Genomic DNA, 55753 nt, shown 5'->3' on the forward strand with positions numbered 1-55753 from the left:
CTCGCCTTCGATGTGCGCACCCTGCGCTTGCAAGGCGCCGATGTCGCGGTACAAGGTGCGAAGGCTGATATCGAGCTCACGCGCCAATTCCGCGCCCGCGACCGGGTAGCGATGACGGCGAAGCAATTGCAGCAGGTCCAGCAGTCGAGTGGCGCGCGACATGGCAAGCGTCCTTGGTTCAAGTAGAGCCCGCTCCACCGAAAAGACCAGGGAAAGGCTCTAAATTTTTGTTTTAGGGATGACGTACGCTTACTGGTGGCGGTTACACTGCATCCTAATGACAATTTATGTCAGCATCCAGCGAAAACAGGCGGTATTTAGGCCGAAACTCGACTGGGCATTTTACGATTGACTCTGTAAATTGGCACATACATACTGGTAGGTATGTCAGAATTCACCCTGCCCCGCTCCCCATCTCAGACCCGCCAGCGGCTGGTCGAAGCCGCCTTCGAGGAAGTCTATCACTCCGGCTTTCGAAGCAGCGATATCAACGCCATACTGACCAAGGCGGGCGTCACAAAAGGGGCGCTTTATCACCATTTCACTGGCAAGGAGGCTCTCGGTCACGCGGTGGTGGAACAGGTCATCGCCAAGATCACCAGCGATAAATGGCTGGCGCCGCTCGACGACGTAGACGATCCGATCGATGCTCTGCTCGGCATTCTCAACGATACCGCCCTCAGCCCGGCCGAGGTCAACGGCGGCTGCCCCCTGAACAACCTGGCGCAGGAAATGTCCCCGCTCGACGAAGGGTTTCGGCGCCGCCTGTCGGAAATCTTCACCACCTGGATATCCGGCGTCGCCGACGCCCTGCGCCTGGGTCAGGTCAATGGCAAGGTCCGCCGCGACCTGGATCCGGTCGAGACGGCAACCTTCTTTATCGCCACCTATGAAGGCTATATTTCAATGGCGAAGGTCGCCCAGGACCCACGTGTCCTCGACTCAGGCCTGCGCCAGTTGCGCGCCTATCTCCACACGCTGCGTCGTTAGGTCGCCGGCCGGCCCACGGTGAAAACGCCAAATCAAGTCCAACGTGAGTTGACGAAAATATTGACGCGGGCGTAAATGTTCGGGTGTCTGTCCGGCGGGTGAACCGGCATCGTTTTGCCAGCATCGCTTTGGCAGTGCGCGGCCTATTACAACAGCGGTGTCACGCGTCATCTGATCCAACTGATAGGGTCTTGAGGACAGGAGCACCATCGCTTGACCTGGGTAGTTACATAAGATACTTCCAGATTAAAACAGAACAGGGACTACGCCATGACCATCACTTCCGCAGGCGCCAAATTCCGTGCTGCACTGGCGGCTGAACAGCCGTTGCAAGTGATCGGTACGATCAATGCCAACCATGCTCTGCTGGCTAAGCGCGCCGGTTACAAAGCCATCTATCTCAGCGGCGGCGGCGTGGCGGCGGGGTCGCTCGGCATGCCCGATCTCGGCATCAACACACTGGACGACGTGCTGGTCGACATCCGCCGCATCACCGATGTCTGCGACCTCCCGCTGATGGTCGATATCGATACGGGCTTTGGCCCCTCGGCCTTCAATATCGAGCGCACCGTCAAATCGCTGATCAAGTTCGGCGCCGCCGCCTGCCATATCGAGGATCAGGTCGGTGCCAAGCGATGCGGCCATCGCCCGGGCAAGGAAATCGTATCGACAGCCGAAATGGTTGACAGGGTCAAGGCCGCGGCCGACGCCAAGACCGATCCTGACTTCTTTCTGATCGCGCGCACAGACGCCATCGCGGTGGATGGCGTGGACGCGGCCATAGACCGCGCGGTCGCCTGCGTCGAAGCCGGCGCCGACGGCATATTTGCCGAGGCGGCCTATGATCTGGACACCTATCACCGCTTCGTGGACGCGGTGAAGGTCCCGGTCCTGGCCAATATCACCGAATTCGGCAAGACGCCCTTGTTCACGCGTGACGAATTGGCCAGCGCCGGCGTCGCCATCCAGCTTTATCCCTTGTCGGCCTTCCGCGCCATGAACAAGGCGGCGGAAGCCGTCTACGAGGCCATTCGCCGCGACGGACACCAGAAAAACGTGCTCGATACCATGCAAACCCGCGAGGAATTGTACGAGCGTATCGGTTACCATGCGTTCGAAGAGCGCCTCGACGCCCTCTTCAACACCAATAAAACAAAATAAACAGCAGGAAAAAGAGGAATGCCCAATGGACGGAGATACACCTACCGGCTTTAAGCCAAAGAAGTCCGTGGCCCTGTCGGGAACGGTAGCGGGCAATACGGCCCTGTGTACAGTCGGCCGCACCGGCAACGACCTGGCCTATCGCGGCTACGATATTCTCGACCTGGCCAAGACCTCGGAATTCGAGGAAATCGCCTTTCTGCTGGTGCATGGTAAATTGCCCAATGCCGGCGAATTGAAGGGGTACAAGGCCAAGCTGAAATCCCTGCGCGGTCTGCCGGTCGCCGTCACGGACGTGCTGGAAAGCCTGCCGGCCTCCGCCCATCCGATGGATGTCATGCGCTCAGGCGTTTCGGCCCTGGGCTGCGTCCTGCCGGAAAAGGACGACCACAATACACCCGGTGCGCGCGACATCGCCGACCGCCTGATGGCCAGCCTGGGGTCGATGCTGCTCTACTGGTACCACTTCGCCTTTAACGGCAAGCGGATCGAGGTCGAGACCGACGATGATTCCATCGGCGGGCATTTCCTCCACCTGCTGCACGGGCATCCCGCGCCGGATAGCTGGGTGCGCGCCATGCACACCTCACTTATCCTGTATGCCGAACACGAATTCAACGCCTCGACCTTTACCGCCCGCGTCATCGCCGGCACGGGGTCAGACATGTATTCGTGTATTACCGGCGCCATCGGCGCCCTTCGCGGCCCCAAGCACGGCGGCGCCAACGAAGTCGCCTTCGAAATCCAGAAGCGCTACGACACACCCGACGAAGCCGAAGCCGATATCCGGGCCCGCGTCGCCAACAAGGAAGTCGTTATCGGTTTCGGCCATCCGGTCTATACGGTTTCCGACCCGCGCAACGTAGTCATTAAGGAAGTGGCCCGTTCACTGTCTCAGGACGCCGGATCGACCAAGATGTTCGACATCGCCGAACGGCTGGAATCGACCATGTGGGACGCCAAAAAGATGTTCCCCAACCTCGATTGGTTCTCGGCGGTCAGCTATCACATGATGGGTGTGCCCACCGCGATGTTCACGCCCTTGTTCGTCATCTCCCGCACCTCCGGTTGGTCGGCGCACGTTATCGAGCAACGCATCGACGGCAAGATCATCCGCCCCAATGCCAACTATACCGGCCCGGAGGACAGACCCTTTGTCCCCCTCAAGGACCGCCCGTAAGTCAGTCGTCTCCCCCGTTGCCCTGCAACCCGCAGGAGATGTTATCAAGGAAGCCTCATGTCCGCCCATATCCCCAATGAACGCCCCGCCCCCGATCAGGTTCTGACCGATATCGTCGATTATGTGCTCGACTACACGGTCAAATCCGACCTTGCCTATGAAACGGCGCGCAACTGCCTGATCGACACCCTGGGCTGCGGATTGGAGGCGCTCGACTATCCGGCCTGCACCAAGCTGATGGGGCCGATCGTTCCAGGCACCGTGGTGCCGCACGGCGCCAAAGTTCCCGGCACCCAGTTCCAGCTCGATCCGGTTCAGGCCGCCTTCAACATCGGCGCCATGATCCGCTGGCTTGACTTCAACGATACCTGGCTGGCGGCCGAATGGGGCCATCCCTCGGACAATCTCGGCGGCATACTGGCCGTCGCCGACTGGCTGTCGCGCAATGCCGTCGCCGCCGGCAAGGCGCCCTTGACCATGCGCGATGTCCTGACCGCCATGATCAAGGCGCATGAAATCCAGGGCTGTCTGGCGCTGGAAAACAGCTTCAACAAGGTGGGTCTCGACCATGTCGTGCTGGTGAAGGTCGCATCGACCGCCGTCGTGGCGCAAATGCTGGGCCTTGATCGGGAAGAAATCATCAATGCCGTCTCGTTGGCCTGGGTTGACGGTCAATCCTTGCGGACCTACCGCCATTCACCCAACACCGGATCGCGCAAGTCATGGGCTGCCGGTGACGCCACATCTCGGGCCGTTCGCCTGGCTCTGATGGCGGGCAAGGGGGAAATGGGCTATCCTTCGGTGCTGACCGCAAAGACCTGGGGCTTTTACGACGTTCTGTTCAAGGGACAGCCCTTCCGGTTCCAGCGCCCCTACGGCAGCTACGTCATGGAACATGTGTTGTTCAAAATCAGCTTCCCGGCCGAATTCCACAGCCAGACCGCCGTCGAAGCCGCCATGATGCTGCATCAGAAGCTGAGCGCCCTTGGGTACACCACCCAAGACATCAAGCGCGTCACCATCCGCACGCATGAGGCCTGCATCCGCATCATCGACAAGAAAGGCAAACTCGACAATCCGGCCGACCGCGACCATTGCATTCAATATATGGTCGCCGTGCCGCTTATCTTCGGCCGCCTGACCGCCGCCGACTATGAGGATGGCGTCGCCGCCGATTCCCGCATCGATGTCCTGCGTGACAAGATTTTCTGCGTCGAAGATGCGCAATTCACCGCTGACTATCATGATCCGGATAAGCGATCGATCGCCAATGCCATGACGATCGAACTGAACGACGGCACGGTGTTCGATGAGGTCGTCGTCGAATATCCGATCGGTCACAAGCGCCGCCGCCACGACGGCATTCCGCTGCTCGAAGCCAAGTTCCGCACAAATCTGGCGCGACGCTTCCCCACCAAGCAACAGGCCGCCATCCTCAAGGTCAGCCTGGATCAGCAGGCACTGGAGGCCATGCCGGTCAACGACTATGTTGATCTCTACGTGATCTAGACCTTAGCGGCCAAGATTGAGCGGCATGGCGAAGACCTGCGTCCAATACGCCCTGAGGCTGCCCGGAACCCCGGCAATGGCAACGTCGTCGGGTTGATAGGCGACCGCTATCCCGGTTTCACGAAAGGCACACATCAGGATGTTTTCGCGGTGGCCGGGGCTTTTCATCCAGGTGTCGACCACGACTTGCGGATCGTAGCTGTTGACCTCGATGTTTTCGCCGACCATCTGATAGACATAGCCGGTGGCACGGACACGTTCACCGGGTGTTGCCCCGTCCGGCGCGGTATGGCTGAAAAAACGCCGATCGACCATGTCCTGGCTTTCACGGTTGGCCGCGGCCATCAGGCGCGTTTCAATATGCAGCGGCTGGCAGCCGTGCTTGGCGCGTTCCGCATTGATCAGGTCAAGCACGCGTTCGGTTGACCGACGGCTGTTGACGACCTGGATCGGCTCCGGCGTGGCAAAGATCTGGGTCCAGTAAAAGCCGTCGAACGGCCCATCCCTCTTTATGCGCGCCGCGATGCCGGTTTCGGTATAGGCGCAGTTGAGCAGGTTTCCGCGCTGGGACTCGTTTTCCATGGCAATGTCAGCCACCTCGGCCAGGACGCCGCTGCTGACCTGGATATTTTCACCGAGGTCGCCGGACCGGTAGCCGGTATCGGCAACCCTCGACGTGAGCGTCGCACCGGTCGGCGACACGTGGTCGATGAATCCTTGGGCAACCATGTCGAGGCTATGGCGATCGGCCGCCGCGACCAGGCGGTCATCCATCCACAAAGGCCCGCATCCATGGGCGACGCGTTCGCGGTTGATCATGTCCAATAATCGTTCGGCATTGGCCGTGGCGTGGGTCTGCACTGCGCCCCAGTTCGCCGTCTCGGCGTGAGCCGGCGCCGCCAGGAAGAAACCGGCTATTATCAAAAGGATACGCATACACCCTCAAATCTTCGCCCAATATGAGTTGCCTTAAGGATGCACGAGTGATGTTAAGGTTTGAACAAAACACGCGGTTACGCGTTCGTTAAGACTGGTGCTGCGCCTTCGGCATGGTATAGGGCCGCATGATTATTCGACCCGCCACCACCGAAGACTACGACGCCATATGGGCAATCATCGAACCCACCTTGCGTGCCAGTGAAACCTATACCTTGCCACGCGACTGGGATCGGGAGGCCGCCCTCACCTACTGGTTCGCCTCGCCGCACACCGTTTTCGTGGCTGAGCAGGAGGGCGCCGTCCTGGGGCACTATTTCCTGACGCCCAACCGCATGGGCGGCGGCGCGCATGTCGCCAATTGCGGCTTCATGACGGCCCCGGCCGCTACCGGCCGCGGTGTGGCGCGCACCATGTGCAGCCATGCGCTGGAAACAGCGCGAGCCGAAGGGTATCGCGCCATGCAGTTCAATTCGGTTATCAGCACGAATACGCGCGCCGTCGCCCTGTGGCAAAGCTTCGACTTCGACATCATGGCCCGCCTGCCGGAAGCCTTCCTGCATCCGGCGCTTGGCTATGTCGATATTCTGGTCATGTACCGGATGCTTTGAGGCCTCTAAGCGCCCCGGCGTATGCGTTCCATCATATAGGAAAAATCCTGCGCGGCATGGCCCTGGCTGCACAGGGCCTCATAAAGCGCATGTGCCTTGGCGCCCAGCGGCGTATCCGCGGCGGTCTGGCCCGCAGCCTGCATGGCCAGGGTCAGGTCCTTGAGCATCAGCGCGGCCGCAAAGCCCGGCTGGTAATCCTTATTCGCCGGCGACGTCGGCACCGGCCCCGGCACCGGGCAATAGCTGGTCATAGACCAGCTTTGCCCCGACGCCTTGGAGGCGATGTCAAAGAAGGTCTGGTCCTTGAGCCCCAGCTTTTCGGCCAGGGCAAAGGCCTCGCATGTACCGATCATGGTAATGGCCAGGAGCATGTTGTTGCATATCTTCGCTGCCTGCCCCGCGCCTGCGTCACCGGCATGGATAACCGCCTTGCCCATCCGCGCCAGGATCGGCTCCGCGCGGTTGAATGCGGCCTGAGTTCCCCCGCACATGAAGGTCAGGGTTCCTGCCGCCGCGCCCGCGACCCCGCCGGATACGGGGGCGTCGACCATGTCGAAGCCTGCCGCAGACGCCTGCGCCGCCACCTGACGCGCGGTTTCAACATCAATAGTCGAACAGTCCATCAGAATGGCCGCCGTCGGAGCGTGAACGAAGACCTGGGCGTATACAGACACAACATGATGGCCCGCCGGCAGCATGGTCACCACCGCTTCGGCGTCGGCGCAGGCCTGGCTTAAAGACGTAGCGGCGACGCAGCCATCCGCTACGGCCTGGGTCATCGCCGCTTCGCTCAGATCAAAGGCCTGGACCGTGTGACCGGCGCTCACCAGATTGGCGGCCATCCCCGATCCCATGTGACCCAGACCAATAAAGGCAATTTTCATAGCTGGAGTTCCTCTGCGACAGGTGCGAACAGGGCAGCGACCATCTGCGGAGTCACCCCCGCCGGGGTGTCCGGCGACCATTTCGGCGCGTGGTCCTTGTCTTCGATCGCCGCCCGCACGCCTTCCGAAAAGTCGTTACCGCGAATGATGTGACAGGCAATGCGGTATTCCATGCGCATGACGTCTTCGAAGGACGACATGGCCTCCCCGCGTCGGAGCTGTTCCAGAGCCACCGCCATGGACAGGGGGGATCGAGTCTTGAGGATATCGGCCTGCGCCGTTGCCCAATCTTCATCCGCCATTTTCAGCGCCAGGCATATGTCGGTAACCGTCGGTTTGGCGAAACACTGGTTTATCGTGGCGAGATGTTCGGCGTAGCTGGGATGTCCGGCAGGCTCGGCGTAATCGGCCAATATCGCGTCGATATCGTCGTGCGTCCGGGCGGCACACAGGCGCGATTTCAGCGTTTCCACGGCAGCCGACGGCATATAGTGGGTGGCGATCCCGGCGGCCAGCACATCACGACCTTTCAGGCGCGCCCCGGTCAGGGCCAGCCAGGTACCGATCTGACCGGACAGGCGCGGTAAAAACCATCCGCCCCCGACATCGGGGAACAGGCCGATGCCGGTTTCTGGCATGGCAAACAGCGTGTTTTCCGTAGCGATGCGGTGCGACCCGTGGATCGAAATACCAACACCGCCGCCCATGGTGACACCGTCAAGGATAGCCACATAGGGTTTGGGAAACCGTTTGATCCGGGTATTCAGGCGATATTCGACATTAAAAAACTGCTCGCCATCGCGGCCATCGGCCCGGCCCGACCGCGCCACCATGCGGATATCTCCGCCGGCGCAGAAACCGCGCGTGCCCTCCCGGTGATCAATCATGAGCAGATGCACAGTGTCGTCGTCCGCCCACGCCATCAGCGCGTCATACATACGCTGGCACATATCGGTATTGAGCGCGTGCAGTGCCTCAGGGCGATTGAGTGTAATGCGCCCGACGCCGTCTTCGACGCGGATAAGAACCGGCGCTTCCATCTCAGTGGCCTTTCATCATGGCGCGCGAGACGATGACGCGCATGATCTCGTTGGTGCCTTCGAGAATCTGGTGCACACGCAAGTCGCGAACGATCCGTTCGACCCCGTAATCATGCAGGTAGCCGTAGCCTCCGTGTATCTGCAGAGCGTCATTGGCGATCTTCGATCCGGCATCGGTCACAAAGCGCTTGGCCATGGCGCACCATTTGGTCGCATCCGGCGTTTTGGCGTCAAGACGCGCCGCCGCTTCGTACAGCAGGGTGCGCGAGGCCTGAAGCTCGGTCTCCATGTCGGCCAGCTTAAACTGCGTCACCTGGAATTCGCTGATAGGCTTGCCGAACTGGCTGCGCTCGGCGGCGTACTGGCTGGCGCGATCGAGGGCATCCTGCGCCCCGCCGAGCGAACAGGCGGCGATGTTCAGGCGGCCTCCGTCCAGCCCTTTCATGGCGAACCGGAACCCCTCACCTTCGTCGCCGATGCGATTTTCCGCCGGAATGCGGACCGCATCAAAGATGACCTGACGGGTCGGCTGGGCGTTCCAACCCATCTTCTTTTCATTGGCCCCGAAAGACAGGCCGGCGGCATCCTTGGGGACGACGAAGGCCGAAATCGTTTCACCTGTCTTTGCCATAACGACATAGATGTCAGACACGCCCGCGCCGGAAATGAATTGCTTGGCGCCGTTCAGGACATAGCTGTCGCCGTCGCGGACCGCGCGCGTCTTCATGGCGGCAGCGTCCGACCCAGATCCCGGTTCGGTCAGGCAATAGCTGGCGATCCGCTCCATACTGACCAGCTCGGGTACAAAACGGGCGCGCAGGTCGTCGGAGCCGAAGCTGTCGATCATCCAGGTGCACATATTGTGGATGGACAGAAAGGCCGCCGTGGCGACGCAGCCGCGCGACAACTGCTCGAAGATCAGCACCGCATCGAGGCGTGTCATGCCCGATCCGCCGTGCGCTTCGCCGGTATAGATGGCGGCAAAGCCGAGGGCGGCCGCCTCACGCATTACGTCGACGGGAAAATGCTTCGTCTCGTCCCATTCTCCGGCAAAAGGCCGCAGACGGTCATAGGCAAAACGCTGGGCTGCCTCCTGGATCATCCGTTGGTCGTCATTCAATGGCATTGTCGTCCCTGTCCTTACCGCCCCGGTCTTATCTGGTCCGGATGTCCGGCCACCGTTTGCGGCTATGTGTCCTTAAGCTAGGTCATGGTTGGAATAATAAACGCCTGGTCGCCGATGTCGCCGTCGGGCCAGCGCTGGGTCACCGTCTTGACCTTGGTATAGAAGCGTACACCATCCTCGCCGTACTGGTTCATGTCGCCGAAGGCCGACCGCTTCCAACCGCCGAAGCTGTGATAGGCAACAGGGACGGGAATCGGCACATTGATGCCGACCATACCGACATTGACCTTGGCCGCGAATTCGCGCGCGGCCAGCCCATTGCGCGTGAAGATGGCGACGCCGTTGCCATAGGCATGTTGCGACGGCAGGGCCGCCGCCTCTTCCAAAGTCTCGGCGCGGACAATCTGAAGCACCGGCCCGAAGATTTCTTCCTGATAGGTGGTCATGGCCGGCGTGACATTATCAAACAGCGTGGGCCCGATAAAGAAGCCGCCTTCATGGCCCTGCAATGTCAGGCCACGGCCATCGAGCCGCAGCGACGCGCCTTCATCGATGCCCATCTGGATATATCCCTCGACCTTCGCCTTGTGCGCCGCCGTCACCACCGGGCCATAATGGGCCTCGGCGTCGGTCGAGATACCGACCTTGAGGTTACGGGCGGCATCGATCATGCGCTCCACGAAGGCGTCCGCTGTCTTGCGGCCAACCGGCACCGCGACCGGAAGGGCCATGCAGCGTTCGCCAGCCGAACCATAGGCTGCGCCGACAATGTCCTTTACCACCTGGTCGAGATCGGCGTCGGGCATAATGATGCCGTGGTTCTTGGCACCGCCCATGGCCTGGACGCGCTTTCCGTGCGCCGCGCCGGTGGCGTAGATATACTGGGCGATGTCAGACGAGCCGACAAACGAGACCGCCTTGATGTCCGGATGAGTGATCAGGGCATCAACGGCGACCTTGTCGCCATGCACGACCTGAAAAACCCCTTCGGGCAAGCCAGCCTCGATCAATAGCTCGCCCAGGCGGACCGGAACACTGGGGTCCTTTTCCGAGGGCTTGAGGATAAAGGCATTGCCGCAGGCCAAGGCCACGGCGGACATCCACAGCGGAATCATGGCGGGGAAGTTGAACGGCGTGATACCAGCCACGACGCCTAAGGGCTGGCGCATGGAATAGACGTCGATGCCCGGCCCGGCGCCGTCCGTATAGTCGCCCTTAAGCAGATGCGGAATGCCGCAGGCGAATTCCACCACTTCCAAGCCGCGCTGGATGTCACCCTTCGAATCGGCAATCACCTTGCCATGTTCGCTCGACAGCAGGCGGGCCAGATCTTCCATGTCCCGTTCGATCAGCGCCTTGAAAGCGAACATCACCCGGGCGCGACGTTGCGGGTTCATGGCGGCCCAGCCGGACTGCGCCTTAGCCGCCTTACGGACGGCATCATCGACTTCCGCCGCCGTGGCCAGGGCGACTCGCGCCTGAACCTGGCCGGTATTGGGGTCATAGACATCGCCGAACCGGCCAGATGTCCCCGCCACGCTTTTGCCGTTGATGAAGTGGTGGATGTCGCGCATGGGATCGTCCTGTATGTGGCCTATTGTGAACACCGTGGCCTATGGGTCCGGCACGGCACCAGGCATGGAGTCAAACGCCGGTTCAAAGCGCTTCTATCAAACGCCTCACGCCGCCTCGGTGTGACGCGCCTTGGCCCGGCCCGCTGAAGCGATCTTATCCTTAGCCATCGAATCGGCAACCAGATTTGTGATCACATTTTCCGTTTTTGCTCGCACAAAGATGTCCGCCAGACGCGGGCCGATGGCATCCACCTGCGCCAGAATATCGGCCTCATCATTATTGCCGGAAATTTCGCCGGCCACCATGATGATGCCGCCGGCGTTTATGACATAGTCCGGCGCATAGAGGATACCGCGATCGCCAAGAATGACGCCGGCGCCGGGGGTCAGAAGCTGGTTATTGGCCGCACCGGCAACGACACTGGCCTGAAGACGACGGGCAACATCTTCGCTGATCGCGCCACCCAGCGCGCAGGGCGCCACTACATCGACGGGCTGAAGCAGTATGTCGTTGACACTGACGCTTGTGGCGGCAAAGCGGTCACAGACCTCTTCGACGCGGTCGGGATTGATATCGGCAACCGTCAGCTTGGCGCCCAGATTGAACAGTTCCTCGCACAGATAGGTGCCGACATGGCCCAGCCCCTGCACGGCAACCGTCAGCCCCGCCAAATCCGTTCGCCCCAGCCGGGCTTTGACGGCGGCCTCGATACCAACGCGAACGCCCCGCGCCGTAAAGGGAGACGGATCGCCGCCCGATTTGCCGATGGCGGCGTCAAGGCCGGAAACATATCCGGTCATGCGCGATACCACCTTCATGTCGGCAACGGACACGCCGACATCCTCAGCGGTGATATATTGACCATCCAGGCTTTCGACCGCCCGCCCGAAGGCTTCAAGCACGGCTTCGCGCCGGTCGGCCGAGACTGGCCCGAGAATGACCGCCTTGCCGCCGCCCATAGGCAGATTTGCCATGGCATTCTTGTAGCTCATGCCGCGCGACAGGCGCAGGGCGTCGCCCAAGGCGCTGACACCCGATTCATAGCTCCACAGGCGACACCCGCCAGCGGCGGCGCCCAAGGCCGTGGAATGGACGGCGATGATGGCTTTCAGCCCGGAAGCGGCGTCTTCCACCATCAATACTTTTTCGTGGCCGTCATAGTCGGGGTGGTCAAACATGGATTTAATCTTTCTTACTCATCTTAGGCAGGTCGTTTAGGCGTTAGAGGTGTGGCATTGGCGGAAGAAAACCGTCCCGGCTCTGCGGCGGGATCGGTCGCCTGACGTCCGGTATGGAAGCCAGGTACACGTGGTCGGGAATTTGAAAAATGATAAGCGGCGGCCGTGAGACGAGGTCCAGCGCGCCGCCTAGCGCGCTGGTCCCGGCAATGGTGGTGCCCCAAAGGGCGCCGGCGCGATCGAAATCCGCTTCCATTCGGACGGAGCGCGCACCACGGACGCCGAGCGGAGACTCCCGGTATCCAGACACGGTGCCTGTCCTGTTGAGCGTTTGCCGGCACATATCCGGCACGTATGCGTCCATCACTGTCATGTCGGCGCGCATCACGGGTTCCCTGTCTTATCGTAGTCGATCATCAGCCCTGCCGGGGCAGGGCCGGATCGTTACGACGGACCCTAAACCAGGCCCGCCAGAAAGTGCTTCTTAACTGCCACTACAAGAGACTGGTATCAGGTGAAATTTTCTGCGATAATTGCCAAACGCAGAATAAAAATTTGCTGCAGGGCAAAAAGACGACATGAAGAGCACTAAAGACGTCCAGTCACTGGATGAAATCGACCGGAAGATTCTGCGTTTGCTGCGCGAAAACGCTCACCTGACGACTCAAGAAGTGGCCGACAAGGTCGGTCTGTCTCAGACGCCTTGCTGGTCGCGGATAAAGCGGCTGGAGGAATCGGGCGTGATTGCGGGCTATGTCGCTCTGTTGTCGCCGGAAAAGATCGGCCGGCCACTGTCGGTCATCGTCGAAGTTAATCTCGACATGCACGACGATGAAAAGATTGAGAATTTCTCGCGCCACCTGGCCCAGTTACCTGAGGTCACCGACGCGTACCTGACGACCGGGGAATACGATTACGTTATCATCGCCGCAGTCGAGGACACCGAAGATTATGAAGGCTTCCTGCGTAAACGCCTGTTGAAGTTCCCCGGCATCCGCCATGCCCGCTCGACCTTTTGCCTGCGTCGCCTCAAGCGGGACCCGTCCCCGTCCTTATAAAGACGCATCAGCCTTTGGCTACGGTTTCCAGCGCCAGGGCATGCAGCGGACCGCTGAGCAGATCCGCCAGCGCCTTGTTGACCATCTGATGCTGACGAACGCGCGGCAGACCGTTGAAGGCGTCCGAAACGATGCGCGCCTTATAATGATCGCCGTCGCCGGCCAGGTCGGTAATGGTCACCTCCGCCCCTGGAAACGCCGCTTCGATACGGGCTTGAAGATCACTTTGCGCTACGGCCATGTCAGGCTCCTTCACTTAAGCGTGGCGATTTAGCCCGTTTTCGTCGTTGTGGCCAGCCTTTACCGACGGCGTTGCCAAGGCCTTTACCACGATCAAGCGCGCGCCGCGTCGCACAATTGTAGTTACATGCCTACAATGTGTTCTGTGCGACACATAAATTTTCTCAACAAATAAAATGACTTATTCGGCATTGACGCCACGTTCAAATCTGCATCCCAGTGCATAACGCCGCTCTTTCAATTTAAGGACGTAATTAACCAAATCAACCTATTGTGGCACCACCCTATACAGGAGCTGTTCATGCGTACCCTAACCGTCACGACCGCCAGCCTGGCGGCCCTCATATTCGCCGTCCCCGCCCTCGCCCAGCAAGTCCCGCCCGATGTTCAGGCCAAGATGGACGCCATGCAGGCGCAGATAGATGCCCAACAATCCCAATTAAATGAATTAAAAGCCCAGGTCGCCGCCCGGTACAATGCGCCGAATAACGCCATTCCTGCCGCCGCGAAGCCAAGCCCAGCCGTTGCCGCGGCACCAGCGCCGACCACGACGGTGGCGTTCAAGAATGGCACGCCCAGCATCGCGTCGTCCGACGGCGCCTTCACCATCGCCTTCCACGGCATCATCCAGGCCGACGCGGCCACCTATAGCCAGGACAAAGACCTGCCCGCCGCCGTCACCGCTCGTGACCTCAACAGCGGCACCAATTTCCGCCGCGCCCGGCTGGGAATGAACGGCAAGCTGTTTAAAGACTTCGACTACACCCTTGTGTTCGACTTCGGTGGCGCCGGCGCAGAAGACGTCGGCCGCATCCATGAAGCTTGGATTCAGTATTCCGGTTACAAGAACGCCAAGCTACGCGTCGGCGAATTTGCCCCGCTGGCCGGCTTGGCCGATGCCGGATCGGCGAACGCCTCACCGTTCCTCGAACGCGCCGCGTCCGCTGAAATCGCCCGCAATGTCGCCGGTGGCGATACGCGGATGGGCGTAGCCGTCTGGAACGCCTATGATCGCTGGCTTTATTCCGTAGCGATCACCGGCAACACGGTTTCCTCGCTTAATACAGCGGCCAGCGGCTTCAATGTCGTCAACAACGACGAACAGCTGGGCGTTGCCGCCCGCATCGCCGGAACGCCGTACAAGAGCAAGAACGCACTCATCCATGTCGGTCTCAACTATTCGGCCGTCATCAACCCGGCCGATACCGGTGCCGCCTCCGCTACCCGCTACCCCGTACAATTGCGCGACCGGCCGGAGTTGCGCGTCGATGGCACCCGCCTTGTCGACACCGGCGCGATAAACGCCGACTCGGCCAAGGCCACAGGCATCGAACTGGGTTGGCAGTACAAGACTGTGTATCTGTCGTCTGAAGCCTTCCAGTTCGACATCAAGCGCCTGGCCCCCGCCACTGGAGTAACCAATCCGAAGTTCTCGGGCTGGTACGTCGAAGGCGGCTGGGTGCTGAGCGGCGAAACGCGCAAGTACAACACCCAGACGGCGGCGTTCGACGGCATCACGCCGGCTCACAATTTCGACCCAAAGGGTGGGCATTGGGGCGCTTTCGAACTGGTCGGGCGCTATTCCACGATCGATCTCGACTATCATGACCTGTCGACCGTCGTGGCCGACCGGGTGCGCGGCGGCCAGCAGGATATCGCCACGGTCGGCCTGAACTGGCAACTCAATCCGGCGGTTCGCTTTGTCTTCCAAGGGCAATCCGTCAAGATCGACCGCCTCAACAGCGCCGGCGCGCAAATCGGCCAGGACTACACTGCCTTCGCTGTCCGCAGCCAGTTCAACTACTGATCCGGCTTGCTCTCGCCGGATGCGGTGGCTAAAGTCAGCGCATCCGGTGAGAGGACAGGCCATGACACCTACTCTAAGACAGCCCCATTCCAGACAGTCGCTCTTACGGCGCGCTGTCATCACGGGCATGGCCACCATCATCTTGGCCTTTCCGGCGCTCGCCCTGGCCAAGGATATCCAGGTGGCGGTCGCCGCCAACTTCACCGAACCGGCCAAAGATATTGCGCAAGCCTTCGAGAAGAAGACCGGCACGCATGTCGTCATGATGTTCGGGGCGTCGGGCGCCTTCTATAGTCAGATCCAGCAGGGCGCGCCGTTCGACGTCATGCTGAGCGCCGACGCCGAACGTCCATTCAAGCTGGAAGACAGCGGTTTGGGAATCAAAGGCACGCGATTCACCTACGCCTATGGCAAGCTGGTCCTGTGGAGCGCCAATCCCGCCCTGATCGACCCAGCCGGCAAGGTTTTGGCCCAAGGCAATTTCCAGCACCTGGCAATCGCCGATCCCGTCGCGGCCCCGTATGGCGCGGCAGCGGTTGATTATTTGCGCAAGCGCGGCCTGTACGATGCGCTGGCGCCCAAGATCGTCAAAGGGGCATCTATCGCCCAGGCGTTCAGCTTCATCGACACCGGGTCAGCGGAGCTGGGCTTTGTTGCCCTGTCGCAGATACATCAATCGCACAAGGGCTCGCGTTGGGTCGTGCCGATCAAAGACTACCCGGCGATCGAGCAACAGGCCATCCTGCTCAAGGACAGTCCCGAGGCCCGCGCCTATCTGGCGTTTCTGAAATCGTCCGCCGGCCTCAACATCATCAAATCCTACGGCTACGACGTAAAGTGAGACTTCAATGATCGATCACATGGGCATCCTGGTTTCCAACCGCGAGCACAGCAAATCCTTCTACACGGCGGCCTTCGCCCCACTGGGCTATACGCTCGTCATGGATGGCCCGTGGGGCAGTGGCTATGGCGTCAATAAGCCCGATGTCTGGCTGACCGACGGCAAGCCGACCGACCACATCCATTTGGCGCTGAAGGCGCCAAACCGCGCGGCCGTCGACGCCTTTTACGCCGCCGCCATGGCCGCAGGCGGACGCGACAACGGCCCGCCGGGGATTCGGGCGCATTACCATCCCAACTATTACGGCGCCTTCGTCCTGGATCCGGACGGCCACAATATCGAAGCCGTCTGCCACGCACCCGAAGGCGCCTGATGGCAGATGTCGGCGGGGCGATCTGGGTCACGGTTTGCCTGGCGACGATCACGACGCTATGCCTGCTGATCATCGCCACGCCGCTCGCCTGGTGGCTGTCGCGCGGCCGCAGTCTGGTCAAGGACATCATCACGGCCATTGTCGCTTTGCCTATCGTTTTGCCGCCGACCGTGCTTGGGTTTTACCTGCTTGTCGCCATGGGGCCGCAAAGCCCTCTAATGACTCTGTTGCACCCCTTCGGTATCCGCACCCTCAATTTCAGCTTCGTTGGTCTGGTGATCGGCTCGATCGTCTATTCCCTGCCCTTCGCCGTCCAGCCGATCCGCAACGCTTTTGAGCATCTGGGACGGCGTCCCTTCGACGTGGCCGCGACCCTGCGCGCCTCGCCCCTCGACACCTTTTTCTCGGTGGCTCTGCCTATGGCCAGAAAGGGGTTCCTGACGGCCGCTCTGCTCGTTTTCGCCCATACGGTGGGGGAATTCGGCGTCGTTCTGATGATCGGCGGCGCCATTCCGGGCAAGACAGAGGTTGTATCGATCCGCATCTGGCAGATGGTTGAGCAACTCGACTGGCCCAATGCCCATCGCCTGGCAGGCGGGCTGATGGTCTTCGCCTTTACCGTCCTGTTGAGCCTGCTGATCATCGATCGGCGCCTCGGGAACCCGCGACATGACTGATGCCGTGATCGACATCGCCCTGAATGGCCACGCCGGCGGCTTCGACTTGAACGCCGCCTTTATCGTACCGGCGCAGGGCGTCACCGCCATATGGGGGGCATCCGGCGCGGGCAAGACCACCTTGCTGCGCGCCATCGCCGGTCTGACGCGACTGACCGGGCACGTTCGGATCGGTGAACAGGTCTGGCAGGACGACAGGGAGTTCGTTCCGGTGCACCGCCGCCGCGTCGGTTATGTCTTCCAGGAGGCGTCCCTGTTGCCGCATCTCACGGTTCGCGGCAATCTCGATTTCGCACAGAAACGCAACGGCGGCCATGCGGTGGAGACCGACCGCCTGATCGACCGGCTAAAGCTCGCACCGCTGCTTGCGCGCAAGGTCGACACACTGTCGGGCGGTGAACGCCAACGGGTCGCCCTGGCCCGCACCTTGTTTTCGGCTCCCGAAATCCTCCTGATGGACGAACCTCTGTCGAGTCTGGACGGAGAGGCCAAGGCCGAGATCGTGCCGATGATCGCCGCGCTGTCGCGCGACGCCGCCCTGCCCATACTATATGTCAGTCATGACGCCTATGAGGTGGAACGTCTGGCCGACCGCGTACTGCGCTTGGCGAAGGGACGGATCATCGACACGCCGGACGCAGCCTTTTCCACACAACTGGACGCCCTCAGCCCGGCACAGGTGCGGGCCCTGGCCGAAGCCGCCCTCAAGGCCGGTATCAGGGTTTAGCCGTCACGCGCCAGATACGGTTGCCCGCATCGTCGGAGACGTAAAGCGCCCCTTCCGGACCGACCGCGACAGCGACCGGACGACCGGAAACCTTCTTATCGTCGATGATGAAGCCGGTAAGAAAGTCTTCATAGTCACCGGTCGGCTGGCCGTTCTGGAACCGGACCAGGACCACCTTCGAACCGGTGCGTTGCGCGCGGTTCCATGAGCCATGCAGTGCGACGAACGCGATGCCATCATAGGACGAAGGGAAAGGGGCCGCCGCACCGGCGGGCGCCTTATAGAAGGTGAAGCCGAGCGGAGCGGAATGCGACCCGAAGAGCACATCCGGCACGGCGATCTTGCCCTTCAGGTCAGGACGCATGCCGGCCTGGCGCGGGTCTTCGTTGTCACCGAGGTAATACCAAGGCCAGCCGAAGAACTGCCCCTGATCGACCTGGGTGAAATAGTCCGGCACCAACTCATCGCCCAGGGTGTCGCGTTCATTTGTCGTGCAATAGACCTCATTCGTGCCAGGGCGGACGACCAGTCCCACGCAATTGCGGATGCCGGTGGCATATACCTGGCGGTCGCTGCCGTCCGGCCTGAAGCGCAACACCAGGGCGCGTCCCAGCTCCCCACCCCAGCTTTCGCCCACCGCGTGGCTGGTCACGAAACCTTCCGGTGGCTTGCCCATGCCTTCGGCGACATTCGAGGCGGAGCCGACGCTGACATACATATATTGGCCGTCCGGTGAAAACGCGATGTCGCGGCTGGAATGGCCGCCAGTGGTCGCCAATTTCGGCACAACGGTTTCCACCTTGCCGCCCGTCATGGCCACCCGTACGACCGCCCCCGGCGTTCCGATGTAGACATAGTTGTCGTGGAAGGCGATGCCGAACGGGTCATCCAATCCTTCGGCCACGGTTTCGCGCACGCGACTCAGCACGCCGTTTTTGTTACGGTAGACGCTGAGGCGACCGGCACCCGCCTCGGTGAAATAGAGATCGCCATTGGGCGCCGTTCGCATATTGCGCGGCCGTTCCAACCCGGTCTGAAAGACTGAGACGGTAAAGCCCGCCGGAACCTTCGGCAGAAAATCATCGGCCGGCGCGACATATTTCGGCCCATTGCCGGCGGATTCGCTGGCGAACGGCTTAGGCAGGTCCGCCACGGTGACACGGTGGACGACACCCGGCGCATCCTGGCGCCAGTCGCGTGCGTCCGTGCCCGTCGCCGCGGCCTTGGCTGCAGTGGCCGGTCCGTCACCGGTCAGGGACGACAGATAGGCGATCAGGGTCCGGCGCTCGGTGGCATCCTCGACGCTCACCGGCATGGCGGTTCCCGGCATGGCCTTTTGCGGATCGGCCAGATAGGCGTCCAGATTGGTATCCGACCACGTCTCCCCGCGCGCATGCGCCGCCTTTAACGCCTCGGTATAATCGAAGCCCTCGACCGACCCGACTTTTCGCCCGACAACGCCGAACAGGGCGGGCCCTTGAAAGGCCGCCTTCGCCGGACTGGCGTCATGGCACAGGGAGCAATTGGCGGCAAACACCTGCTTGCCAGCGGCGATGTCCGCCGGGGATGCCGCCTGGGAGCAGGCGGGCAAGGTGCTGGCCAACAGCAGGAACAGACCGCCGAACAAGCGGCGCATTACAGCCCCAGCAGAGGGGCCGGATCGGGACAGATTCGTTTCCATTGGTCGCGCTCGCTCTTTTTGAATACCCCGGGATAATCCCCTCGCCTGCCCTGCATATCCAGAATGATCTGAAAATGCAGGTGTGGCGGCCAGTCGCCGTTGACCTCAGCTGCGCCAAGGCGGGCGATGTTTTGTCCTACCATCACATCTTGCCCATCCGCTACGCCGTCCAGGCTGTCACGGCTGAGGTGGCCATAGAGGGTGTAAAAAGTCAGTTCGGATGTGACGGCGTGTTCCAGAATGAGGGTTGGCCCATAATCCTTTGGATTGGCATTGTCCTGGAAGCTGTGCACGCGTCCGGCCAGCGGCGCAAACACCGGCGTACCGGCAGCCTCGAAGATATCTATGCCCAGATGTATGGTCCGCGCCTCTCCCGCGCCGGCATCGAATACCGGTCCGGAATAAATGGCCCGCTCCTCGTCATAGCCGCCGACAAGCAGACCCGGCGCCAGAACGGCATCGCCGGGCAAACCGTTTTGCAGCCCCAAAGCGCGCGCGCCGGCATAGTCGAGCCAAATGGGCGTGTAGCCGGCGTGCACCCCCGACATGATTTCAGCGCGGGGCGGCGCAGTGGCCAGCCAGTCGATAAAGCGGTCGTACGTCATCCGAGCGACCTTAGCCCGGACTTGCCGGCCCGGCAATCACGCTGTACGAGACGGACATGTCCATTACCAAAACCTATGACGGCGATGAGCCGATGCGCGTCAACAAATGGCTGGCGCAGAGCGGTGTCTGTTCACGGCGTGAAGCCGACGACCTGATCGAACAGGGCCTGGTGCGTATTGACGGCGAAACGGTCACCAGCGCCGGACACAAGATCACGTCCGGTCAGGTACTGACGCTCGACCAGGGCGGCGCGGAAGCGCTCGATGCCCGCATGACAATTGTCTACCATAAGCCCGTCGGCATTGTATCCGGCCAACCCGAGCCCGGCGAAACACCCGCCGTGCGCATGATCCGGCGCGCCAACGTCTTCGGTCCGGCTAACGTCTATCCCGACTTTACAACCAAGCTGGCGCCCGTGGGACGTCTCGATAAGGATTCGCGCGGCCTGCTCATCCTGTCCGACGATGGTGTGCTGGCCAAGGCGATCATCGGTCCGGAGAGCAATCTCGAAAAGGAATACCGTGTTCAGGTGCGTGGCCCCATCTTCGAGGAAAAGCTGAAGTGGCTGCGCCATGGCCTGGAACTGGATGGCCGCCAGCTCAAACCTGCCAAGGTGATCCAAACCGGAGACCAGTCGCTCACCTTTATCCTGAAGGAAGGCCGCAACCGCCAGATTCGCCGCATGTGCGACATGTGCGAACTGCGGGTTATCGATCTATACCGCGTTCGTATCGGACCATTGCGGATCGGCGACCTGCCGGAGGGGCAATGGCGCTATCTCACGCCCGACGAACGCGCCGCGATCATTCGGGGCTAGAGAATCATGCCAAAAAGTGGACGCCACTTTTTGGAAAAAAATGATGCAAAATCAGATACCTAGAGCAAAATAATGATTCGATTTAAAATTATTTCGCTCTAGGCGCCACAAATCGGAACGTCACCGATATACGCCTCTGTCGGACCATGATCAGGCCGCCGACGCGATCGGATTTACGTCCGACAATGCCGTGCATCCATTTGTCCCGCGCCTCGCCGCTCATAATCAACAGGCTGCGCGGATAGAGATATTGTGTGCGGGCATCGTGGCCCAGGCGGGTGAATTCCATCATAATCGGCGCGCCCAGGCTAACAATCGCTACCGACCGGATACGATCGACGTCGCGGTCCTTATGCGCCCCGATGCCCTGGCCGGGATGATATTCGTTGATGAGCGCGCGCTCCGGCACGCCGGCAAAGATCGCGTCTCTATGCAAGCGCTCGGCCAGCCAGCGCATCCAATTTGGCATGGGCTGCGGGCGGTATTCCTGCGGCGAGCCGTAAGCCGTGTCATCCGGTGCCCAACCATACCATTGGCGACGGCGCAGCAATTCCATCGACCAGGGCTGACGGTCGATGTGCGCGATTAGCGCCGCTTCTTCCTCCGCGGAAATATAGCCATCACGGTAGGCGAGGCCCGGAAGCGGCGCCTCTTCAAACAGGGACAAGGGGGACTGTGCGGCCATTCTGCGCTCTCAAATTGGAACAAAAAGAGAACATATGCGGCCACCAAAATCAACCGTACGGACAGACTAAAAGGTGGAAAAAGATTAGGCCTCTGAGGGTCTGGTGCGGCCAGCCGGGGTCGAACCGGCATAGGATTGCTCCTGGCAGATTTTAAGTCAGATATAATAGCTGATTTTATTCAAGAAAATTGATATTTGTGCTAAACAATGTGCTAAATTGATTTAATCTTATGCACGCCAAACGCCTTTTTTCTTAGGCCTTTTAGGAAAGCATTGGTTTGGTTAAAATGTCTCACTGCTCGTGATGGATAAATTGGCACTTTATCCATCACGACACGATCGGCGCTAATAGAAGTCCTCCTCGTATTCATAAGAGGCGAGCCTCCGCTTAGGTTTTCGCAAGCGCCGCAGCACTTCTTCAGGATCGGAAGGAAGCGGGTCTATCGACCAAAGATATTCCTCAGCCCACGCTCCCCATTTCGCGGCGCGCCTCATCAGCCGCGCATCCCCCGCTACCGTCTCTTTAAAAGCCGCAAGAAAGCCCCGAATGCGCTGGGCCTGATGCCAGCCATCCGCTACGGCGCACAAGCGCTCCCATCGCTGGTCTTGCAAATAGGCCTTATGTTCGCGCCTTTCTTTTTCTGCCGTGCGGATGCTGGCTATATGGGCTTGCTCATTTCTTTTTGCCGTCGCCTTCGCGGCCACCGCCGAGACGACTTCCATGGCGATAATGATCTCGCCAAGCTGGTCTTCCAATGCGCGCCCGCGCTCGTCCTCCCAGGTCAATTTGGAAATACCGTAGTCAGCAACGATGCCCAACTTAAGGCTACCTGATGGCACCTTTCGTTGTTCCCAACCCTTGCCACCTACCCAAAATGGCTCCGCCTTCAATTCGGACTTCGTAAAATAATGGCGCTGGTTATGGTCAGGTTCGTATAGATAATAGCGAATCCGCTCGCCGCCGATACGGAACCATGGCTGCGAGTTTCCCGGCCTGTGATCGTCGCCGGACTGATGCCCGCGCTCCGCCATGGCATCGACCAAAGCATTTTCTATCGCCCGCGCCCGCGCCGCCATCTTGGGAGTGGCATACGGCATTATGCCGCCTTCGGGCCAGATTTGTTTGTTCTGGTGCTTGATGTCAGCGACTTCCATCACTGGCTTTACTTCAATCTTGGGAACGTCATCACCGAGTTGCGCGATGGTTTTCCTGACCAGAACAGCCGGTGACGGTGCTTGATGGGTGAAGGCGATAGGCGAAGAACCAGACAATCCAGACGGCAACGGCATCCGATCTGGCGATAACCCGCGAAGGATGGTTGCCCAATATTTTCGGTCGGGCCGTGGGATTTGATGCGTATCGCATAACTGGATGAGCGCAATGCGGCTGGTGCCAAGTTCACCGATCAACTTGTTCATCGGTGTTGACCAGAGGCGCTCGTACAACTGTTCGCGGGTTAGCGTGGTGGTCGGGTCGGTGATCATGGCTCCTCCAGATGGTGAAGGCCATAGCAATAGGTGGTGACCTACCTTGAGAAAAGGGTTGCCATAGCAACCGTTGGCTCCCGCCGAGGGTGGGGGTAGCAACCGCCAGGGCAGCCCATGGCGAGGGGCATCACCCGGTCTGCACGCAGCAAAGCGGAGGAAGGCCGGGGATACGTCATGGGCTGTTCATCGCAGACCCTTGCGGGCGCGGGGGCAAGGCCCCTAGCGATGGGAGCACCTCAGCCAATGAAAATTCGCAACGTGATTGAAGTCGAATGGAGATGCCTGGGAGCGGAAAGCGTCTAAAACCGTAGGGCACAGCCAAATTTAAGTTGCACACAGAACGGGGCACTGCCACCATTCCGTGAATCGGGGCAAAAAATAATGAGACTGATACAGGCTAAAATCAGCAATTTCAGATCGGTGAAAAACATTACGGTTGAATTCGCAGCCCATACGGCTTTCGTTGGTGGAAATGGTGCTGGAAAATCAAGCATTTTAAGAGCTATAGACAAATTCTATAGCACCACGAAAACCCTAGAAGTAGATGACTATTATGGTCGAGACACTACGCAACCGGTCGAAATAGAGCTTACCTTCAGCAGCCTTACCCCCGAGGAGACGGCGGCGTTTGAAAGTCGTGTGCGTGACGGCAGATTGACGGTGACGAGAGTGTTTGACGGGTCGGCGTCCAGCGGACGCTATCACGGTGCAATCCTGCAGGACCCGACATTCCGTCCAATCCGGGAGGCCGTTGCCTTCAATGCCAAACGGGACCTCTATAACGCGTTGCGTGAAGGTGGCGGTGCATTTGGTGACCTTCCAGGTATTCGAAGCGCGGCGAATTTGGACGAAGCTCTTGCCGACTATGAAGCGCATCATCCAGAGGACCTAGTGCTCATGAGGGATGACGGGCAATTTTTTGGATTTCAGAACGCAAGCCGAGGCGCTCTCCAGCGATACACCTATTTTGTATTTGTACCCGCCGTGCGGGATGCTGCACTTGATGCGGCGGATAGCAAATCCAGCGCCATACAGCAGTTGCTTGAAATAGTGGTCCGTAGCGCCATCTTGCAACGGCCCGATCTCTTGGCCTTTCGCGCGGAGATGAACACAAGATACCAAGAACTCACTGCGCCTGAAAATATGCCTGAGTTAAGCCAGCTTGGCGAACACCTAACCGCTGACCTAAAGCAACTCTATGAAAACGCGGAAGTCGGTCTTGCTTGGCGCGCGTTAGCCGAAATGCCCATTCCGCTTCCAGCGGCAGATGTGTCGCTAACACATGACGGATTTGGTGGACCAGTAGACCGGCAAGGACACGGATTACAGCGGGCGTTTATCTTTACGCTGCTCCAGCACTTGGCGCGAAATACACGCCCGCCACAAGTCTCATTAGACGGGGCTGCCGGTGAATCGGCAGTACCTCCGGTCGTCCCAGCGGCACCCAGCTTGATTTTGGCGGTCGAAGAGCCCGAACTGTATCAGCATCCTACTAAGCAGCGTCATCTTGCATCTGTCCTCAGGAAGCTTAGCGCGGGTACTTTGCCCGGTGCCGGTGGGCCAACTCAAATCCTCTTTGCAAGCCACTCACCGCTATTTGTGTCGATGCCGCATGTTGATGAAATACGATTTACCCGCCGTGTCGATTGTGATGACGGTGAATTCAGGATGTGTGAGGTTAAGGCGTTGGACCTTTCCGCCGTCGCCAGTCAATTGGAGACTGCTGCTGGTAAGGAAGCTGGGACCTTCACTGCGGACAGTCTGAAGGCTCGCCTCCATATTTTGGGACCTGAGCTCTCAGAGGGCTTTTTCGCCGACGCCGTGGTGTTGGTCGAAGGCAGGAGTGATAAGGCCGCGCTAGTAGCTGCCGCAGATAGGTTGGGCGTTAATTTTGAAGCGGCGGGGATTGCTGTCCTTTCCGCAGAAGGAAAGACTTGCATTGATCGTCCGCTGCTAATTTTCCGCGAAATTGGCATCCCTACTTATCCCATCTGGGACTGTGATATTGGCACGAGAGACTATAAGCCGGAACAAAACCTCCTTTTGATTCGTGCCGCCGCACCCGACGAGGAAAATCCGGAAATACCCGTGGAAACACATGTCGCCGACGGATACGCGTGCTTTCGAGTAAAGTTGGAGGAGACACTTAAAAGCGAAATCACCCCTGCGATTTATGAAGCATGCCTGGATAGTGTCAGCGAAGAATTTGGTGCTGGGCGCGGAGACGCGCAAAAGAATCCAGAGATTATGAAAATTCTTCTGGCCCGTGCCGATGAACAAGGAGGGGTTAGCCAAACGCTTGAACGGATCGTCCGGCAGATATGGCAGACCCTAAGAAACGAGGAATTGCCTCAGACGTAGGTAGATATTTCATTCACTTTCGATTGGTAGACATCCTATGGCGAGCGAGATTACTCAGCCTTCACCCTTGCGGGCGCGTGGGGCACGGCCCCAACATCATTTTTCAGCTCCGTCTTTGAGCCGCCTTTTGGGATAAATATTAGGGTCAGTTTACGCAACCTTTAAGCGTGACCTGTGGAATTTCTTGCGGACTATCATTCGACCGCCTAACGTAAATTCTGGTGACGGCCGATTTATATATCGTGAATATCAATGTCAAAAGGAAGAGCGAATGCCAACCCATGCCGTGTTTAGACAGGTCGGATATATTCAGCAGTCGTTGTCACAAAACAAAAAGCAAATTGGCTTTTTTATTGGCGCTGGCTGCCCTCTTTCTATTCGGGTGTCGCATACAGACGGCGAAGGTAACGTTACTGACGGACCTTTAATTCCAGATGTTGCAGGCCTTACCAAATGCATTCACGAACAACTCTATAGCGTAGACGATGCGAAGCCAAGCACATGGGACAAGATCATTTCCATGATCGCCGAAGATGGCGGTAGCACATCTAATATCGAACATATTCTTACCCAGGTGCGCCTTTTGGGAAGTGTTGCGGGTAAGGGCGAAGCCCGTGGCCTGAAACTTGAGGAATTGACGGCATTGGACGAGGAGATCTGCAAAATTATATCGAAAGAAGTAGATAAGCCGCTGCCAGATCAAGATTCGCCCTATCATAATTTGGCAATATGGACGCGCAGCATAAAGCGCGATCAGCCGGTCCACATATTCACAACGAATTACGACCTACTAATTGAGCAAGCATTTGAAGAGAGCGCCGCCCCTTATTTCGATGGTTTCATTGGTGCGAGAAAGGCATTTTTTGATTTAGGCGCCGTTGAAGACGAGGAACTTTTGCCTGCCCGGTGGTCGCGCCTATGGAAAGTACACGGTTCGCTCAACTGGCGCTTGGTGAATGGGAAGGATGTAATCCGCTCTGATATTCAGGATGACACTCATTGCCACTTAATTTATCCGTCGCATTTAAAGTATGATCAGAGCCGCAAGATGCCTTACTTGGCCATGCTTGATCGCCTCAAAGAGTTTTTGTTGAAGCCATCTGCCGTACTATTTATGTCAGGATATTCATTTGGCGACGAGCATATCAACGACATTATTTGTCGGACTTTGGAAACAAATCCTACAGCCCAAGTATTCTCGTTTTTGTTTGGTTCCCTCAGTGCCGATCCATATAAAAATGCCAAAAGTTGCGCCATGCGGACGCCTAACCTGAGCATTTTGGCCTTTGATCGCGCGATAATAGGCAGGACAGAAGGCGAGTGGGAAATGTCCGAAGATCCTTTCAAACTACCGGCAGGAATTGTCGTTAGCCCTGTGGGCGAGGCAATATGTGAACTCAAACTGGGCGACTTTTTGCAGTTCGGAAATCTTCTCAGGAATCTGACGTTGGGAACCGAAGACAATGGTAATTAACGTCGGAAATACTGCCACTATCTTAGGAACGGTCCAGGACGTAAGTGGCACTTCTGTCAGCGTAACATTACTGGGAAATCAATTTTCCGGCTTAAGTTTTGTAAATGGCCAAGGCTATCGGATAGGGCAAATAGGTAGCTTCGTAAAAATTCCCATTGGTTACATCGACCTTTTTGGCATTGTCTCACAGGTTGGAGCAAGTGCAGTTCCAGAAAATCTGGCTGACAAAATGCCAAACGGACATCGTTGGATTAAGATACAGCTCATTGGTGAAGGCTACCGAACTGGACGTTTCCAGCGGGGAATTTCACAGTATCCGACAATTGAAGACGAAGTACATTTAGTATCAGAAAGCGACCTGTCCCGCATATACGGAAAAAAGGACGAACAGCATCACTTGGTACGCATTGGGCATATCGCCGGCAGTGAATCTATTGACGCTCTAGTAGATATAAACAAACTTGTGACTAGGCACTCCGCCATTGTCGGCACAACGGGCTCCGGTAAATCGACAACAGTTGCTGGCCTGCTAAATGCTATTTCGGATTCCGATAGGTTTCCATCTGCACGGATCGTCGTGCTCGACATTCATGGCGAATACGGAAAAGCGCTTGGGGATCGCTCAACGGTTTACAAAATTAGCCCGGACACGAGAAATCCGAATGAAGTACCTCTCCAATTGCCTTTTTGGGCGATGAATTTTGACGAACTCATGAATGTTACATTTGGCGAGTTGCCCGGTGATGGCAAAGCCAGAAATATGATCTTAGAAAAAATCATTGCGCTTAAATTAGAGAGCCTAACGAAATACCCCAAAAAAGGAATAACACCCCAAAATCTTAGCGCCGATAGCCCGATCCCATTTTCTCTAAATCGACTATGGTACGAGCTTTATTGTTTGGAGTTTGGCACTTACTTCTCCGACGCGGGCAAAACGCCGGTTCCGCAAAATTGGGCTTACGAGAAGGATGCGGCTGGCGCGGATATCGTCGGCGACATGGATTTAGGTATTCCTCCCAAATTTCGTAAGGTCAAGAATGTTCAGGGCGACGCCGAAAAAATAAATTGGCTCCCAGACGGCTTTAACATTCGCGCTCCGCTCGACAGCCTTGGCGCGAAGTTGCGCATCTCTCGATTTGATTTTCTACTCAAACCCGGAAATTGGCAGCCAAAGCCAGATGGTGAAGTCATTGGAGATTTGCCTGAGTTAATGAGCGGGTGGATTGGTAGCGATAAACCAATCACAATCCTTGATCTGTCAGGCGTACCACCCACAATTATGAACGATATAATTGGGATTCTACTCCGAATTCTCTACGATGCACTTTTTTGGGCGCGCAATCTTTCGCAGGGTGGCAGGGAGCGACCGCTCTTAGTGGTTATGGAAGAGGCACATACATACCTAAACGACAACTTCCACGGAAGAGCGTCATCGATTGTACAGCGAATTGTGAAAGAGGGCCGCAAATATGGCATTGGCGCAATGATCGTTAGCCAGCGGCCAGCGGAAATTAATTCTACGATTTTGTCGCAATGCGGAACATTCTTTGCTCTAAGATTAAGCAATGGAACCGATCGGTCACATATCACAAGCGCCTTGTCCGATAATCTTGAAGGGCTCACCAACATGCTACCTATCCTAAGGACGGGAGAAGCAATCGTGCTTGGTGAAGCTGTCGGGTTGCCAATGCGGACAATGATCCAAGCGCCTCCCAAAGAACGACGACCTGACAGCCAAGACCCGGTTGTATGCGATGACTTGGCTCCCGACTTATCGACGACGCCTGGCGGCTGGAATATTCCGATGGAAGCAAAGCCTAATTATGAAGAGTTTAGCCTAGTGTGGAGACAGCAAAACCCACGGTTACCCGAGAAAGAATAGAGGAACGAGAAATGGCATGGCACATATACGCACAGTTTGATTCGTCAAACATCGCGGCAATCAAGTATGAGGACAGTCTGCAAATTCTGGAAGTGACATTTAAGAATGGTGGCGTCTACCAGTATTATGACGTACCTGCACAGGTTAGTAAGGACTTTGAGAACGCACCTTCTAAAGGCGTATTTCTAGCAGGCTCCATCAAAGGTCACTATCGCTACAGTAAGGTGTAATTCATGCCAATAGTCTCGCTTAACCAACAGTCCAAAAGAGTTGAAATTGGTGGGTTTGAGGTAGAAAACCCCCTTCTTTTTACTTATTTTGATAAGTTACCTGCGAGTGAACGAGACGAAAAACTCCATCGAGCGCTTTACATAGGCGCGCTAGCCTTAATGGAGGATCGTATTTCTGCGTTCCTTTCAAAGACGGCGAACGAACTAGGCACAGAGCTTGAGAGCCTCAAAATCATATTCGATATGAAGAAGGAGTTATTCTACAAATCCGCCATCAAGGGCATCTTGGCGGAGGAGGACATTGCAGAATATTTGGCCGAATTTCTTTCGGCACAGCGCCTTACTGACAAGATAAAATTGACAGGCAATTCTGCGGGTTCACTCGCAAAGAATAAAACTGGCGATATTATCGCTTATGTAGACGGCAAAGAAGATTTGAAAATTGTGGTCGAATGCAAATTCGATAAGGGCATTCGCCTTGGCGACATTCAGTCCAAAGACATTTTCACAAAAAAAAGCGATACTGCTTGGAGCCAGCTTATCGAAGCTCAGGCTAATCGAGATGCGAAAGTTGGGGTTATCGTATTTGACGTATCCGTCGTGGACAGCACGATCTTGAATACTGTTCAAGATGTCCGTTATATCCCCGCCGTCGGGTTTGTGGCAATTATCGACTCAAGCAAGGGTGACTATAAGAATCTTTCCATTGCCTACATGCTAGCGCGAGACATCGCGGTCAATGCAAAATCAATGGCGTTTGACAAAGACGTACTTTCAATAATTGTGAATAGAATTCTCAAAGATATCAATGAGACTCTAAACATCCGGAGCCTCGTATATTCCAACATAGAAACGTCAAAGAAAATTTTGTCTCAGTTGGACAAGAGTCTTCTGCTTATGGAATTTAACCAGAAATACCTCGCCAAATTCCTTATAGATGGCCAATTTTCAAAGGAAGACCTGCTCAACTTTTATTCCGGCGACGAAATTAAGGATCGCTTCAAAATTGTCGAGACGGAGATAAAAGCACTTTAGTCGGCCATGCGGCGCGGGGATACAATGCAACCAGAGTGCTACTGTCGTGAACCGGTGAACTCAATCCGCGCCTAAATCGTGTCTACCATTGCGGAAAATCTGCACGTTCGTACTTACTGAATATCGCTCAGGCCTATAACCGGAATCGGCTCCATCGGGATATTCAAATGGTAGCGGGTGGATTTGCGCTCCCCCGTCCGTACCAGCGCCCCCATATCGGCAAGGCCATTCAGGTCACGGGTGGCGGTCGCTGGCGGGGTGTCCGTAATGCTCATATATTTGGCGGCGCTGAGGCCGCCGGTAAATCCGTCCAGACCGGCAGCGAACAGGCGTAGAAGCGCCTTCTCTTGGCGGGGATTAAGTTGGCCGCGCAAGCTGTCGATCAGGCGGGATTTGTTCAGGATGAACTCGACCTGGGCGAGGGTGTATTTTTGGGCCTCGACTGCCTTGGTGGCGAACCATAACAACCAGTCGGTGATTTCCAGGCCGTGGCTGCCATCCTCAAGTGCCTGATAATAAACCTTACGGTATTTCAGGAGGGTGCCGGACATGCCAGTGATGATCGGGGCGGATAGCCCCTGCGCCAGAACCTTTTCGATGATGGCGCGACCGACGCGGCCATTGCCATCCTCGAAGGGGTGGATGCTCTCGAACCACAGATGCGCGATGCCGGCGCGCGTGACCGGGGGCAGCGGAGTGCCGCCACCTGGGCCGCTCTGTTCCAGCCAACTCATGAAACGCGCCATTTCGCTGCCGACCTGTTTAGACGGCGGCGCTTCAAAATGCACCTTGGGTTCATAGATGGCCCCGGAGATAATCTGCATGGGGTCGTCATGCGTGCGGTAGCGCCCCACATCTTTGATGTCGGTGCGGCCATTCATGAGAAGACGGTGCCAGTTCATCAGAACCGGCTCTTCCAGCGGCCCCGGTAGGTGCTGGTACAGATCGACCATCATTTCCGCGATACCGGCTTCAGCAGGGTTGCTACGGCGGTGATCTGTCGCCATGCCCAGATGTCTGCGGATGGAGGATTGCACGCTGTCGCGGTCAAGGCGTTCGCCTTCGATGGCCGAAGTATCGACCGCCTCATGGCTCATGATTTCAATACTCAGGCCCTGCCGTTCGGTCTCGTCCAGATGCTTTGACGCACCGATGACGATGCCTGCACCCTCTCCGAACAGGGCCTCTGCCTTGGCCAGTTTACGCTCATCCCAGCGAAAATTCGGCCAGTCTTTCTCTTCCCAATTCCACGACATGATGAATACCGGCTCCATTTATCAATCAAAATATAGCCAATAATGATTGATAAAGATAGCGTTTATCCATCACATTGAACTTAGAGCAGCGCATGATCATGCGGCGCGGGGATGCAAGGGGTGCGCCGAACGCCCTTGGCTGGGTACGGGAGAGTTCCCGTACCGGCGCTGGGAGGGAACCTAAAGCGCCGGTTGAGATGGCCTGCATAACCCTCTGCTTATCTTAACTTTCAATGCCAAAAACTCTAACAACAGTTGTTAACTTGTGTTAACTTTCAACTGTTGATTGTAAAGAATAATGCACACGTCGCTTGCGATGTATAAGTGCACACATATGACCTTTCTTAACTTTTTTAGGTAGGAAGGAGTAAAGTTTTGGCCATCTATCATTTGCGGCTCAAAGTGCTGACGCGAGCACTTGGGCGTGCCGCCAGGCCGGGAGGCGCGACCCGCAATTCAGCGGTGGCAGGCGCGGCTTACCGTTCAGGTGAAAGACTCTATGACGAGTCACAAGGCAAGTGGTTTCAGTACCCCAACGATGTTTTCCATACGGAGATTCTCGCACCGGAGGGAGCGCCCGCATGGGTATTCGACAGACAAACACTGTGGAACGTAGTCGAGCAGTCGGAAAAGCGGGTTGATGCCCAGCTTTACCGGGAGATTGAGATTACCCTGCCGCGAGAACTGACGCAGGAACAACAGATCACACTGGTGCGCGAATTTGTGGGCGATCAATTCGTCAGCCTGGGCATGGTGGCGGATATTGGCTTGCACCGGCCTGATGCATCGGACGGCGAGGCCCAGCCCCATGCGCATGTGCTGTTGACGATGCGGCGGCTGGACAGCAGCCATCCTACTGGGTTCTCCCCGACCAAAGAGCGCGACTGGAACGAGCGCCCGGACATTGCGCGCATGGCGGCGGAGGCGCGCAAGCGTTTCAACGATACGGGACTTCCGGAAGACAAGGATGTGATGGAGGCCACCGAAGCCCTGCGCAATGTGAATGTGTGGCGGGCGCAATGGGCGGGCTATGCCAACCGCGCACTGGAGGCGGCGGGGACGGAAGCGCGGATTGACCATCGCACGTTGGAGAAGCAGGGCATCTTCCGCCTGCCGGAAATTGCCCTGGGCATCGCGCGCCATATCGAGAAGGCTTACGACTACCTCAAAGAGCGCATCACTCAATGGGTGGCGATCAAGAAGCGGGCCGAGCTTTACAAAGAGGTAGAGCATTATCGCCTGCGTGACCCGGTACAACTGGCAGAGTTTGTGCTGCGGCTGGCGGATATGGCCGAAGGGTTTGCGGCTTCCTTCCGGAAGCCCAATGCCCCTATTCCTGAGGTGCCCCATGAGCGATGATGTCGATGCCCTCTTTAGCGGCAGGATGCCACCGCGCCCCAGCTTTACGGAGCGGGTGACGCAGGCCGCGCCGAAGCCCGCCAATGAGGCGGCGACACCGGAGGATGAACCAAGCGGGCAACTCTACAAGCCCTATGGGTTCATGCCGTCGAACACGGTGGGTGAAATCTGCGAGGTGCGCACATGGGTGAACGGCACGGATGTGCCAGAAGGGCTTGTGTTCCAATACCGCTTCCTGATGCAGGTGGGGTTCGTGGGGGATGAAATGCTAAAGCTGATGTTACCGGATGCCATCGTGGTCATCGAAGGCAAGCGTTTGCTCGACCTGCGGCAAAAGCTATCGCGCCGCATGGCGACCTTCATTCAGCAATATAGCCCGCGCATCTGGCCGCAGCCGCCGGCACTGGAACCGATTGTGGAACGGATTGAGGTGGTGCGGCCGGAGGCGTTCAGGGCCATAAAAGGTTAGCCACCAAACAGACGTGTACAATATTCCGGTAGTGCGCGGTAGCTATCACTCACTGGTACTGAGCGTAGCGGGACATTCACACAGACACTGACAGGAAACTGCTTTTGGGGGATGGTGCGGGCGACATTTTGACGGATGCGCTTGGCCATCCGAAACAGGAGTACGCCTATGCCCAGCGCCGTACCTAGCCAGAATAGCCCTGCCGCAAGCTGTACGTTCGGGTGATGGCCGGCGGCGGAGGCCATGCAGGCGGCGATGATCCATGCGATGGAGCCGAGGACGTATCGCAGCCATTTCATGCGGGCGAATATCGGTGCCTTTGGCGGCTGGCCGTTCATGGCGTCCCATTCGCGTTTCCAGCGGGCGTAGGTGGCGAGCTGCTGCGCGGATTTGGCGCAGTAGCCCAAGGCGAACAGGCAGAGGATGGCCAGCCAGCCATTGGTTTGGCCGTTGAGGGCGGCGTAGCCGACAAGGAGGGTGGTGGCCAGCATGGCCAGCAGGCTGAGTGGGTTGCCGAAAAGGTAGGCCATGGGTGTCGGACGGGTCATTGCTGGAAATCCACATGCAGGTAGTTGCGATGGCTGTGCTGGAAGGTTTTGCCCGCCTGGAACCAAACGCCGGTAACGTGCCTGCCATTGGCAGGGCCGCCGGTGCGCAGGTGGCGGGCGAAATCGGCGGGCTCGATTTCGTAATCCATCGTTTCGGAATAACCGCCGGAATAGCTTTCGCTGCTATTCAGGCCGCGATTGCGGCCCCAGTTCTCACCGCTGCCGGCATTGCGGCCGGAACTGTAGGAGGCGGAGCTATTGCCCTTATTGTCCGTCGAGCCGCCGGTTGAGAAACTGGAACCGGCATTGCGGTTCTCCCCGGCGCTCATGCCGTGGGAATAGCCGTGGGACTGGCCCTCATTATAGGTGCCGCGCCGCTGGATGGAGCGGCCGATGGTGTCGGCGGCCCAGCGGTTGGTTTCCGGGTCGGCATTGTTGTGGAATACCTTGGTGACGAAGTTGGCCAGGAGCATGTCGGCTTTGTGCTTGGCGTTATCGCCGCCCATTTTGGCATAATAGGTCGGCAGGGATTGCGTAAGATACACTGTGCAGGCCTTGGCGGAGCGGCAGGTGGATTGGTAGTCGGTATCGAAGGCATTGACGAAATACTGGCTTTCGTCGGCCCAGAGGAAGACCGGGCGTTCGCGGTGTTGTGGGGCCAGGCCATTGCGTGACAGGACGGCGCGCTGCCACATGAACTTGAAAAGCTGCTGGGCGATGATGCCGTCTTCATTCCAAGTGAGCGCGCTCATATCCATAATGATAATCGCGCCGTGGAAGGTCATTTCCGGCACCAGCGTGGTTTCGGTGCAGAAGGCGTTATAGAGGCGGCCACGGTTGAAACGGTCGAGCGCCGTGGATAGCGAGATGGCAATATTCGAGCGGGTCTTGTTGTCGAGCTGGCCGAACTCGTCGCGCCAATAGGCACCGGCCTTGTCGAACTCGTCTTCCGGCAAGGCATGAACTGGCGCGGCGCGGGCCTGACGCAGCGCCTGGAACATGAAGGAGCCTGCCTGCCAATCCGCATCGCGGATCTGCGCGTGGCTGGTCGGCGCGGAAGCGACAAAGCGGATGATGTCGGGAATGCGCACGGTGCCGGTGGCGGCATAGAGGATGGGCAGGCAATTACGCAGTACCTGCCGGGTGGCATCTTCCCAGAAGGCTTCACCGCCGCGACCGGCGTTGGGGTTGGTATGGCGGGCGGCATCGAGGATGCGCATGAGGCATTCCACCACGCTGCCGAGGCCATCCGCTCCCTGACGGGCCAACTCGTAAGTGATGAAATTAAAACCGCCACCGCCCCGATCACCAAACAGGATGACGGAATTGGCGCGGCCATTATCGCGCGCGTATTTCAGCCAAAGCTCCACCTCATCGGGCTTGGCGGCCAGAACCAGCCCGCCAAACCCGGCGCGCAGGTAGGCCGAGGCCAGCGCTTTGCCGCTGCCGGAGGTTTTGCCGGAGCCGATGCCGCCGAAGACATGCACGCCCTGACAGGCATCGCGCAGGGTGAAATGATCCTGCGCATTGAGCCGCAGGAGCGGTGTGTCGAGATTACTGATGAAATCCCTCATCATGGCCCTGCCTCCTATCGGTCGATGCCGTGGCTGTCGGTGTCATGGGCGGCATCCAGGCCGGTGTTGCGTTCCGCGGGCGCCCATTGCTCATCAAAGGAGGCTGGTGGCATATCCCAGCCCAACGTTTCCGCAGGCGGTGGCGCATCGCCTGTGACCTGTCGCCCAAACCAGCCTTCCTCCACCAGCTTGTGGCGGATGTCTTCAACAGCGCGGGCGAACTCCTCAAATAGGCTGGACATGGCGGTCTCCTAGCTCAGGGCGGCTCCATTATTGGGCGGGGTGTTGGCATCGGTCTCGAACAGGCTGGCGAGGTCGTCGTAAAGCCGGGTGCCTGCCAGATTGAGTTTGCGCATTTCGGCAAGGGTGCGTTCGATGCGGCTGGCAATGCCGCTATCGGCGGCGCGCATGGCGCGCAATTCCTCGTCACGGAATTTGGCGTGGATGTCGCGCACGGCCTGCATGATATTCATTTTGATGAGCTTGACCCGCTCCGGCGCGGTTTCATCCGCCAACACGATCAACTGGTCATCAACTGCGCCGAGGCGGGTAATCAGCTCGTAGCGGTCATTGCTGGTGCGGCTGGATTGCTCCTCGCGGCGGGCCTTTTCGCCCATATCGGTGATGGCGGCTTGTTGCGCCTGCTGGCGGGCCCGTTCCTCCCGCTGGACTTTCCGGGTTTCGCCCGCAGCAAGAAAGGAGAAATGCCAGCCGGCGATATAATGGGCCACCACCCATGCGAGGGGGGACAGGATGGCAAAGAAGACCATGCCGCCCCAGAAATTGCCCTCGATGGCCCCTTTGCAGGCGGCACCCGCGCCCATCAACATATCCTGCGCCTTATAGAGGATATTGTTGGGGCATGGGCTGGCCAAGGCCGCATGTTTCTCGGCATCCAGCCGCAGCCACCAGAACAGTATCCATGCGGCGGCGAGCGCCAGCCCCCAACTGCCGCGTAGCTGGCGGTGTTGGTGGCGTTGCTCCAGAGAAAGCCCCCTCATGACCATGCCCTCGGCGCAGCCAGTGACAGGATGCTGGCATATTCGGGCGCGAGATTGAGGGCATCGCCGCCCAGGCGTATGACCACCTCGTTCATCTGCGCATAGAGCTGGCGGGCGGCGGTGCGGATGCTGCGCAGCTCGATGTCGATCTCGCCCAGCCGTTTGCGCAGGCGGGCACTTTTCAGCGGGTCGGTTGTTTCCAACTCGGCATCGGCATAATGGCTTTGCTGGCCCATGAAATGGCGGGCCTGCTCGGCATAGAGGGAAAGCACCTCCGTGAACCCGCCTTGCACGGCCTCCAGCCGCTTTTCGACCAAAGCCCCGATCAAATCGCGCATGATCCCGGCCTTGGCATCAAAGATGCCGCGCTCCTGTTCCAGCCTGACAATGGCAAGTTCTATTTCCTGTCGGCTGGTTTCGGCATTCAGCTTCTGGCCGGCAATCTGCGCCGCCATGGAAACAGCGTGCATGAGCATTTGGGTGTGCGCGGGCGAAATGGACATACAAAATCCCCTTTTGCGACAGGTAAGGACCTGCCTGCAACTTGAGGGCCGTAATGCGCGCATTGCGCTTATAGAGGGACTTTTGACAGGAAGCGGGACAGTTCAGAGGCTACGCATCTTCATGAGCGGTGAACAGAGCCTTGAGCTGAGAAACTTAATATAACTGTAACACCCAATAATATTGAGAGTGATACTATAATTAATAGGAGAAACAAATTTCACTAATGGAGTATATATGTCCTTATTTACTGATAAAGTTGAGAAAAGCAGCTTTAAAGTGATGTCGGCGCGAGATAAGGTTTCATCGGAATTTGATCACCGTGTAGAATCGCTAAAGGCATCTGATGAACGCAGGAAACTTGAGAAAATTTCCGCCCGGCGTCGAGGTAGGTAAGAACCCCAATTAAACGATCTGAAAGCGGCGCTTCACGGCCAAGCCAAACATAAAAGCGAGCGTCAATGCCAGAAAAGATTCCAGAGTGCCGAGCAATTTAAACGCGAAGCCTGCCCATTTTCCTTTGGCATCCACCGTCTTGGCGAACTCGTCAGAGGTATTTTCAAAGGCGCCGAAGGGAAATATCCGGCCGGCCGAAACGCTTAGCACCTCGACATATCTTTCTCCCACTACAGGTGGACGAAACGAAGACAGATTTTCAACAAATCCTACCAAGAGGTTGTCATGCTTAGGGTTGGGATGGTGGAAATAGGCGACGGATTGTTCTGCGTAGGGCCAAGAAATTTCTTGCGATTTTTGGCTTAGTGGCCAATAAGCCGCTGAAAATAGAAGGCAAATAATAAGCAGCCCAGACATTGGCCGCATATATGAAGCGCCATATCGGGAAGAAAGCTGATAAATTCTGGAAATAATTTTTTCAGGTACAGAAGTTTTGGACTGATAGCGCCGCGCGAGTGTTTCAAACCTATAAAAAATTTGCTCCATATTTTTGTCAGCAGTATTGGCCATTGCCTGTTTCAATGCGCGACAACCGGATTCGATTTCCAATAGTAGCTGATCCCGAGCGCTCCGATAAGACTTTGCAGCAAAACCGAAGTGGCTAAGAAAAATATGCGACGCTGGCGCTTCATTCCGCCAATGATTTCTGGCAGCATTTAATTCTCTTTGAAAATTTGCAGCAGCTTCTGCCTCAGTCACTTGGTCGAACCGCACTCCCCATTTAAACAAAGCACCGTAAAAAGCTGCGAATGATGTCGGGGTCCCTCCAGCAAAGCTTACTGTGCCAAGGAAGGTTGTGTTTTCAAATACCTTTCGGCATTTATCAAAATCTTTGGGCCACTTAACACGCTCGAAATCCAGCGTTTCTAAGATTGAACCATAGAAGTGAAAATAATCGTATAATGTACTATCTCGGAAAAAGACATCCGATAAAGTGCATTTTAAAAACTCCACTATTTTGAAGAAATCACAATTGAGAAATATTATGGATTCTGAAAATTTTGACGATATGAAACTTATGTTTTTATTGAATCTCACACCATCAAATTTACCGGAATTGCACAATAAATAACTAGACCTAAATTGTGAATTGAATATAGACTCTACTGCTGAAATGTAATTAATCTTGGAATTGTCAAAATAGATATTACCATTAACAAAGCATTGATTTAAATTTAGATAGTTAATATTAAACTTTGAAAAATTTACAATTTGCAAAAAGTGCGAATTTTCAAAATTTAACTCATCGCTACTATCCACGCCGGAAAAATTTGCATATCCTAAAAATACCGCGCGCTCAAAATCGGCTGCCACGTTTTTGGCGAAATGAGTAAGTTCAAAATATTCCGTGAAAATTGCATCGTCGAATACAGCAATGAGCTGATCTTCCCTTTTGCTATGGTCGAATTCCACATCTTGTAAAACTGCCCCGTTTAGCCAAAGAAAATTGGAAATGCGCTTTTCGCCCTTGGGTTCCCAAATCGCCAATATCCTTTCAGAAATCACCTCGCTTATTTTCTGGCGAATTTTATCTGGCTCCTGCTGTTTAACGGTCGGCTGCGTTTCCTCGGCATCATAGTAGAGCGGCAAATGAACAATATGGTAAGGCTTTTGCCCAGGGGCCTCTATGATTTCCTTGTTAGCTACCAAGTCTTTATAGGTGCGCTCATCACCAGTTTGAGGATCTATCAGCCAGTATCGTTGGAGCGTTTTATTGGCGCCGTCATTGGCCTTCCAATCTATCTGCCGTGCGCCGCGCTCATCGTTGATTTCTACGTTGTATGGCAGCGCCAAGCCGTCCCACGAGAAATCCATCTCGCGCCAGCGTTCCCACGCGCGCTTGGTGATTTCTTCCGGTGATAAGTCTTTAATCTCGCTCATGGCCCCCTCAGGCAAACTAGCGGTTAACGACTGTTAACCAATCGACACTCCAACGCAAGGCGTGGGCAAAGTTCAGCCGGAAGCGTAGCAAACCGGCATCAGGTTGCCTTACTGCTTCGCCAGCCATGCACCTGCGATCAGGCCAGCCTTTGAGGCAGGCATTGCGATGCCGTGAATGGTGATGGTGGTGGTTGCCACATCGTAGCACTGAAGGGCGATGGTGTTGGCTTCGGCTTCTGTTAGTGTGACGGGTGCCGCCGCCATTGCGTTGGCAGCCCCCCATGCAAATCCGGCATCCAGCGCCAGCGGACAAGGCAGGTCACGCGGTTTACCGGTGATGCTGGTGTAAGACGGCTGGCCTGCATTGGCGGCTTGAAGCACTGCCGCAAGGGTGCGACCGGATTCATTGTTTTTGAGAAGCTGGGCCTGCTGGGCAAAATGGAGGCTGCTGTATCCCTGCTCCTGCAGGGCAAGGTTGATATACAAATCTGCCAAATGCCCGCGCCGCTTGCTCTCTGTCAGTATCTTCCGGCAATAGATGTCTGGAGCCGGCAAAGCCGTACTGGATTTGAGGCGCTTGTCCTTGTCCATATCGGCTTTGATTGCCGCCATCTTCCCTTCGGCACAGGTCTGGCGTGTCTCTACAAGATACAGGTCATCGAAGCGCTCGACCTCTTTTAAAAGGACATTGTCACCAGTGGTGGCCGTGTCTGCGGACACCGCCAAATAAGGGGTGACGAGTGAAACCAAGAAGACGGCAGAAAAGGTTGCCAGATGTTGACGCATATTCCCCTCGCATAACCATAAAACGCGAGGAAAATTTAACAGTATGAGGGATTTTGTTGACGATAAGCCGAGGCGTGGGCTGTAACGACAGCATATGTTTCCTTTTTACAGCAAACTGAAACGAAAACACTTTTCGCTCCATTTTGGGCGGGTTTTCAGGCATTTCAGCCCGTTGCCACCTTGCAACCGTATCCCTCATACTGTTGCAGCCTCACGCGAGGTGCGGCCATGAGGGGGGATGCCGACTATGGTTTGACACTCTTTGATGGTTTGGGCAGGCGGAAATACCTGAGCCTAGACGAGCGGCTGCGTTTTCTGAAAGAAAGCGAAAGGGCTGACAAAGAAACCTGTCTGTTTTGCATGGTGCTGGCCTTTACGGGCTGCCGGATCAGCGAGGCGCTGGAACTGACGCCACAGCAGCTTGACGCGGGGACGCTCTCCATCGTGTTCCGCACGTTGAAACGACGGAAGCTGATTTTCCGGGCGGTGCCGGTGCCGTCGCGGCTGATGCGGGAACTGGTGGGGCATTGCTCGGCCATGCAGCGGGAAGTCGCTATCTGGCCATGGTGCAGGCAGACGGCGTGGCGGCGTGTCAAGGATGTGATGGCGGCGGCAGAAGTGCGCGGGCCGCAAGCCAACCCGAAAGGGCTGCGGCACGGGTTTGGTGTGGCCAATGCCGAGAAGAATATTCCCGGTGCGATCACCCAACGCTGGATGGGACATGCGCGGCTGGAAACGACCAGTATCTACCAGCAAGCGGTGGGGCAGGAAGAACGCCGCTTTGCCAAGCGGCTATGGCATGATTATGCCCGGCCTTGAGCCGCACCATCAATGGCCTTGGCAACTGGCGGAACTTCGACTTTGTTGTGGGCATCCGTGGTGGTGCTCAAGGCTATCTGTGGCGTACCATCAAGGCTGATGGAAGCTGCGAAGGTATCGAACCCGGCAGTGATGGCAGCGGCGGCTTTTTGGGTTTGCGCCTTGGCCTCTGGCGTCAGGGTGGTATCGACCTGCAATAAGGCGGGCGCTGCCTTCACTTCCTGCGCCTGTACGCGCTTTACTTCGGCTTCAAGACGAAGCTGTGTGGCCTGCGCCTGATCGGCACCCTTAAGATCATGGCCACGCGCCTCTGCCTGCGACATGCCTTCGGCTTTATATTGGGCAATGAAGGCCGTGGTTTCTGCTGGAGACAAGCCCTTATCATGGGCAAGGTTCTGCGCTTGCAATTCCAACTGTTCGGCCAATGCGGCTTTGAGTTTTTCAACATTCTGCTGCTGCTCCTGCATGGCTTGCAGGTAGCGGCGGCGTTCTGCCGGGTCTTTGATATGGTCGGCGCTGGCGGCCATGCTGTTGTAGGTGTTCTCGGCCACCAGTACATCGGCCTGCCGTTGCCCAACCTTGTCACCGTGGGCGGCGGCTTCCTGCTGCTGGCGCTGCAATGTTTCGCGTTCCTGATCGTAACCCGATAGGTCGATGCCGAAGCGATTGGCCATGGCATGGGCCAGGGCGCTGTTTTCACGGTCGGCCGCGAGGATGGGGGCCACTTTGCGATCAATTTCGACGGTGGCAGCGGCATATTCCGCCGCCTGTTTGGCGGCTTCCGATACGTGCGCGGCAGCGATAGCTGTCTGCGCCTGCTGTGCGATGGAACGAACGGCGGCTACCGATGTTGCCAGTTCGGCACGGATTTGAGAGAGGCTGGAACCATCGGCGCTGGACAGGAACTGACCGAGGGCCCCCAGCACATGCAACTGCCCTTGCAGTTCGCTGGTCAGGCTGCTGTCACCAGATGCACGTTGAAGCTCGGCTAACTGGCTTTGCAGTTCGGATTGCGCGGATGCGATCTGCCCCGCCAATTCGGCGCGCAGGCTAGCCTGCGGCGGCTCAGGGTGCTGCGCTCCCTGAGCCGGAGATGTAGAGCTATCTGTCAAATCGGGCGTTATAGATTACTCTCATCGCGGGTTATATGCGTTGTATAATACCGCATGGATCGCTAAAATTTGGTTAATTTTGGATTAACGAACTTTTCGCCAACTCCCTCAAAATAGAGAGAGCTGGCGGGCGGCCTCTTGCTGTTTGCGCCAAGCGGGGCTTTGTGCGGCTTCATCCAACCATGCCAGGACGTAGGCCACCGGGCCGCCAAGTTCATCCACTTCCTCGGCGGGGAGGAAATGGGAACGGTAGCCGGTTTCGGTGAATGGCAACGGCACCGGAGCCTGGACTTGCAGGTGGGCGGTGGCGAAACCACTGTGGCGGCTGATATTCAGGTAATCCGCTTCGTAGGAGACTGACAGGGTGATGCCCTGCCAGTCGATGGTTTGGGTGGTGATGGTGCGTTCCTTACGCATGGAAGGCCTCCGCGCGTTCGGTGATGCGGCGCATGACGATGCGGCCCTGAAGCGGTACGGCGTCGCAAGTGATGCTGAAGCCATTGCCATCCTGATGCAGCCAGGCGGCACCGATGGGTGTCCAACTGGAGTTTTCGCCGTCGCCGGTGACGCGGTAGAGGCGATGGGTCGGCTTCTTGCCGGTCTGTTTGGTGGGTTGGGATTTAGCCATGTCGGTCTCCTTCATTTTGCCGCGAACCATTCGCGGCTTCATGGGGAGCCAAGGGCGCAGGCCATGGAGGCGGCAGTCATACCCCGCGCAGCGCCCGCAGGGGGCGGAGTTGCACAAGCCCGCAGGGCGCGGAAACGAGCCGGGTTTAATGCTGCCGGGCCTGCGCCTTCACGCTCACATATCGAAGCCCGCTATGGTTTCGCACGAAGTGATGGGGCAATTGGCTAGAGCCTGAACAACAGGCTGCCAGTGCCGGTGATGGATGATCCGGCGGCGGCGTGCGCCGGAGAAGGCACTCAGGATTTCGGGCGGTGTGGCCGACCGCACCCGATGGGGCAAGGCGCTCGCTTCCGCGCCAAGGCTTGTGCAGCTTCGACCGCTAGCGGCTTACGGCCTTGCCCAGCGGGTTTTAACGGCCGGCGGGAACCTCCTCACCATCGCGCCATCCGGCGCATCACCGAAGGAGGATTTATGACCTGCACTGAGATCAGCATTTTGCTTACGGCTTTGGGGAATTTGATTGCGGCGATTGCGGAACTGGTAGCGGCATGGCGGCGGTCGCCGTGATTTTCCGCTGCCTAAGCTACCATCGCGGACTGATCGAGCGATGTCGCCGAGACAATGGCGCGGAAATTTTCCAAGAATTCGGGATGCCGACTGGCTAGGAAATGCGCGATGTCAGGTTTGGAAAGAAGCCGCTCCAAAAATCCAGCCGCAACTACCAAAACCAACATATCGTCGCCGTAGGACATTTCCATCTCTTTGTAATCTTCACTGATGGCAGACATTTCTCGTTCAAGTCGCGCCATTTGCTCCGTGGAAAGGCCAGTGGCCTTTTTAAGGTCATCCGGCCGATGCAAGTCGGTAGGTTTAGTGGTTGCCAGCAACGCACTCACATAATTGACGGTGTAATTATTCGCGGAGACCATCAATTCAGCTACTTCAAGTTGACGGATCGGTTTCATTTTCCGCAACCGCTGGAACACATGATGACTCAGCGATTTTTCTTTCAAAAACTCTACCACTTCCGGGCTGATTCCGTTCAGCATATGGCGGCGCTGACGGATGACTTTTACATCCACATCCAACCAGCTCGCTAACTTTGCTTCTGATACGCCGCGCTCCACCGCCCGGACAATCATGTGATGTTCCTGAATGGCTGGCAGCCGGTTGACGCGTTTGTTATGTGTGAACGACTCGTCGTCATCAGCGATAATGCAGGCAGCATGGGTGGCACCTTGCTGCCTCAAGGCCTCAAGTCGGATATGCCCATCAAGTAATAGGAACTGGTTGCCTTTTTGCGGGGCTACAGCAAGCGGCTCTACCAAGCCCGCTTGAAGCACTGAATTGATAATCCTACGATACTTAACCGTTTGCGCGATGGCAGCCGGTAGGATTTTTGACGGCAGTATATTTTCCAATGCGAGTGATACTACCCGACGCTCAAAAGCGATTCTGACCTTTTCCGACATTGGGCTACGCCTTCCCTGTTTCCATTCGCTCTGCCAAAGCGCGAGGTAATGTATGAAGACCGTCTGCACGCAGAAGCGCTGCAAAATGTTCGTCGCTTAGTAGGCGCTTCAACGCGTTTGACACAAAAAGCAAACGGCTGCGGGCAAGCGAAGCGCGTTTGATTAGCAATTTTTGACGTTCGGTTTCCTTCTGGTACGCCCGTATGAGACCGTCAGATGTAACGGGTCTCGCCGTACTACGCTGTGGGGATGCCTTGACGGCAATGCCTTTGCCGCTGGTATTGCGTTGTTCAATGATCTGCCTGATCGCCAACACCTGATTGCCGGGGATTGCCTTGTCCTCATAGGCTTGCGCCAAAGCCTGCTGCACTTCCCCATCCTTCGCACGGGCAATTTCCATGGCGATAGTATGTGGCATCACGCCGCGCTCCACGGCGGCAATTAATTTTTCCTCCCCATTTTCGAGAAGACAGCAAATGGCATAAACATATTCCGGACTAAAATCGACTTTCTTGGCGATTTCCGGAAGTGAGTACCCGCGCTCCTTAAGCGCCCCAATGGCCCGCACCAGTTCCAGTGAAGAATGTTGGCGCCGGACAAGGTTTTCTACCAGGCTCATGACGAAACAATCTTCTTCGGTTGCATCGAGGATGATGGCCGGTATTTCCGACTGCCCCAGGGCAACAAAAGCCTCAAGGCGGCCCTGTCCGCACACCAGATCATAGCGCAATTTACCAATCCGCTGACTGACTGTGATGGGCTTTTTCAGTCCCAGATTGCTGATGCTTGTCACCAATTCCTGAAAGATGCGTTTGTTTCGATGACGGGGGTTCAGCACCGTAATGGCATCAACGGGGATCATGCGTATTTCTGGCATATCTGTCATAGTGAAACCCTGGTTGGTGCGCGCCGGGTGAGATCTAGGAAGGCATCGAGCGTATCAAATCTGTAGGCATCTAAGAGAACGCCGTTTTCGGACGCCAACTGCAGGCTTGGTTCCGCGTGTACGTCGAACCACGGCAGCAGGTAGTAATCCCGCTGGGTGATATTATCGGGTGCCATCCGCACCGCTATTGTAATGCTAGGACGCAAGCCACTGTCCAGACGGACTTTCCACCTCAGGCTCCCTGCCGGTGTCACGTGGCAGCGCACGATGACAACCGAAGCGCAAAACTCTTCATTGATTGTGAGGAGATCATTTAGGGGATCGCGTCGCACCGTACCGCCAGAAGCCTGAATGTCAGCAATCACTTGAGCGACAATATCAGGATGCATCGCCCGCAGATTTTTGTTAGTTTCAATGTAACGGTAATCTCGTGACGGTGAATAGCCGACAAGATGATAGGCATTAATGAGGCTGCCAAAACGATGCCGAAAGGTCGAACTGGAAGGCATGTCGTCCAGCTCGTCAATTACGAGCCCAGAAAGCCAGCCTTTTTCGCTGAGAAGTGCTGAGAGGCTATTGAGAAGTTCCTGGTCGGTAAACCGGCGACTGCGATCTTGGATTATCTTTTGTGCGGCCTCGAAATAGTCAGTTTCCACAATTGCTTCAAACGCGTGATCACCACGCACCCACATCTCAGGTACATTGACGACCCGCTTGCTTTTCAGCTTAAATGACCTGCGGTTATAGACATTATTGCCGATGTATTTTTCATTTGTCAGAATTTGATGGATTGTGCCGCGTGTCCAAGGTCTGCCCATGTCGGTGACCGTACCTTCAAGGTTCAGGACATTGGCGATTTCGCGTTCCGATCGACGCTGAACCACGAACATTCGATAAAGCCTGCGCACCAGTTCAACCTCTTCAGGCGGCCCCGGCGTGAGGATTACCCGGTCTGTCTGAAGACTCTTTTGTTCGCCGCGCGCCAATACTGTTTTGGGCATGCGGTGCTCATCGAGAAGTTGCCGCCGCAACCCGTAGCCGGCGGGGCCACCCTGTCGAAACCCTAATCGAATAAGCCGGCATTGGCCCGTAAAGACTTTGGCGGATAGCTCGCGGCTATACTCGCCAGCCATTGCCCGCTTCATACTTTTTATGATCGTGGCACTAAGACTACCATCGTTCTCGAATTGCTCAGCACAATAATGAACGGTAATGCCTGCCTCGCGGCATATGAATTCATAATGCGCGCTTTCGTCGGCATCCTGGAACCTGCCCCAGCGGCTCACGTCATAGACAAGAATGGCGGTAAAGTCCGCCTTACCGGCCTGAACATCCGCTATTAGCCGCTGTAAGGCCTGCCTGCCATCTAAACTGAGCCCACTTTTTCCAGAATCTTCGTAGGTGCGGACGACCTCAAAACCCCGACGCTCTGCATATTGGGCAATGATTTCGGCTTGGTTTTCGGTCGAATACTTTTGATGCTCTGTTGACATGCGAACATACTGCGCAACCCTCTGCTTTCGGGAGGTGTCGTCGTCCTTTAACGAGTTCGCCGAAATCATCATCGAGTGTCACATTTACTTCTGAACAATCCTCGGGAAGACAATTTTGTCTTTATTTTTCAGAATATCGGGAGCGTGCTGAAATGTCCTTTCCTAAAAACGACCGAAATATTCAGTCAAAAAATGGAAAAACTTTTCCGAAAGAAAATGAAACCGCCCACCTGTTATTTATTCCGGCAATTGCCTTAGCGCTGCGAAGTGAATTTGGTGGCGGGCCATCTGCTGTAAAAACAGTGGCGCGACTTACTGAGACCAATGAGCGCGCTGTCAGGAATTGGTTTGACGCCAAAAACGGCCCCAACGGGGAAAATCTAATTACCCTCATGCAGCATTCTGACGTAGTGCTGGGAACCGTGCTCGACTTGTCCAGCAGACCTAAATTAAGAGTCACGGTAGATCTAGCCAACCTACGTATTCACTTGGCAAACTTGATGATGGCGATAGACAACATTCCCGCGCCGCCTCCGTAAGCTGGCGCAGGAAAGTTGCATGATGCGTGCGATCTATTCCGCTGCCAGTCCAGAGCCCGCCACGCATTTAAACAAAATAGCAGGATTGCGACCCTGCCATTTTCAAACGATGATTGCTGCCGACTGTTACGGCCAAGTCTTACCAAGATGCTTAGCGACAGCGGAGGTTTGTACGCCTACGGCTTTCACGGCATCCTTGAGTTGCTGGTGTGTCACGTTCCATTTCTTTGACCAATAATCTAATTCCCATGACTCATGGATATTGATCTTTTTCGGGTCTTCAGGCTGGCGGCGATTCAGATTGTCACTCATTGTTTTCCTCCTGTATGTGATCGCAATTCGAGATGGCAATCCTATCAAACATATCAAAATGCGCGAGTCATAATATTTCTGTTCGTGGTCGTTGTAAGGATGCGATTTCGAGAACAAAAGAAAAACATTGTTTCACATACGCGGAAATATCATGCTGAAAATTCTGGTCAGCGGTGATTCGCGCGAGACGGAAATTCAGATCTCATGGAGGAACGCATGATTAATATCCAAGGATTGGACAAATTAACGAAAGAGCTGGATCAGCTTTCAAAGGCAATGGCGGAGCTTGACGGCGACATTGCTCAAGTTCGTTTTGACCCGCATGACCCCGCGAGCATAGAGCAGGCGATTCAGCAGATGGAAACCTCATTAGACGCGCGAGTTGCCTCATATGCTGGCAATAAAACGGTGATGTCGATTGCGAACGACATGAAAGAAAAATACCGAGAAGGCATTCTGGAGAAAGCCGCTCAGGCGCGTCTGGAAAGCAACGATGAAGGGGAAGTGTGAATGTCACTAAAAACGGCGCTTGCGGAGGTTAATAATGCCATCCTTGATTTGCAGGCAGCAGATTACAATACCTACGAGCGCCCCTTAAAACGCCTCGACCACGCTCTTAATGCCGAAGAACTCAGGGAAACCAATGAAGCGCTTAAAGCCGGGGTAGATTTTGATGCGTTTATCGCCAAGTCGGATGGCGGCAAAGGTATGATGGGGTCGGCATCGCTAAAATGGCCGAGTGACCGGGAAGAAGAACTTGGTTTGACGCTTGTTTTGATCCAGCGTGCGGCTGCGGAGCCTAGTTGGTTCATGAATTTCTCGCACCATTGGTATTACAGCGGGAACAAGTTAATTGCTGGAATCCGTAAACTTACTGGGGCAGTTATTATCCCGTTTGGTCGGGACTACAGGTCATATCTGGAAACTAGAGTATCAATTCAAAGCCCAGTACAAACGGAGCCAACCGATTTGAAACGCATTTTTATCGTTCACGGCCATGACGATGCGACAAGGGAAATGGTGGCGCGGTTTGTTACGACAGTAGGTTTTGAACCCGTAATCCTTCATGAGCAAGCAAGCCGGGGCATGACAATTCCTGAAAAACTTGTTGCCAACTCTAATGTTGGCTTCGCCATTGTGCTCTTAACGCCGGATGATATTGGGCGCAGCAAGCAGCAAAAGGATTTGCAGGATCGTGCGCGGCAAAATGTTGTTCTTGAGTTGGGTTATTTTGTCGGCAAGCTTGGTCGGGACAAAGTATGCGCTCTCAAGAAGGGCATTGTGGAGATTCCAAGCGATTATCTGGGTGTGGTTTACACGGAACTGGATGATGCCGGCGGCTGGAAGGTAAAGCTCGGGCAGGAGCTTCAAGCCGCCGGGTATGAGATCGAATGGAACAAGATCATGGGCAGAGGATAGGCAGGCAGTGTGAATGAGATACGGTCAAATACCGTATATTCACTGCGAGGGGGCACATGAAGTTTCAAATTCGAGACGAGACGGACAAGGCGCTGGTCATTTCACTTCAGCATGAATTTATGCGCTGTGACGATGCCTTCAACGAGTTGGTACATTGGACGACAAAGTTTTTCCCAGACACAAATCCTCGCCGCGCCTCCTACCGGGCCTATAACTCATATGCCCGGTTCGTCCATCATCTCTATGAATTTATGATGGGTGCAATTAACAGAGATCGACGTGATACAACCTCGATCCGTGCGGATGAAGCGGATCGCCTACTTACCCGCGAGTTTCAAAAAATTATTACCAGACGGCGCGCAGCGATTTTGGAAGGGAGGGCGCCTGCCTGGGAGAACGACATCAGTGCTTATCCCGAGGATGTGTCGCCTTCCGTAGCGACCGAGTTCAGACGGCTGCGGAACACCATCATTGGCCATGCCAAACACGAACGGGCAAGTTTGAGTTTATCAGATTTTTTCCAACGAAATCATATGTATCTGTATTTGCTTTATGAAGATACAAAATGGTTGTGGCTGCCGAAGAAGGGTGAATTTCCCGATTTGGGCGAAATAACGGCTTTCAGTTTAGCCGTTCAACATAGCCCGTCTATTCAGACTTCAACTCATAGCCAGTAAGCGACTAAAGCCTAGCAGGTGATGGCCGACGCATGTACATGCGATCTGTGGCCAACGGCTTGCCCGTTCAGGCAGCCTTCATAAAGGGCGGCACATCGGTTCCGATTTATGCCGTTTTTTGGCATGTGGATTCTTCAATCTCCCATAGGCTTAGTGAGAAGTTGGTGCGGGCGGCCGGACTCGAACCGGCATGGGGTTGCCCCCGACAGATTTTCATACCACTTCGACTTTCGCCGCCGCATGTGCGTTCGTGGTCTGGACTATCCCTTCACCATGCCCTGAAAGGGTTTAGGTGCTGCCCGTCTAGTCTCTACACCTTCCGGCGGCGTTTCCGACGCTGGCTTGGCTCGGGATTGCCATTTCACAGGGTTCCCCGAATTTGAGCAGTTATACTCCTTGGGTTTCCCCAAAGGCACTCAATCGTTGGTCTAAGTCTGTAGCGTCTACCATTTCGCCACGCCCGCATAACCAAGCGAACCTTATAGAGGGCGGTTTTGCGCTAGTCGAGAAGGATTCCGAACCAAAACAACGGTTAAATGCGATTTTCCACTTCCGATTTCGCAGCCTTCTTGGCTGAGGCCTTAGGTTTGCGCACGTTGATGGCAGACGCGTCTAGCCGGTCTTTGATGTGGGAAGCGTAATATTTCTCGATCATCTCGACGCTCGTTCGGCAATTCTTCGCGATCTGGTAAATATCTGCGCCTTCCATCAGACGCAGACAGATGTAGGTGTGACGAAGGCTGTAGGCCGTGCGGGGCTGACCTTCCCGATCCTTTTTCATATTAAGCGGCTTGCCATCCGGCCCGGTGCCGATCTCGATACTTTTGAGTACCGAGTTCAGAAGATAATCCATGAACTTCGGAAACAGGCGGTCTGCCGGTTGGCCGTTACTACGCTTCTTAAGGCGGCTAAAGGGGAGTACTGCGCCCGGCATGCTTTTGCAGTACCCGACGCCGCGCTTACCGCGCACTTCGATTTCGAGGATGCGTTCGCCCGTTGGCTCATCGGTGACGATGGCAACGTCTCGAAATTCAAGGCGGTGAGCTTCATCCGGCCTGAGACCGGTATTGACCATGAACAGCACGAAGTCGTGCAAATCTTCGTATGCGGGTTTGTCATCAATCCGAGGAGGCTTTTTGGCCCGGTCGCGGGTCGCCTCGTAGAGCATTTGGTACTCTGCTGGCGAGAACCAAGCACGGTGAGAGATTTTGCCAGAACTTTTGTAGGGCGTTGAAAGGTCAGGCAGGTAAGGCAACCAACCATGCCGATTGGCCGTTTTGAGGACTTGCCGAAGGGTAACAATCTCCTGATGTAACGTGCTGCGCGAAGGCCTTTTAGGTTTGCCGTTGGCGTCCTTACGCGAGGTCATGCGGTGCACGCGATAATCCTGCACCATACCGGGAGTGATCTCCGTTACGATCTTGTTGCCAAAGAAGGGGCCGAGATGGACGCGGATTTTATCATCCTTGCCATCGACGTAGCGTTCGCTGCGTTCTCCCTGGGTGATGACACGGTATTCTTTAGTGAAGACATCGGCTACCTCGTTGAAGGTTTTGCCCTTCTTCAACTCGCCAGCCTGATATTTTCCCATCAAACCTAAATACCAGTCGCGGGCCACATCCTTGGCCCGCGCAAGGCTATCTTCCTTGGTGGTCGCCCGCCGCTGTTGCCCGTTTACCGAACACGAACACTGCCAGTGCGGGCTGCCCGGCCGCAGATAAATCTGAACCCGATTATCCATCAATGAATGGCGCGTCGTTTCCATACCGGCCCCTCCGTGTGCTAGCACAGTGATTTTGTGCTAGGAGCGTGCTAGGTCTTACGGTCTTTAATTTATCTGAAAACGACTGTTTTTACAACGTTTTTTAGTTTTTTGTTTTGTTGTGTTTTGCTTTTAAGTCTGCTGCGTCTACCAATTTCGCCATGGCCGCATGCCCGGACGGTAGGACGGATGCTTCTGCCTGAAATGAAGCGACTCGTAAAGTGTCCGTCGCACGGTTCCGGCAGGTTTGATCGCCAGAACCGCGCAACCGAATGGATCAGGCTACTTGGCGTCCTTGGGCGGAAGCTTGAAACGCACATCGGTATTGGCGATCAACCACAGGGTCGCCGTGTAGGCCGCAACGTTTTGGTTCAGTTGCTGCGGATCAACGCGATCGATCGTATCGTTGGGCGTATGGTGCGTGTCGAAATAGCGGTAGCCGTCCTGATTCAGGTCGAAGGCCGGAACGAAATCGTTCATGGCGCCCGAATCTTCACCGCCGTTCGGCACGGCCTTGGTGTCGATATAGATGCCAAGCGGATAGAGCAGATTGCCGATATCGGTAACGAAGGTCGGGTGGTCGGTCTCCCTCAGGGCGATATTGTTGATCTTGTCGGCACCGAAATCGGATTCGGCGTGGACGACATAGTTCGACAGTTCCGCCTTATGCGCTTCGCGGAACGCGCCACCACCCGTTTCGCTAGTGGGCGAACCCGCGGGCTGGGAGACTTCTTCGGAGCCCCAGAAGACAACGCGGATCGTGCGCTTGGGCTTGAGATCATGGTCAATCATGACCTTGGCGGCGGCCATGGTGATCGCCGTGCCCGCGCCGTCATCGATGGCACCCGTGCCCAGATCCCAGCTATCGAGGTGTCCGCCAACAACAATGACCTGTTCCGGATGTTCAGAGCCAACCAGATCCGCCACGACGTTCTGCGATGTGCCCAGGCCTTTGAAAATGCCGGTCGTCGTCATCTTGATGGTGATCGGACCGGCTGTCCCCTTGGCCTGCATGGCATGGATGCGCGACAGCTGCGCGGCGTCCGGCGCGCTGATCGCCATGGACGGAATGCCCTTGCCGTCGGTCCAGGTCGAGGCGCCGGCGTGCGGGAAACGGTTATTGTCGGTGCTGAGCGAACGCATGACAAAGCCGACCGCGCCGCGTTTTTGGGCTTCGATCGGCCCCTTGGAGCGAACCGTACCCGACATGCGGCCATAGCCGGACCCATTCGACGCCTTGGCCATGGGCTGAAGGATGACAACGATCTTGCCGGTCACATCCTGCTTTGAATCGAGGAATTGCTGATAGGTGTCGAACATCGCGGTTTCGGCTTCGACCGTTCCTGCCGTGGAGCCACCCAGCGATACGCCGACCAGGGGCTGGGCAAAATCACCGGTGATGGCGATGGTTTCCGGACCACCGCGCGCCCACACATGGAGCGGAAAACTCTCGATATGGGCGTTCTGGAAACCGAGCTCAGTCAGCTTTTTGACCGCCCATTCCGCCGCGCGTTTTTCGGACTCGCTGCCGGCCGGGCGCGGACCGAACCGCGTGGTTAGTTCTTCCAGGAAATCATAGGCGACGTTCGACTTCAGCGCGGCATCGCGCAAGGCGGCGGCCTGCTCGAACACCGGCACGGCCACAGGCGCGCTTGCCGCCGGCGCCTTGGCTTTCTGAGGCTTGGCGTCTACCGCGGTAACCGCCGTCAATGCCAGGATAGCGGCCAGGGCGGTGGCCAATGGGGCGGATGATCTCATGTACATTCCTCAGATTAAGCGGTTATTTCTTCAAAGCCGGCCAACGGGTTACGGTCTTTCCCGGACTCCACGACCGAAACTAGAGCCTCTTTCAGCTCGTTTACGGCAGCATCCAGCGCCTCAACATCCTGGCCGCGCACCACAAGTTGGGTGCCGAACTCACCATTCAGCGACAGACCGTACGGATAGCTGCCCAGCGACAGTTGCGGATAGCGTCCGTTGATTTCACGTAAAGCGTCGGCGGCATAACTTTCGCCGACATAAGACAGTTTGATGGTGCGCGATTTGACCGTACGGCCGGTGCGCAGGCGCGGCGCCACGTCTTCCAGCATGGCCTCCATGATCTTGGGCACGCCAGCCATGACGAAGACATTGCCGATCTGGAAACCTGGCGCGGCCGATACTGGATTGGCGATCAATTCAGCGCCATGCGGGATGCGCGCCATGCGCCGACTGTTGTCGTTGAGCGCCCATCCCATCTTGATCGCCCGATCGGTCAGCGCCTTGAGCGCGGCGGGATGCTCGCTGATGGCAACCTGGAATGCCTTTGCCATACAATCGGCCGTGATATCGTCGTGCGTCGGCCCAATGCCGCCTGTGGTAAAGACGTAGTCGCAGTCGTCGCGCAATGCGTTGACGGTGTCGATGATCTGCGCTTCGTCATCGTGAACCATGCGCACCTCCCTCAAGTCTATACCCAGGGCGCCGAGGAATTTGGCGATTGTGTTGACATTGGTGTCGATGGTACGCCCGGACAGGATCTCATCGCCAATAATCATGATGGCGGCGGTTGGATTGGTCGTCATGAAAGGCACTCCGGTGGAAAACCTATTGATCGGCTTCAACGGCCTTATTCAAGGCCGACTGGTCGCCAGATACAAGCGATTCTTCGCCGACATCGAATTGGATACCGGGGAAACCATTACAGCACACTGCCCCAACCCCGGCAAGATGCTCGGTCTGCTCGAACCGGGCACGCCGGCACTGGTCACCTGGCTCGACGACCCGACCAAAAAATTGTCGTATCGGCTCGAAGCCCTCATGGAGCGCGGGGTATGGGTCGGCGTCAACACACAATGGCCCAACCGGTTTATCGCCTTGGCCATCCGTGACGGCCTGATCCCCGAGGTCGCCGGCTATGGCCACATTCAGCCAGAGAAGAAATACGGGCAAAATTCACGTATCGATCTATACGCCAGCGGCCATCCCGCCCTGCCCGACGCCTATATTGAAATAAAGAATGTCCACCTGTCACGCCGGTCAGGACACGCTGAATTTCCCGATTGCGTAACGGAACGCGGGGCCAAGCATCTATATGAGCTAATAGAAATGGTGAAGGCCGGCTATAGGGCTGTCGTCATCTTCTGCATCCAGAGAAACGATTGCAGCGATTTCGCCATCGCCCGGGATTGTGACCCTGCCTTTGGGCTAGCTTATGACGCGGCCCGCGCCGCCGGAGTCGAATTCATCGCCGTCGCCTGCGCATTCGCACCGCGCGGCCTCAGCTTTGACAGCGCCTTGAGGTTCGCCGCAGAATAATAGGTTTGACCACTGCTCCGCCATGGTCAGATGTGCAACTTGACGCCCAACGGGATTAAATGTTACCGCTAACGTAGACACAGGCGCCGCCAGATGCGCCCCGTTTGCACAAAGGAAATGCCCATGACTCGCTCCCTGACCCCGGCAGGTCGCCTTTTGGCGTCGGTCGCTCCGCTCGCGCTCGTCATTGGCTTGAGCGTCCTTCCCCTGTGCAGCCAGGCTGCGCTGGCCCTGTCGCCCGCGGAGGCCTATCTCAATAAAAGCCTGACGCCTGAGGCGCGCGCCCGCGATCTGGTCTCGCGCATGACGCTGGAAGAAAAAGCCGCCCAGATGCAGGACAATGCGCCAGCCATTCCGCGCCTTGGCCTCAAACGCTACGGCTGGTGGAATGAGGTACTGCACGGCGTTGCGCGCGCGGGTCATGCCACCGTCTATCCGCAGGCCATAGGCCTTGCCGCCACGTGGGATGCGCCCTTGATGCAGGACATAGGCGACGCCATCGCCATCGAAGGCCGCGCCAATCACAATGCCGCCCTCGCCCGAGATCCCTCCGGTACCGACCGCTATTTCGGCGTCAACTACTGGTCGCCCAATATCAATATCTTCCGCGATCCTCGCTGGGGCCGGGGCCAGGAAACCTATGGCGAAGACCCTTATCTGACCGGGCACATGGCTGTGGCTTTCATTCGCGGCATCCAGGGCAATGACACCCTCTATTACAAGGGCATAGCCACACCGAAGCACTTCGTGGTCCATTCGGGTCCCGAACCCCTGCGCCACGGCTTCAATGTCGATGTATCGCCGTTCGATCTAGAGGATACCTACACGCCCGCCTTCCGCGCCGCCATTGTGGACGCAAAGGCCGACTCGTTGATGTGCGCCTATAACGCCATCGACGGTTTCCCGGCCTGCGAAAGCCCGCTGCTGCAACACCGCCTCCGGGGAGACTGGGGGTTCAAGGGCTTCATCGTCACCGATTGCGATTCGATCGACGACATGGTGACCGGGCACAAGAAATATCCCGATGCGGCCACGGCCTCGGCGGCAGCCGTCAAGGCCGGCTCCGATCTCGATTGCGGCTCGACATACAAGGCCCTGCCCGAAGCCGTCAAACGCGGCCTGATCAGCGAAGCCGAACTCGACGTTTCGCTGGAACGGCTAATGGCGGCGCGCATTCGCATGGGGCTGATTGATGGCGGCAAATATGATGCCATACCCGCCAGTGAAATTAATTCAACAGCCCATCGGGCCCTGGCGCTGCGCACCGCCGAAGAAGCCATTGTGCTCCTGTCCAACCCCAAGGACCTGCTACCATTGACGGGCCGCGAACGGAT

General features: G+C 56.8%; 57 protein-coding genes (2 of these 57 running past the window's edge). 26 read left to right on the forward strand and 31 right to left on the reverse strand.

The features are described from left to right. Positions 1-162 carry the beginning of a helix-turn-helix transcriptional regulator gene (locus RCJ00_RS19830; protein ID WP_316224094.1) on the reverse strand. 591 nt of this gene lie to the left of the window's left edge, so only the first 162 of its 753 coding nucleotides appear in the window; it begins with the start codon at positions 160-162; its stop codon lies beyond the left edge, outside the window. Positions 163-384: 222 nt separating this feature from the next. Between RCJ00_RS19830 and RCJ00_RS19835 the strand changes: the two genes are divergently transcribed. From RCJ00_RS19835 to RCJ00_RS19850, 4 genes are all read left to right on the forward strand, one after another. After that, a complete protein-coding gene (locus tag RCJ00_RS19835; RefSeq protein ID WP_316224096.1) occupies positions 385-990 on the forward strand; it encodes a TetR/AcrR family transcriptional regulator in 606 nt (201 codons plus the stop codon). 270 nt (positions 991-1260) lie between these two features. Next, complete coding sequence (prpB, locus tag RCJ00_RS19840; RefSeq protein WP_316224097.1) at positions 1261-2151, forward strand: methylisocitrate lyase; 891 nt, start codon at positions 1261-1263, stop codon at positions 2149-2151. A 25-nt stretch (positions 2152-2176) separates the two neighbouring features. Beyond that, on the forward strand, positions 2177-3331 hold the full coding sequence (gene prpC / locus RCJ00_RS19845; RefSeq protein WP_316224099.1) for a bifunctional 2-methylcitrate synthase/citrate synthase: 1155 nt from the start codon (positions 2177-2179) through the stop codon (positions 3329-3331). A 57-nt stretch (positions 3332-3388) separates the two neighbouring features. Continuing rightward, entirely contained in the window at positions 3389-4840 is a 1452-nt protein-coding gene (locus tag RCJ00_RS19850; protein WP_316224101.1) for a bifunctional 2-methylcitrate dehydratase/aconitate hydratase, read from the forward strand. 3 nt (positions 4841-4843) lie between these two features. On the opposite strand, the gene RCJ00_RS19855 is transcribed toward RCJ00_RS19850, so the two are convergent. Continuing rightward, a complete protein-coding gene (locus RCJ00_RS19855; protein WP_316224102.1) occupies positions 4844-5776 on the reverse strand; it encodes a CAP domain-containing protein in 933 nt (310 codons plus the stop codon). Positions 5777-5904: 128 nt separating this feature from the next. Here RCJ00_RS19855 and RCJ00_RS19860 point away from each other — a divergent pair, with 128 nt between their 5' ends. Continuing rightward, a complete protein-coding gene (locus RCJ00_RS19860; RefSeq protein ID WP_316224103.1) occupies positions 5905-6387 on the forward strand; it encodes a GNAT family N-acetyltransferase in 483 nt (160 codons plus the stop codon). 5 nt (positions 6388-6392) lie between these two features. On the opposite strand, the gene mmsB is transcribed toward RCJ00_RS19860, so the two are convergent. The 6 genes from mmsB to RCJ00_RS19890 all read right to left on the reverse strand — a co-directional run bounded on the left by mmsB (position 6393) and on the right by RCJ00_RS19890 (position 12575). Beyond that, positions 6393-7271 (reverse strand): 3-hydroxyisobutyrate dehydrogenase, encoded by an 879-nt coding sequence (mmsB, locus tag RCJ00_RS19865; protein ID WP_316224104.1) that lies wholly within the window; start codon positions 7269-7271, stop codon positions 6393-6395. Further along, positions 7268-8311 (reverse strand): enoyl-CoA hydratase/isomerase family protein, encoded by a 1044-nt coding sequence (locus RCJ00_RS19870; RefSeq protein ID WP_316224105.1) that lies wholly within the window; start codon positions 8309-8311, stop codon positions 7268-7270. The genes mmsB and RCJ00_RS19870 overlap by 4 nt, the downstream gene beginning before the upstream one ends. Before the next feature lies 1 nt (position 8312). Then, positions 8313-9437, reverse strand: a complete 1125-nt coding sequence (locus RCJ00_RS19875; protein WP_316224106.1) for an acyl-CoA dehydrogenase family protein — start codon at positions 9435-9437, stop codon at positions 8313-8315. A 77-nt stretch (positions 9438-9514) separates the two neighbouring features. Further along, complete coding sequence (locus RCJ00_RS19880; protein ID WP_316224108.1) at positions 9515-11011, reverse strand: CoA-acylating methylmalonate-semialdehyde dehydrogenase; 1497 nt, start codon at positions 11009-11011, stop codon at positions 9515-9517. A 105-nt stretch (positions 11012-11116) separates the two neighbouring features. Next, positions 11117-12190, reverse strand: a complete 1074-nt coding sequence (locus RCJ00_RS19885; protein ID WP_316224109.1) for a Leu/Phe/Val dehydrogenase — start codon at positions 12188-12190, stop codon at positions 11117-11119. Positions 12191-12233: 43 nt separating this feature from the next. Further along, entirely contained in the window at positions 12234-12575 is a 342-nt protein-coding gene (locus RCJ00_RS19890) for a hypothetical protein (RefSeq protein ID WP_316224110.1), read from the reverse strand. 193 nt (positions 12576-12768) lie between these two features. Here RCJ00_RS19890 and RCJ00_RS19895 point away from each other — a divergent pair, with 193 nt between their 5' ends. Continuing rightward, entirely contained in the window at positions 12769-13248 is a 480-nt protein-coding gene (locus RCJ00_RS19895) for an Lrp/AsnC family transcriptional regulator (protein ID WP_316224112.1), read from the forward strand. Between the two features lie 7 nt (positions 13249-13255). Here RCJ00_RS19895 and RCJ00_RS19900 read toward each other — a convergent pair whose 3' ends face one another. Then, positions 13256-13489: a BolA/IbaG family iron-sulfur metabolism protein gene (locus RCJ00_RS19900; RefSeq protein WP_316224113.1), complete on the reverse strand. Its 234-nt coding sequence runs from the start codon at positions 13487-13489 to the stop codon at positions 13256-13258. Between the two features lie 300 nt (positions 13490-13789). Between RCJ00_RS19900 and RCJ00_RS19905 the strand changes: the two genes are divergently transcribed. The 5 genes from RCJ00_RS19905 (at position 13790) to RCJ00_RS19925 (ending at position 17913) form a co-directional block, all read left to right on the forward strand. After that, positions 13790-15295 carry a porin gene (locus tag RCJ00_RS19905; protein WP_316224114.1) on the forward strand — a complete coding sequence of 502 codons (1506 nt, stop codon included), beginning with the start codon at positions 13790-13792 and terminating at the stop codon, positions 15293-15295. Positions 15296-15356: 61 nt separating this feature from the next. After that, positions 15357-16136 (forward strand): molybdate ABC transporter substrate-binding protein, encoded by a 780-nt coding sequence (gene modA, locus RCJ00_RS19910; RefSeq protein WP_316224115.1) that lies wholly within the window; start codon positions 15357-15359, stop codon positions 16134-16136. A 7-nt stretch (positions 16137-16143) separates the two neighbouring features. Continuing rightward, positions 16144-16509 carry a VOC family protein gene (locus RCJ00_RS19915; RefSeq protein WP_316224117.1) on the forward strand — a complete coding sequence of 122 codons (366 nt, stop codon included), beginning with the start codon at positions 16144-16146 and terminating at the stop codon, positions 16507-16509. Next, positions 16509-17186 carry a molybdate ABC transporter permease subunit gene (gene modB / locus RCJ00_RS19920; protein WP_316224119.1) on the forward strand — a complete coding sequence of 226 codons (678 nt, stop codon included), beginning with the start codon at positions 16509-16511 and terminating at the stop codon, positions 17184-17186. The genes RCJ00_RS19915 and modB overlap by 1 nt, the downstream gene beginning before the upstream one ends. After that, complete coding sequence (locus RCJ00_RS19925) at positions 17179-17913, forward strand: ATP-binding cassette domain-containing protein (RefSeq protein ID WP_316224120.1); 735 nt, start codon at positions 17179-17181, stop codon at positions 17911-17913. Before modB ends, RCJ00_RS19925 begins: the two co-directional genes overlap by 8 nt. Here RCJ00_RS19925 and RCJ00_RS19930 read toward each other — a convergent pair. Further along, positions 17903-19549: a PQQ-dependent sugar dehydrogenase gene (locus tag RCJ00_RS19930; RefSeq protein ID WP_316224121.1), complete on the reverse strand. Its 1647-nt coding sequence runs from the start codon at positions 19547-19549 to the stop codon at positions 17903-17905. The genes RCJ00_RS19925 and RCJ00_RS19930 overlap by 11 nt on opposite strands. Further along, positions 19549-20199 (reverse strand): peptidoglycan DD-metalloendopeptidase family protein, encoded by a 651-nt coding sequence (locus RCJ00_RS19935; protein ID WP_316224122.1) that lies wholly within the window; start codon positions 20197-20199, stop codon positions 19549-19551. Before RCJ00_RS19935 ends, RCJ00_RS19930 begins: the two co-directional genes overlap by 1 nt. A 56-nt stretch (positions 20200-20255) precedes the next feature. Here RCJ00_RS19935 and RCJ00_RS19940 point away from each other — a divergent pair, with 56 nt between their 5' ends. Continuing rightward, positions 20256-21017, forward strand: a complete 762-nt coding sequence (locus RCJ00_RS19940; protein WP_316224123.1) for a pseudouridine synthase — start codon at positions 20256-20258, stop codon at positions 21015-21017. 88 nt (positions 21018-21105) lie between these two features. Here RCJ00_RS19940 and RCJ00_RS19945 read toward each other — a convergent pair whose 3' ends face one another. Then, positions 21106-21702: an alpha-ketoglutarate-dependent dioxygenase AlkB gene (locus RCJ00_RS19945; protein WP_316224125.1), complete on the reverse strand. Its 597-nt coding sequence runs from the start codon at positions 21700-21702 to the stop codon at positions 21106-21108. A gap of 345 nt (positions 21703-22047) precedes the next feature. Continuing rightward, positions 22048-23187, reverse strand: coding sequence for a hypothetical protein (locus RCJ00_RS19950; RefSeq protein ID WP_316224126.1), 1140 nt, complete (start codon positions 23185-23187; stop codon positions 22048-22050). A gap of 384 nt (positions 23188-23571) precedes the next feature. On the opposite strand from RCJ00_RS19950, the gene RCJ00_RS19955 reads away from it, so the two are divergent. The 5 genes from RCJ00_RS19955 (at position 23572) to RCJ00_RS19970 (ending at position 30172) form a co-directional block, all read left to right on the forward strand. Further along, the gene (locus RCJ00_RS19955; protein WP_316224127.1) at positions 23572-25551 is read left to right on the forward strand and encodes an ATP-dependent nuclease; all 1980 of its coding nucleotides are present in this window, start codon (positions 23572-23574) and stop codon (positions 25549-25551) included. A gap of 271 nt (positions 25552-25822) precedes the next feature. Beyond that, positions 25823-27025 carry an SIR2 family NAD-dependent protein deacylase gene (locus tag RCJ00_RS19960; protein ID WP_316224128.1) on the forward strand — a complete coding sequence of 401 codons (1203 nt, stop codon included), beginning with the start codon at positions 25823-25825 and terminating at the stop codon, positions 27023-27025. Then, positions 27015-28907 carry an ATP-binding protein gene (locus RCJ00_RS19965; protein ID WP_316224129.1) on the forward strand — a complete coding sequence of 631 codons (1893 nt, stop codon included), beginning with the start codon at positions 27015-27017 and terminating at the stop codon, positions 28905-28907. The genes RCJ00_RS19960 and RCJ00_RS19965 overlap by 11 nt, the downstream gene beginning before the upstream one ends. Positions 28908-28918: 11 nt before the next feature. Continuing rightward, complete coding sequence (locus tag RCJ00_RS20680) at positions 28919-29137, forward strand: KTSC domain-containing protein (protein WP_411267567.1); 219 nt, start codon at positions 28919-28921, stop codon at positions 29135-29137. 3 nt (positions 29138-29140) lie between these two features. Further along, entirely contained in the window at positions 29141-30172 is a 1032-nt protein-coding gene (locus RCJ00_RS19970; RefSeq protein WP_316224130.1) for a hypothetical protein, read from the forward strand. A gap of 113 nt (positions 30173-30285) precedes the next feature. On the opposite strand, the gene RCJ00_RS19975 is transcribed toward RCJ00_RS19970, so the two are convergent. Beyond that, positions 30286-31428, reverse strand: coding sequence for a Fic family protein (locus tag RCJ00_RS19975; RefSeq protein WP_316224131.1), 1143 nt, complete (start codon positions 31426-31428; stop codon positions 30286-30288). A gap of 375 nt (positions 31429-31803) precedes the next feature. On the opposite strand from RCJ00_RS19975, the gene mobQ reads away from it, so the two are divergent. Beyond that, entirely contained in the window at positions 31804-32787 is a 984-nt protein-coding gene (gene mobQ, locus RCJ00_RS19980; protein ID WP_316224132.1) for a MobQ family relaxase, read from the forward strand. After that, positions 32777-33256 carry a hypothetical protein gene (locus tag RCJ00_RS19985; protein WP_316224133.1) on the forward strand — a complete coding sequence of 160 codons (480 nt, stop codon included), beginning with the start codon at positions 32777-32779 and terminating at the stop codon, positions 33254-33256. The genes mobQ and RCJ00_RS19985 overlap by 11 nt, the downstream gene beginning before the upstream one ends. Here the strand turns inward: RCJ00_RS19985 and RCJ00_RS19990 are convergent. The 7 genes from RCJ00_RS19990 to RCJ00_RS20020 all read right to left on the reverse strand — a co-directional run bounded on the left by RCJ00_RS19990 (position 33253) and on the right by RCJ00_RS20020 (position 40003). Next, on the reverse strand, positions 33253-33804 hold the full coding sequence (locus RCJ00_RS19990; RefSeq protein WP_316224135.1) for a hypothetical protein: 552 nt from the start codon (positions 33802-33804) through the stop codon (positions 33253-33255). The two genes, RCJ00_RS19985 and RCJ00_RS19990, sit on opposite strands and share 4 nt — an antisense overlap. After that, positions 33801-35381: a type IV secretory system conjugative DNA transfer family protein gene (locus RCJ00_RS19995; RefSeq protein WP_316224136.1), complete on the reverse strand. Its 1581-nt coding sequence runs from the start codon at positions 35379-35381 to the stop codon at positions 33801-33803. The genes RCJ00_RS19990 and RCJ00_RS19995 overlap by 4 nt, the downstream gene beginning before the upstream one ends. 11 nt (positions 35382-35392) lie before the next feature. Next, the gene (locus tag RCJ00_RS20000; protein ID WP_316224138.1) at positions 35393-35620 is read right to left on the reverse strand and encodes a hypothetical protein; all 228 of its coding nucleotides are present in this window, start codon (positions 35618-35620) and stop codon (positions 35393-35395) included. Between the two features lie 9 nt (positions 35621-35629). Then, positions 35630-36379, reverse strand: a complete 750-nt coding sequence (locus tag RCJ00_RS20005; RefSeq protein ID WP_316224140.1) for a hypothetical protein — start codon at positions 36377-36379, stop codon at positions 35630-35632. Continuing rightward, complete coding sequence (locus tag RCJ00_RS20010; protein WP_316224141.1) at positions 36376-36882, reverse strand: hypothetical protein; 507 nt, start codon at positions 36880-36882, stop codon at positions 36376-36378. The genes RCJ00_RS20005 and RCJ00_RS20010 overlap by 4 nt, the downstream gene beginning before the upstream one ends. A gap of 403 nt (positions 36883-37285) precedes the next feature. Next, positions 37286-39217: a hypothetical protein gene (locus RCJ00_RS20015; RefSeq protein WP_316224142.1), complete on the reverse strand. Its 1932-nt coding sequence runs from the start codon at positions 39215-39217 to the stop codon at positions 37286-37288. A 108-nt stretch (positions 39218-39325) separates the two neighbouring features. Beyond that, entirely contained in the window at positions 39326-40003 is a 678-nt protein-coding gene (locus tag RCJ00_RS20020) for a hypothetical protein (protein WP_316224143.1), read from the reverse strand. Positions 40004-40231: 228 nt separating this feature from the next. On the opposite strand from RCJ00_RS20020, the gene RCJ00_RS20025 reads away from it, so the two are divergent. Then, entirely contained in the window at positions 40232-40822 is a 591-nt protein-coding gene (locus RCJ00_RS20025) for a tyrosine-type recombinase/integrase (protein ID WP_316224144.1), read from the forward strand. Here RCJ00_RS20025 and RCJ00_RS20030 read toward each other — a convergent pair. The 6 genes from RCJ00_RS20030 to RCJ00_RS20055 form a co-directional block, all read right to left on the reverse strand. Next, complete coding sequence (locus RCJ00_RS20030; protein ID WP_316224146.1) at positions 40807-41934, reverse strand: hypothetical protein; 1128 nt, start codon at positions 41932-41934, stop codon at positions 40807-40809. The two genes, RCJ00_RS20025 and RCJ00_RS20030, sit on opposite strands and share 16 nt — an antisense overlap. A 108-nt stretch (positions 41935-42042) precedes the next feature. Beyond that, positions 42043-42351: a hypothetical protein gene (locus tag RCJ00_RS20035; RefSeq protein ID WP_316224147.1), complete on the reverse strand. Its 309-nt coding sequence runs from the start codon at positions 42349-42351 to the stop codon at positions 42043-42045. Continuing rightward, complete coding sequence (locus RCJ00_RS20040; RefSeq protein ID WP_316224148.1) at positions 42344-42562, reverse strand: hypothetical protein; 219 nt, start codon at positions 42560-42562, stop codon at positions 42344-42346. The genes RCJ00_RS20035 and RCJ00_RS20040 overlap by 8 nt, the downstream gene beginning before the upstream one ends. A gap of 578 nt (positions 42563-43140) precedes the next feature. Then, complete coding sequence (locus RCJ00_RS20045) at positions 43141-44034, reverse strand: plasmid partitioning protein RepB C-terminal domain-containing protein (RefSeq protein ID WP_316224149.1); 894 nt, start codon at positions 44032-44034, stop codon at positions 43141-43143. A 4-nt stretch (positions 44035-44038) separates the two neighbouring features. Further along, on the reverse strand, positions 44039-44920 hold the full coding sequence (locus tag RCJ00_RS20050) for a plasmid partitioning protein RepB C-terminal domain-containing protein (protein ID WP_316224151.1): 882 nt from the start codon (positions 44918-44920) through the stop codon (positions 44039-44041). Then, on the reverse strand, positions 44917-46485 hold the full coding sequence (locus tag RCJ00_RS20055) for a recombinase family protein (protein ID WP_316224152.1): 1569 nt from the start codon (positions 46483-46485) through the stop codon (positions 44917-44919). The genes RCJ00_RS20050 and RCJ00_RS20055 overlap by 4 nt, the downstream gene beginning before the upstream one ends. 80 nt (positions 46486-46565) lie before the next feature. Between RCJ00_RS20055 and RCJ00_RS20060 the strand changes: the two genes are divergently transcribed. Beyond that, positions 46566-46952: a hypothetical protein gene (locus RCJ00_RS20060; RefSeq protein ID WP_316224153.1), complete on the forward strand. Its 387-nt coding sequence runs from the start codon at positions 46566-46568 to the stop codon at positions 46950-46952. Between the two features lie 126 nt (positions 46953-47078). Here RCJ00_RS20060 and RCJ00_RS20065 read toward each other — a convergent pair whose 3' ends face one another. Beyond that, positions 47079-47264, reverse strand: a complete 186-nt coding sequence (locus RCJ00_RS20065; RefSeq protein ID WP_316224154.1) for a DUF3606 domain-containing protein — start codon at positions 47262-47264, stop codon at positions 47079-47081. Positions 47265-47480: 216 nt separating this feature from the next. Between RCJ00_RS20065 and RCJ00_RS20070 the strand changes: the two genes are divergently transcribed. From RCJ00_RS20070 to RCJ00_RS20080, 3 genes are read left to right on the forward strand one after another with little or no spacing between them, the layout of a single operon-like run. After that, entirely contained in the window at positions 47481-47774 is a 294-nt protein-coding gene (locus tag RCJ00_RS20070; RefSeq protein WP_316224155.1) for a YuaX family protein, read from the forward strand. Next, a complete protein-coding gene (locus RCJ00_RS20075; protein ID WP_316224156.1) occupies positions 47775-48683 on the forward strand; it encodes a TIR domain-containing protein in 909 nt (302 codons plus the stop codon). A gap of 56 nt (positions 48684-48739) precedes the next feature. Next, a complete protein-coding gene (locus RCJ00_RS20080; protein ID WP_316224157.1) occupies positions 48740-49360 on the forward strand; it encodes a hypothetical protein in 621 nt (206 codons plus the stop codon). A 532-nt stretch (positions 49361-49892) separates the two neighbouring features. On the opposite strand, the gene RCJ00_RS20085 is transcribed toward RCJ00_RS20080, so the two are convergent. The 3 genes from RCJ00_RS20085 to RCJ00_RS20095 form a co-directional block, all read right to left on the reverse strand. Next, positions 49893-51125 carry a site-specific integrase gene (locus tag RCJ00_RS20085; RefSeq protein ID WP_316224158.1) on the reverse strand — a complete coding sequence of 411 codons (1233 nt, stop codon included), beginning with the start codon at positions 51123-51125 and terminating at the stop codon, positions 49893-49895. A 279-nt stretch (positions 51126-51404) separates the two neighbouring features. Beyond that, complete coding sequence (locus tag RCJ00_RS20090) at positions 51405-52880, reverse strand: M20/M25/M40 family metallo-hydrolase (protein ID WP_316224159.1); 1476 nt, start codon at positions 52878-52880, stop codon at positions 51405-51407. Between the two features lie 14 nt (positions 52881-52894). Further along, the gene (locus RCJ00_RS20095; RefSeq protein ID WP_316224160.1) at positions 52895-53686 is read right to left on the reverse strand and encodes a competence/damage-inducible protein A; all 792 of its coding nucleotides are present in this window, start codon (positions 53684-53686) and stop codon (positions 52895-52897) included. Between RCJ00_RS20095 and sfsA the strand changes: the two genes are divergently transcribed. Continuing rightward, complete coding sequence (sfsA, locus tag RCJ00_RS20100; RefSeq protein WP_316224161.1) at positions 53685-54419, forward strand: DNA/RNA nuclease SfsA; 735 nt, start codon at positions 53685-53687, stop codon at positions 54417-54419. The two genes, RCJ00_RS20095 and sfsA, sit on opposite strands and share 2 nt — an antisense overlap. Positions 54420-54542: 123 nt before the next feature. Continuing rightward, positions 54543-55753, forward strand: partial view of a glycoside hydrolase family 3 C-terminal domain-containing protein gene (locus RCJ00_RS20105; protein WP_316224162.1) — the beginning only. The gene runs 1501 nt beyond the window's last position; 1211 of the gene's 2712 nt are visible here — the first part of the coding sequence; it begins with the start codon at positions 54543-54545; its stop codon lies off the right edge, out of view.

The sequence above is a fragment of the Asticcacaulis aquihabitans genome, from assembly GCF_032490435.1.
GTDB lineage: Bacteria > Pseudomonadota > Alphaproteobacteria > Caulobacterales > Caulobacteraceae > Asticcacaulis.

Bases quoted from the DNA above. Each gene is read 5' to 3' on its own strand.
- RCJ00_RS19835 (WP_316224096.1), top strand. From the start codon at position 385: ATGTCAGAATTCACCCTGCCCCGCTCCCCATCTCAGACCCGCCAGCGG.
- prpB (WP_316224097.1), top strand. From the start codon at position 1,261: ATGACCATCACTTCCGCAGGCGCCAAATTCCGTGCTGCACTGGCGGCT.
- prpC (WP_316224099.1), top strand. From the start codon at position 2,177: ATGGACGGAGATACACCTACCGGCTTTAAGCCAAAGAAGTCCGTGGCC.
- RCJ00_RS19850 (WP_316224101.1), top strand. From the start codon at position 3,389: ATGTCCGCCCATATCCCCAATGAACGCCCCGCCCCCGATCAGGTTCTG.
- RCJ00_RS19855 (WP_316224102.1), bottom strand. From the start codon at position 5,776: ATGCGTATCCTTTTGATAATAGCCGGTTTCTTCCTGGCGGCGCCGGCT.
- RCJ00_RS19860 (WP_316224103.1), top strand. From the start codon at position 5,905: ATGATTATTCGACCCGCCACCACCGAAGACTACGACGCCATATGGGCA.
- mmsB (WP_316224104.1), bottom strand. From the start codon at position 7,271: ATGAAAATTGCCTTTATTGGTCTGGGTCACATGGGATCGGGGATGGCC.
- RCJ00_RS19870 (WP_316224105.1), bottom strand. From the start codon at position 8,311: ATGGAAGCGCCGGTTCTTATCCGCGTCGAAGACGGCGTCGGGCGCATT.
- RCJ00_RS19875 (WP_316224106.1), bottom strand. From the start codon at position 9,437: ATGCCATTGAATGACGACCAACGGATGATCCAGGAGGCAGCCCAGCGT.
- RCJ00_RS19880 (WP_316224108.1), bottom strand. From the start codon at position 11,011: ATGCGCGACATCCACCACTTCATCAACGGCAAAAGCGTGGCGGGGACA.
- RCJ00_RS19885 (WP_316224109.1), bottom strand. From the start codon at position 12,190: ATGTTTGACCACCCCGACTATGACGGCCACGAAAAAGTATTGATGGTG.
- RCJ00_RS19890 (WP_316224110.1), bottom strand. From the start codon at position 12,575: ATGCGCGCCGACATGACAGTGATGGACGCATACGTGCCGGATATGTGC.
- RCJ00_RS19895 (WP_316224112.1), top strand. From the start codon at position 12,769: ATGAAGAGCACTAAAGACGTCCAGTCACTGGATGAAATCGACCGGAAG.
- RCJ00_RS19900 (WP_316224113.1), bottom strand. From the start codon at position 13,489: ATGGCCGTAGCGCAAAGTGATCTTCAAGCCCGTATCGAAGCGGCGTTT.
- RCJ00_RS19905 (WP_316224114.1), top strand. From the start codon at position 13,790: ATGCGTACCCTAACCGTCACGACCGCCAGCCTGGCGGCCCTCATATTC.
- modA (WP_316224115.1), top strand. From the start codon at position 15,357: ATGACACCTACTCTAAGACAGCCCCATTCCAGACAGTCGCTCTTACGG.
- RCJ00_RS19915 (WP_316224117.1), top strand. From the start codon at position 16,144: ATGATCGATCACATGGGCATCCTGGTTTCCAACCGCGAGCACAGCAAA.
- modB (WP_316224119.1), top strand. From the start codon at position 16,509: ATGGCAGATGTCGGCGGGGCGATCTGGGTCACGGTTTGCCTGGCGACG.
- RCJ00_RS19925 (WP_316224120.1), top strand. From the start codon at position 17,179: ATGACTGATGCCGTGATCGACATCGCCCTGAATGGCCACGCCGGCGGC.
- RCJ00_RS19930 (WP_316224121.1), bottom strand. From the start codon at position 19,549: ATGCGCCGCTTGTTCGGCGGTCTGTTCCTGCTGTTGGCCAGCACCTTG.
- RCJ00_RS19935 (WP_316224122.1), bottom strand. From the start codon at position 20,199: ATGACGTACGACCGCTTTATCGACTGGCTGGCCACTGCGCCGCCCCGC.
- RCJ00_RS19940 (WP_316224123.1), top strand. From the start codon at position 20,256: ATGTCCATTACCAAAACCTATGACGGCGATGAGCCGATGCGCGTCAAC.
- RCJ00_RS19945 (WP_316224125.1), bottom strand. From the start codon at position 21,702: ATGGCCGCACAGTCCCCCTTGTCCCTGTTTGAAGAGGCGCCGCTTCCG.
- RCJ00_RS19950 (WP_316224126.1), bottom strand. From the start codon at position 23,187: ATGATCACCGACCCGACCACCACGCTAACCCGCGAACAGTTGTACGAG.
- RCJ00_RS19955 (WP_316224127.1), top strand. From the start codon at position 23,572: ATGAGACTGATACAGGCTAAAATCAGCAATTTCAGATCGGTGAAAAAC.
- RCJ00_RS19960 (WP_316224128.1), top strand. From the start codon at position 25,823: ATGCCAACCCATGCCGTGTTTAGACAGGTCGGATATATTCAGCAGTCG.
- RCJ00_RS19965 (WP_316224129.1), top strand. From the start codon at position 27,015: ATGGTAATTAACGTCGGAAATACTGCCACTATCTTAGGAACGGTCCAG.
- RCJ00_RS20680 (WP_411267567.1), top strand. From the start codon at position 28,919: ATGGCATGGCACATATACGCACAGTTTGATTCGTCAAACATCGCGGCA.
- RCJ00_RS19970 (WP_316224130.1), top strand. From the start codon at position 29,141: ATGCCAATAGTCTCGCTTAACCAACAGTCCAAAAGAGTTGAAATTGGT.
- RCJ00_RS19975 (WP_316224131.1), bottom strand. From the start codon at position 31,428: ATGTCGTGGAATTGGGAAGAGAAAGACTGGCCGAATTTTCGCTGGGAT.
- RCJ00_RS19985 (WP_316224133.1), top strand. From the start codon at position 32,777: ATGAGCGATGATGTCGATGCCCTCTTTAGCGGCAGGATGCCACCGCGC.
- RCJ00_RS19990 (WP_316224135.1), bottom strand. From the start codon at position 33,804: ATGACCCGTCCGACACCCATGGCCTACCTTTTCGGCAACCCACTCAGC.
- RCJ00_RS19995 (WP_316224136.1), bottom strand. From the start codon at position 35,381: ATGATGAGGGATTTCATCAGTAATCTCGACACACCGCTCCTGCGGCTC.
- RCJ00_RS20000 (WP_316224138.1), bottom strand. From the start codon at position 35,620: ATGTCCAGCCTATTTGAGGAGTTCGCCCGCGCTGTTGAAGACATCCGC.
- RCJ00_RS20005 (WP_316224140.1), bottom strand. From the start codon at position 36,379: ATGAGGGGGCTTTCTCTGGAGCAACGCCACCAACACCGCCAGCTACGC.
- RCJ00_RS20010 (WP_316224141.1), bottom strand. From the start codon at position 36,882: ATGTCCATTTCGCCCGCGCACACCCAAATGCTCATGCACGCTGTTTCC.
- RCJ00_RS20015 (WP_316224142.1), bottom strand. From the start codon at position 39,217: ATGAGCGAGATTAAAGACTTATCACCGGAAGAAATCACCAAGCGCGCG.
- RCJ00_RS20020 (WP_316224143.1), bottom strand. From the start codon at position 40,003: ATGCGTCAACATCTGGCAACCTTTTCTGCCGTCTTCTTGGTTTCACTC.
- RCJ00_RS20025 (WP_316224144.1), top strand. From the start codon at position 40,232: ATGAGGGGGGATGCCGACTATGGTTTGACACTCTTTGATGGTTTGGGC.
- RCJ00_RS20035 (WP_316224147.1), bottom strand. From the start codon at position 42,351: ATGCGTAAGGAACGCACCATCACCACCCAAACCATCGACTGGCAGGGC.
- RCJ00_RS20040 (WP_316224148.1), bottom strand. From the start codon at position 42,562: ATGGCTAAATCCCAACCCACCAAACAGACCGGCAAGAAGCCGACCCAT.
- RCJ00_RS20045 (WP_316224149.1), bottom strand. From the start codon at position 44,034: ATGTCGGAAAAGGTCAGAATCGCTTTTGAGCGTCGGGTAGTATCACTC.
- RCJ00_RS20050 (WP_316224151.1), bottom strand. From the start codon at position 44,920: ATGACAGATATGCCAGAAATACGCATGATCCCCGTTGATGCCATTACG.
- RCJ00_RS20055 (WP_316224152.1), bottom strand. From the start codon at position 46,485: ATGATGATTTCGGCGAACTCGTTAAAGGACGACGACACCTCCCGAAAG.
- RCJ00_RS20060 (WP_316224153.1), top strand. From the start codon at position 46,566: ATGTCCTTTCCTAAAAACGACCGAAATATTCAGTCAAAAAATGGAAAA.
- RCJ00_RS20065 (WP_316224154.1), bottom strand. From the start codon at position 47,264: ATGAGTGACAATCTGAATCGCCGCCAGCCTGAAGACCCGAAAAAGATC.
- RCJ00_RS20070 (WP_316224155.1), top strand. From the start codon at position 47,481: ATGATTAATATCCAAGGATTGGACAAATTAACGAAAGAGCTGGATCAG.
- RCJ00_RS20075 (WP_316224156.1), top strand. From the start codon at position 47,775: ATGTCACTAAAAACGGCGCTTGCGGAGGTTAATAATGCCATCCTTGAT.
- RCJ00_RS20080 (WP_316224157.1), top strand. From the start codon at position 48,740: ATGAAGTTTCAAATTCGAGACGAGACGGACAAGGCGCTGGTCATTTCA.
- RCJ00_RS20085 (WP_316224158.1), bottom strand. From the start codon at position 51,125: ATGGAAACGACGCGCCATTCATTGATGGATAATCGGGTTCAGATTTAT.
- RCJ00_RS20090 (WP_316224159.1), bottom strand. From the start codon at position 52,880: ATGAGATCATCCGCCCCATTGGCCACCGCCCTGGCCGCTATCCTGGCA.
- sfsA (WP_316224161.1), top strand. From the start codon at position 53,685: ATGAAAGGCACTCCGGTGGAAAACCTATTGATCGGCTTCAACGGCCTT.
- RCJ00_RS20095 (WP_316224160.1), bottom strand. From the start codon at position 53,686: ATGACGACCAATCCAACCGCCGCCATCATGATTATTGGCGATGAGATC.